This is a genomic window from Hirschia litorea, assembly GCF_042665075.1.
Taxonomy (GTDB): domain Bacteria; phylum Pseudomonadota; class Alphaproteobacteria; order Caulobacterales; family Hyphomonadaceae; genus Hirschia; species Hirschia litorea.
On record NZ_JBHTBR010000009.1, the window covers coordinates 172,428 to 230,098 of the forward strand.

35 protein-coding genes and 1 pseudogene (1 of these 36 only partly in view) are annotated in these 57,671 nt (G+C 46.0%); 25 read left to right on the forward strand and 11 right to left on the reverse strand.

Annotation, left to right across the window (positions count from 1 at the left end; translation table 11 throughout):
- The 4 genes and pseudogenes from ACFQS8_RS15555 to ACFQS8_RS15570 form a co-directional block, all read left to right on the forward strand.
- Positions 1-476 (forward strand): annotated as a pseudogene (locus ACFQS8_RS15555) (dihydroxy-acid dehydratase); the annotation flags it as partial.
- A gap of 485 nt (positions 477-961) precedes the next feature.
- Entirely contained in the window at positions 962-3,715 is a 2,754-nt protein-coding gene (locus ACFQS8_RS15560) for a TonB-dependent receptor (RefSeq protein WP_382169218.1), read from the forward strand.
- An 82-nt stretch (positions 3,716-3,797) separates the two neighbouring features.
- On the forward strand, positions 3,798-5,312 hold the full coding sequence (locus tag ACFQS8_RS15565; protein WP_382169095.1) for a tryptophan halogenase family protein: 1,515 nt from the start codon (positions 3,798-3,800) through the stop codon (positions 5,310-5,312).
- A gap of 16 nt (positions 5,313-5,328) precedes the next feature.
- On the forward strand, positions 5,329-6,093 hold the full coding sequence (locus ACFQS8_RS15570; RefSeq protein ID WP_382169097.1) for a SapC family protein: 765 nt from the start codon (positions 5,329-5,331) through the stop codon (positions 6,091-6,093).
- Between the two features lie 82 nt (positions 6,094-6,175).
- Here ACFQS8_RS15570 and ACFQS8_RS15575 read toward each other — a convergent pair whose 3' ends face one another.
- The 3 genes from ACFQS8_RS15575 to ACFQS8_RS15585 form a co-directional block, all read right to left on the reverse strand.
- A complete protein-coding gene (locus ACFQS8_RS15575; protein WP_382169099.1) occupies positions 6,176-6,925 on the reverse strand; it encodes an SDR family NAD(P)-dependent oxidoreductase in 750 nt (249 codons plus the stop codon).
- A 186-nt stretch (positions 6,926-7,111) separates the two neighbouring features.
- Positions 7,112-7,714 carry an SET domain-containing protein-lysine N-methyltransferase gene (locus ACFQS8_RS15580; protein WP_382169100.1) on the reverse strand — a complete coding sequence of 201 codons (603 nt, stop codon included), beginning with the start codon at positions 7,712-7,714 and terminating at the stop codon, positions 7,112-7,114.
- Between the two features lie 35 nt (positions 7,715-7,749).
- Entirely contained in the window at positions 7,750-9,000 is a 1,251-nt protein-coding gene (locus ACFQS8_RS15585; RefSeq protein ID WP_382169102.1) for a type III PLP-dependent enzyme, read from the reverse strand.
- Between the two features lie 317 nt (positions 9,001-9,317).
- On the opposite strand from ACFQS8_RS15585, the gene ACFQS8_RS15590 reads away from it, so the two are divergent.
- Positions 9,318-10,439, forward strand: coding sequence for an NAD(P)/FAD-dependent oxidoreductase (locus ACFQS8_RS15590; RefSeq protein ID WP_382169104.1), 1,122 nt, complete (start codon positions 9,318-9,320; stop codon positions 10,437-10,439).
- A 19-nt stretch (positions 10,440-10,458) separates the two neighbouring features.
- On the opposite strand, the gene ACFQS8_RS15595 is transcribed toward ACFQS8_RS15590, so the two are convergent.
- The 4 genes from ACFQS8_RS15595 to ACFQS8_RS15610 form a co-directional block, all read right to left on the reverse strand.
- Positions 10,459-11,142: a nitroreductase gene (locus ACFQS8_RS15595; protein WP_382169106.1), complete on the reverse strand. Its 684-nt coding sequence runs from the start codon at positions 11,140-11,142 to the stop codon at positions 10,459-10,461.
- A gap of 28 nt (positions 11,143-11,170) precedes the next feature.
- A complete protein-coding gene (locus tag ACFQS8_RS15600; protein ID WP_382169108.1) occupies positions 11,171-12,502 on the reverse strand; it encodes an MmgE/PrpD family protein in 1,332 nt (443 codons plus the stop codon).
- A 148-nt stretch (positions 12,503-12,650) separates the two neighbouring features.
- A complete protein-coding gene (locus ACFQS8_RS15605) occupies positions 12,651-13,466 on the reverse strand; it encodes an alpha/beta fold hydrolase (RefSeq protein ID WP_382169110.1) in 816 nt (271 codons plus the stop codon).
- A 135-nt stretch (positions 13,467-13,601) separates the two neighbouring features.
- Entirely contained in the window at positions 13,602-15,779 is a 2,178-nt protein-coding gene (locus ACFQS8_RS15610) for a TonB-dependent receptor (protein WP_382169112.1), read from the reverse strand.
- Positions 15,780-16,223: 444 nt separating this feature from the next.
- Between ACFQS8_RS15610 and ACFQS8_RS15615 the strand changes: the two genes are divergently transcribed.
- The 4 genes from ACFQS8_RS15615 (at position 16,224) to ACFQS8_RS15630 (ending at position 20,873) form a co-directional block, all read left to right on the forward strand.
- Positions 16,224-17,531, forward strand: a complete 1,308-nt coding sequence (locus ACFQS8_RS15615; protein ID WP_382169114.1) for an MFS transporter — start codon at positions 16,224-16,226, stop codon at positions 17,529-17,531.
- 109 nt (positions 17,532-17,640) lie between these two features.
- Positions 17,641-18,624 (forward strand): LysR family transcriptional regulator, encoded by a 984-nt coding sequence (locus ACFQS8_RS15620; RefSeq protein ID WP_382169116.1) that lies wholly within the window; start codon positions 17,641-17,643, stop codon positions 18,622-18,624.
- Between the two features lie 127 nt (positions 18,625-18,751).
- Entirely contained in the window at positions 18,752-19,207 is a 456-nt protein-coding gene (locus ACFQS8_RS15625; RefSeq protein ID WP_382169118.1) for a hypothetical protein, read from the forward strand.
- Positions 19,208-19,289: 82 nt separating this feature from the next.
- On the forward strand, positions 19,290-20,873 hold the full coding sequence (locus tag ACFQS8_RS15630; protein WP_382169120.1) for an FAD-binding oxidoreductase: 1,584 nt from the start codon (positions 19,290-19,292) through the stop codon (positions 20,871-20,873).
- Between the two features lie 94 nt (positions 20,874-20,967).
- Here ACFQS8_RS15630 and ACFQS8_RS15635 read toward each other — a convergent pair whose 3' ends face one another.
- Positions 20,968-23,910: a TonB-dependent receptor domain-containing protein gene (locus ACFQS8_RS15635; RefSeq protein WP_382169122.1), complete on the reverse strand. Its 2,943-nt coding sequence runs from the start codon at positions 23,908-23,910 to the stop codon at positions 20,968-20,970.
- A 459-nt stretch (positions 23,911-24,369) separates the two neighbouring features.
- Between ACFQS8_RS15635 and ACFQS8_RS15640 the strand changes: the two genes are divergently transcribed.
- The 8 genes from ACFQS8_RS15640 (at position 24,370) to ACFQS8_RS15675 (ending at position 39,937) form a co-directional block, all read left to right on the forward strand.
- Complete coding sequence (locus ACFQS8_RS15640; protein WP_382169124.1) at positions 24,370-26,370, forward strand: alpha/beta hydrolase family protein; 2,001 nt, start codon at positions 24,370-24,372, stop codon at positions 26,368-26,370.
- A 335-nt stretch (positions 26,371-26,705) separates the two neighbouring features.
- Entirely contained in the window at positions 26,706-28,679 is a 1,974-nt protein-coding gene (locus tag ACFQS8_RS15645) for a TonB-dependent receptor (protein ID WP_382169126.1), read from the forward strand.
- A 340-nt stretch (positions 28,680-29,019) separates the two neighbouring features.
- Complete coding sequence (locus ACFQS8_RS15650; RefSeq protein WP_382169128.1) at positions 29,020-30,066, forward strand: succinylglutamate desuccinylase/aspartoacylase family protein; 1,047 nt, start codon at positions 29,020-29,022, stop codon at positions 30,064-30,066.
- Between the two features lie 148 nt (positions 30,067-30,214).
- Entirely contained in the window at positions 30,215-30,817 is a 603-nt protein-coding gene (locus tag ACFQS8_RS15655; RefSeq protein ID WP_382169130.1) for an RNA polymerase sigma factor, read from the forward strand.
- Complete coding sequence (locus tag ACFQS8_RS15660; protein WP_382169132.1) at positions 30,810-31,889, forward strand: FecR family protein; 1,080 nt, start codon at positions 30,810-30,812, stop codon at positions 31,887-31,889. The genes ACFQS8_RS15655 and ACFQS8_RS15660 overlap by 8 nt, the downstream gene beginning before the upstream one ends.
- A 203-nt stretch (positions 31,890-32,092) precedes the next feature.
- Positions 32,093-35,314, forward strand: coding sequence for a TonB-dependent receptor (locus ACFQS8_RS15665; protein ID WP_382169134.1), 3,222 nt, complete (start codon positions 32,093-32,095; stop codon positions 35,312-35,314).
- Positions 35,315-35,609: 295 nt separating this feature from the next.
- Entirely contained in the window at positions 35,610-38,024 is a 2,415-nt protein-coding gene (locus tag ACFQS8_RS15670; RefSeq protein WP_382169136.1) for a TonB-dependent receptor, read from the forward strand.
- 158 nt (positions 38,025-38,182) lie between these two features.
- Positions 38,183-39,937: an alkaline phosphatase D family protein gene (locus ACFQS8_RS15675; RefSeq protein ID WP_382169138.1), complete on the forward strand. Its 1,755-nt coding sequence runs from the start codon at positions 38,183-38,185 to the stop codon at positions 39,935-39,937.
- 86 nt (positions 39,938-40,023) lie between these two features.
- Here ACFQS8_RS15675 and ACFQS8_RS15680 read toward each other — a convergent pair whose 3' ends face one another.
- Positions 40,024-41,136 (reverse strand): glycerophosphodiester phosphodiesterase family protein, encoded by a 1,113-nt coding sequence (locus ACFQS8_RS15680; protein WP_382169140.1) that lies wholly within the window; start codon positions 41,134-41,136, stop codon positions 40,024-40,026.
- 183 nt (positions 41,137-41,319) lie between these two features.
- Here ACFQS8_RS15680 and ACFQS8_RS15685 point away from each other — a divergent pair, with 183 nt between their 5' ends.
- Complete coding sequence (locus ACFQS8_RS15685) at positions 41,320-41,478, forward strand: hypothetical protein (protein ID WP_382169142.1); 159 nt, start codon at positions 41,320-41,322, stop codon at positions 41,476-41,478.
- 109 nt (positions 41,479-41,587) lie between these two features.
- Positions 41,588-42,370, forward strand: a complete 783-nt coding sequence (locus ACFQS8_RS15690) for an SDR family oxidoreductase (protein ID WP_382169143.1) — start codon at positions 41,588-41,590, stop codon at positions 42,368-42,370.
- Between the two features lie 111 nt (positions 42,371-42,481).
- Here the strand turns inward: ACFQS8_RS15690 and ACFQS8_RS15695 are convergent, their stop codons facing one another.
- Together ACFQS8_RS15695 and ACFQS8_RS15700 are read right to left on the reverse strand one after the other, a co-directional pair.
- Complete coding sequence (locus tag ACFQS8_RS15695) at positions 42,482-44,965, reverse strand: glycoside hydrolase family 2 TIM barrel-domain containing protein (RefSeq protein ID WP_382169145.1); 2,484 nt, start codon at positions 44,963-44,965, stop codon at positions 42,482-42,484.
- Between the two features lie 59 nt (positions 44,966-45,024).
- On the reverse strand, positions 45,025-47,433 hold the full coding sequence (locus ACFQS8_RS15700; protein WP_382169147.1) for a glycoside hydrolase family 2 TIM barrel-domain containing protein: 2,409 nt from the start codon (positions 47,431-47,433) through the stop codon (positions 45,025-45,027).
- A gap of 466 nt (positions 47,434-47,899) precedes the next feature.
- Here ACFQS8_RS15700 and ACFQS8_RS15705 point away from each other — a divergent pair, with 466 nt between their 5' ends.
- From ACFQS8_RS15705 to ACFQS8_RS15730, 6 genes are all read left to right on the forward strand, one after another.
- Positions 47,900-49,321, forward strand: a complete 1,422-nt coding sequence (locus tag ACFQS8_RS15705; RefSeq protein WP_382169220.1) for a sulfatase — start codon at positions 47,900-47,902, stop codon at positions 49,319-49,321.
- A 29-nt stretch (positions 49,322-49,350) separates the two neighbouring features.
- Complete coding sequence (locus tag ACFQS8_RS15710) at positions 49,351-50,895, forward strand: arylsulfatase (protein WP_382169149.1); 1,545 nt, start codon at positions 49,351-49,353, stop codon at positions 50,893-50,895.
- Between the two features lie 38 nt (positions 50,896-50,933).
- Positions 50,934-52,427 (forward strand): sulfatase family protein, encoded by a 1,494-nt coding sequence (locus ACFQS8_RS15715; protein ID WP_382169151.1) that lies wholly within the window; start codon positions 50,934-50,936, stop codon positions 52,425-52,427.
- On the forward strand, positions 52,427-54,253 hold the full coding sequence (locus ACFQS8_RS15720; protein WP_382169153.1) for an alpha-1,3-galactosidase-related protein: 1,827 nt from the start codon (positions 52,427-52,429) through the stop codon (positions 54,251-54,253). The genes ACFQS8_RS15715 and ACFQS8_RS15720 overlap by 1 nt, the downstream gene beginning before the upstream one ends.
- Positions 54,254-54,635: 382 nt before the next feature.
- Entirely contained in the window at positions 54,636-56,375 is a 1,740-nt protein-coding gene (locus tag ACFQS8_RS15725; protein ID WP_382169155.1) for an IlvD/Edd family dehydratase, read from the forward strand.
- A gap of 107 nt (positions 56,376-56,482) precedes the next feature.
- Positions 56,483-57,671, forward strand: the 5' portion of a protein-coding gene (locus ACFQS8_RS15730; protein WP_382169157.1) for a sodium/sugar symporter. The gene runs 374 nt beyond the window's last position; the window shows 1,189 of its 1,563 coding nt (coding positions 1-1,189); the start codon lies at positions 56,483-56,485; its stop codon lies off the right edge, out of view.

The window sequence follows — 57,671 nt, forward strand, 5'->3', positions numbered from 1 at the left end:
AGGTGGATGACCCTGATCTTGAGATTGATGAGCATTCCTTCATGGTGCTGCGTGGATGTGGCCCTAAAGGGTATCCGGGCATGCCTGAGGTTGGGAATATGCCATTGCCGCAAAAGCTGCTTGAAAAAGGGGTGCGTGACATGGTGCGTATTTCCGATGCGCGCATGAGTGGCACAGCCTTTGGAACGGTTATTTTGCATGTTTCGCCTGAGAGCCTTGCGGGTGGACCGATCAATCTGGTGCGCACAGGGGATATGATTACACTGGATGCAAAAGCGCGCCGTCTTGAGCTGAATGTGGATGCCGATACGTTGGAAAAGCGCGCCCAAGAGAATGCAAAACTACCAGCGCAACACGCCCCCGCACGCGGTTATTTAAAGCTCAATCACGGGCATGTGCTGCAAGCAGATAAGGGCTGTGACCTTGACTTCCTCGTTGGGAAATCAGGAGACGAAGTTAAACGAGAATCGCATTAATTTTGTGTCGCTTTGAAGTGTGAGAAGACCTCAAACAGAGTCTAAAATTCACGTATATTCGTAAAAATTAAGGGAATAAACTAAGGGGAGAATAGTCATTCTTCTACGGGTTTATTCCCTTTTTTATGCTAAAATGAGGCGGGCTGAAATATATTCCGTTGGGGTATGCGTTACATATTGGTCACAGTTATAATATAATTAGCAGAATCGATATGAATTTGTAGGAATTCTCAATTGCCTGCAAGATTGACCATTTTATCGAAAATCAGCCCAAAATGCACCGGAATATGCGTATTAGTAGATATTTCGCTAGTTTTAGGGCGATGAAGAATGATCCGAGCACCCCAAAAAACACAAATCCATTCCATAAAGGCCATGGCGGAGTTCTAGAACAGCATTAAAAATATGCTCAGAAAAATAATAATCGGGAGGATCGTATGAGAAACTTTAAAGATATTTTATTGGGTGCAACATGTGGAGCAGCAATGCTCACATTTGCGCCTTTAGCTATCGCTCAAGATGTTGTTGAAGAGACAACAGCAAGCGAAGCAAGTGCGGACGACACAAACTATCTGGACGTAATCGTTGTGACGGGTATCCGCAGCAGTTTGAAGCGCGCGATGGACGTTAAGCGTGACACAAGCGGTGTTTCCGATTCTATCGCTTCAGAAGATGTAGGTAAATTCCCTGACCTAAACGTTGCTGAGTCTTTGCAACGTATTCCTGGTATCGCCATCGACCGTAGTGGCGGTGAGGGGCAAGCAGTAACTGTGCGTGGTCTTGGACCCCAGTTCAACACTGTTTTGCTAAATGGCCGTCAAATCGCGACAGATAGTGGTGGTCGTGAATTTAACTTTGACGTGTTGGCAGCTGAGCAAATCAACGGTGCGACAATCTATAAAAGTGGACAAGCGACACTTCAAGAAGGTGGTATCGGGGGAACGATCAACGTTTCTACAGCGCGTCCGTTTGATAACCCAGGTTTCCAAATGGCTGGATCTGTAAAAGGCGTTTATGAGAGCCTTTCAGAAGAAGTATCACCCGCAGCATCTTTCTTGGTTAGCAACACTTTCGGTGCAAATGAAGAATTTGGTGTACTGGCTGCTGTAAGCCACCAACAACGTAAGTTGCAATCCAATGGTATTGGGACAGCTGGATGGCGTCCGGGTCAAACAATATCCAACAATGAAGATGGTGTCCTTTTTGAAGACGCTTACATCCCGCGGAACTGGGACCAAGTTGTTGATATTCAAGACCGTACACGTACAAATGCAAGCTTGGCTTTGCAATATGCTCCCACAAACGACCTCACACTTACATTGGATGGATTTGTATCTAAGTTTGAAGTGGATTCAGAAGTTACAGATCTTGCCTCTTGGTTTGAGCCAGACCGTGTAGGGAATGCAACAATCGACGAAAACGGCACTTTGCTAACATTCTCTCAGGATGTTGGATTGTCGGGAGGAAGTGGAGACCCTGCAAGTGACTTTGTGTCTCACACACGTAACTCTCGTGATTCTGAAACTCTAGGTCTGGGTTTCAATGTTGATTGGAATATCTCAGATAATTTCAACGGTAATTTCGACTTCTCACACTCTACCGCTAAAAATGACCGTGCAGGGCGTGACCGCTTCAACGTTGTGGGTATCATCAACAGCTATTCCTTTGATGGAACGGGTGGAACACCAACAGTTCAGCACGCTGGTTTTGAGAATGGTGGTGTGCCAGACGCTAGCCGTAGCCGTTTGCACTACAATGAAAAAGGTAATCAGCCGACTGATGAAGATCAGATCACTGAGTTCAAAGCTGACTTCGTGTATGAGCCAGATTCAGATGCTGTAGAAGCTGTTCGCTTTGGTCTATATAACCAGTCACGTGAAAAGTCTCAGTTCCAAATCTTCGGAAGCCAATGTGCGTTCTGTGGATATGGTACACCCGCGCCAAACGATGTAATCGGATTTGCGCCTGTAACAGTGAACAATTTCTTTGATGGCTTGATTGACACATTCTACGCCTATGATGGTGATGCATATGTTCAATATCTTGCAGACCAAGGTGTTCCAATTGAAACATCGCTTCAAAACAACCGTTACAAAGTAAAAGAAGACATTACGAGTGCGTATGTTGATTTCACTTTTGGATTTGATGCCGCGAACATTCCAGTAGAGATTAATGCTGGTATGCGTTATGCGGACACGAGCGTGGATGTATCGGCCGTTCAAAGCTTCATTGTGGATGTTGTTCCAACAACAGATTTAACATTGTTCTCAAACGTCTTTGGTCCAGCTACAGACATTACTGAGAGCGGTGAGTACGACAATTTCCTAGGTAATTTCAACGTTGCCTTTGATGCTCATGAAGACATGAAAATTCGTTTTGCGGCATATGAATCTATGACGCGTGCGACAATGTCTGAATTGTCTCCTGCAACCAACTTTGGTGAGCCGCGTCGTCAAAACTTGACTGCGAGTGGTGGTAACCCAGCACTAAACCCATTCACTTCAACGAACTTTGAAGTGTCATATGAGTGGTATTACTCTGATGACAGCATGTTCTCCATTGCTGCATTCCGCAAAGATATCGATGATATTATTGTGAGCCTAACTGGTAATGAAACATATACTCTGTCAAACCGTACTGCGGCTGATGGTTTCCGTTGTGCAGCTGATAATTGTGCAGAGGGCACAGACCTAGACCCAACACGTCCAGGGTTTGATATTGTTGCCAACACGGATGAGCTAAATGGTGAAACAGAAATTTATTCTGTAAGCCGTCCACGCAATGGTGAAACAGCATCTGTTGAAGGTGTGGAGATTGCTATCACTCACTTGCTCGATAATGGGTTTGGTGTGTCTGCAAACGCAACATTGGTAAGCAGTGACGTCACTATTGATCCAAACTCGGCAACAAACTTCTCACTTGAGGGGATTGGTGACTCCTACAACATTGTTGGTTTCTACGAGACAGACAGAATGCAAGCGCGTGTGGCTTACAACTTCCGTGATGAATTCCTGCGTCGTATCGACAATGGATTTAACGGTGAGCCAATTAACACAGATGCTTATGGTCAGTGGGATGTGAGCGCCAGTTACAACATAACTGACAATTACACAGTCTTCTTTGAAGGTATTAACATCACTGAAGAAGAGCTTGTACAAACAGGACGTTTCCCGAACCAAATATACAGCATTGAGAACAATGGTTCTCGTTATGCAGTGGGTGTTCGCGCTAAATGGTAGTTCACATTTAGCTAATTCAGGCTAAGCTCATTGAGGGCCGGTAGGTTCATCCTATCGGCCCTTTTTGTTGGAGAATATCCATATGCAAAAATCAATACTTATTGTTGGAGGTGGAACTGCGGGTTGGCTCAGTGCTGCCATTATCGCGTCACACCATAAGAATAGACCCAAAGACCAGTTTACAATTCATCTGGTGGAAGCTGCAGATGTCCCCACAGTGGGGGTTGGGGAGGGGACATGGCCGACTTTACGCAACACAATACGCTCTATTGGAATTGACGAAAAAACGCTGTTTAAACGTTGTTTTGCGGGATTCAAACAAGGGGCGAAATTTGTAAATTGGGCGAGTGATAATCACCAGTATTATCACCCATTTACGGTGCCGCTCGGGTATGGAAACATTGATCTGGCTCCCTATCTCGAAGATGTTCAAAGTTTTGCAGATGACGCCAATTACCAAGCCGCGATATGTGACGCCGGTTTAGCGCCGCGCGCACCTACAGAAGCTGAGTTTCAAGGTGTATGTAACTATGCTTACCACTTGGATGCAGGTGCGTTAGGGGATCTGCTTAAAGAGCACTGCCGAGATGTTTTAGGCGTACAACATCATACCGGCACTGTGAAAGAGGTTGTGCTTGACGATCAGGGCCATATTGCAAACTTAAATTTGGAACGCGAAGGTGAAGCGTTTTCTTTAAGTGCGGACATGTATGTTGATTGCACAGGGTTTAGGTCTTTATTGTTAGGCCAAGCACTCAAGGTTCCGTTCAAATCAATAGATGATGTTTTATTCAATGATACAGCGCTGGCATTGCGCGTACCTTATAAAGATGAACACGCGCCCATCGCGTGTCACACTATCGCAACTGGTCAGAATGCGGGATGGATATGGGATATCGGTCTCACGCATAGACGCGGAATTGGGCATGTCTTCTCGAGTGCGTTTCTTTCCGAAGATGAAGCCTTCGACAATCTAGCCAATTATGTTGGCGCTCCAATAGATGATCTGCAGATTAATCGGATCAAGTTTCAAGCAGGATATCGACAAAAAGCGTGGAAACACAATTGTGTAGGCATTGGTCTGTCAGGTGGGTTTGTTGAGCCATTAGAAGCAACAGCAATTATGCTGGTTGAAGTAGCGGCGCGGTATGTGGCTGAAAATATCTATGCTGATGAAAAATTGCTGCCAATTGTTGAAAAACGTTTCAATCAGCAGATGGATTATCGGTGGCAGCGCATAACTGACTTTTTAAAACTGCACTATAGCCTCACAAAACGGGATGAACCGTATTGGCGCGCACATACAGATGAAGCGACAATTCCGATAAGTCTACAAGAAGATTTGTGTGTCTGGAAAAATAGGGGGCCGCAAAAGTCTGATTTTGATGGTGTTGCAGAACTATTTCCTGCAGCAAGCTATCAATATGTTCTGTATGGAATGGGGTTCAAACCTGATTTTGATACTCAAGCCTATTTGTATGATCAGCAGCAGACCGCAAAGCGTATCATCGAGAAAAACCAAACATTGACGCGGCAATTATTGCAAGATTTGCCACCTCACAGAAACTACATAAATCACTGGCTTAGCACCGGTTAAAACCAATGGATCTATTATGACAAAACTTACGCCGCTTGATGCTGCACGCCATAAAGACCTTAAAGTCACACAGCAACGCGCTCAAATGTTTGCGGCTGGACGCCATATGATTGCGTTGAATGTTGCGGAGTTAAGTCGGGCAATTGTTGACTTTCCGGTTTTGATTAGCCGCGTTACAGGGCAGGGAGGTTTTTCCCTTTCTGCTTTAACCAGTTTTGAGCCGGGTAAAAACTTATATTTAGATGATGATGGCTGGCAATCGAGCTTCACGCCGTCACAGATGCATACTTTCCCTTTTGCATTGATGGCAAATGATAGTGACCCGCAAAATCCGCATTTTGCAATTGATGAATCCTTTCCTGCATTCTCCAAAGCGGAAGGACAGCCTTTGATGGATGCGAGTGGTCAGCCAGCTTTATGGCTAAGTCCAATCAAGGCGCAATTGATTGAAAATATGAAGAACGCCCAGCTTACGGATGCTTTCTTTCAAGCGCTGGTCCAGCACGAATTGATTAGCTCGCTCGTCATTTCGGTGCAGTATTCTGATGGGCAGACCAATAAGATTGGTGGGCTAAGTTCAATCAATGAGGACAGGTTTAAATCACTGAGCACAGAGGCTCTCGCAGATTTAAATGGGCGTGGATTTCTCGGACCTATTTATGCCTTGTTGTTTTCAATTTTCCAATTGAATGGACTTATTAGAAAGAACAATGCATCGAAACGTTTTTCTCCCATAAGCAAAATTAGCTTAGAGCTGGCAAAAGATATTCAGACCTTTTAAAAATAAAGCCCACGACTGGGGAGTCGTGGGCGAGTTTTAGTTACCAATTTACGGCATATGATCAGGGAGGGATCAATTGGAACTAAGCAGGGTCATGCAGGCGGGAAAGCACACCGCCATCAGCATATAAGGTGGAACCAGTTATGAAGCTGGCCTTATCAGAGCATAAGAAGAGCGCGGCTTGCGCAATCTCAGATACATCGGCTATGCGCCCAATCGGATGGGCTTGGGCAAGTGCTTGATAGGCTTCAGGTTTGCCTTCGAAACCAGCTTTTAGCATAGGTGTTTCTGTCGCTGCTGGCGCAAGTGTATTGACGCGTACACGTCCGCCCAAATCCACTGCTAAAGCGCGTGTCAGCCCATGCATTGCTGTTTTGGTTGTCGCATACGCGGGAAATTCAGCTTTAGTGGATTGAGCATGGACCGTACCTATATTCAGGACGGAGCCATTTTGAGCGGTAAGCGCTGGCAAAAATTGCTGAGTGAGCATAAAAGGAGCAAGCACATTTACGTTGAAGCTAAGTGTCAGGTCTTCAGGTTTTAAGTCTTCTGTACGACCAAGAATTTGAATTGCAGCATTATTGACAAGCGCTTTTAAAGGGTGTGCGTCTGTATGCTTTTCAACGTCTTGTTTAAACTGTGCGGCTTTGTCTGGTGATGTCGCGATCTCGTTGAGGTCTGCTATAATGAAAGCATCAAAAAGCTGCGCATCCATATCTGAAGCAGCATTCCGGCCTGTTGCAATAACAAACCAGCCTTCATCTTTGAAAGCTTTGCATAAAGCGGCACCAATTCCACCTTGAGCACCAGTAATAATCACAGAATCTGACACAAAATTTCCTGTATCTTCAAGAATTAAGAGATAGCCAAGGATAGATCAAATTTTTTGGAAAAGCCATGTGCTCGATGGCATATTGTATGACAATATAATGAAATAGAGTGTATGGATACCATTCCTGATTTTGGAATTAGGCGTGTGAATGTGCACGCCCTCAACCAAAACCAGAATGTAGTCAAATTATTCAGACGCAGCCCGCACGGCCTGATCCAAAAGAGGGCCATAAACAGGCATGTCATCAGCATCTTCTGCAAAAACGAAATCTTCGTGTGTTTCAATTGCGATTACGTTTGAGCGCGTCATGTTGTGAATGTACGCAAGTCCTTCTGGGCTAACAAATTCGGCGCGTCCGGTTACCCAATGACGACAATTTGCTGCGCCACATTTACAGGCGAATTGGTTGAATAATACATCTTCAGTGGATGCATAATCCATGAATAATGGCTCACCAATAGCGATATCACGTACACAGAATACCTTTTGATCGTGCATATCCAAAACCACATTTGGATCGCAGCTGTGTAGAAGCATTCCTATGAAATAGGGGTCGTGCAAATTGTCGTTTGGGGCACGTTGCAAGGAATGCTGCAGTAATTGATCTGTTTCTTCTGCAATAAAATTTCCAATTACCTCGCCGCGTTTAAAAGCGCGCACAGCAAAGATACCAACGCCAAATTCTTGGGTTGTTTTCTTCACAATATCTTGTGGAGAGGGGAGTTGGTTCTTGTTTAAGTGAGGCGGGCGGTGTGCTGCGATAAAGGTCTCAGGATATATTGTATGCATCGAGTTTATTCCTTCAAATAGGATGCATTGAGCAATTATATGCATTCGGAAGTGAGATTTGGAAAACCATTTAGCGTGGTTGAGTAGGTGGTGGTATAAACACCGGTGTGTGCGAGGATCACGCGGTCCCCGGGGGCAAGAGCATTTGGCAAATGATAGCGAAATTCTTCAGCGTAAATCACATCATTTGAATCGCATGTTTGTCCCGCCATAATCACTGGACCTGTAGGGCCTTCATGATGGGTATACACGGGGTAATCAATTTGCGTTTCAACCAATCCGCCATAGCGACCAATATCCAGATACACCCAACGAATGTCAGGGTTGGTATGGCTAGGCGCGACTAAGACGACTTCAGCGAGGATGAAACCAGCATCAGCGGGCAAGTAGCGGCCCGGTTCTGTGTAGATGAGAGGTTTTTTCTTATCTTTGAAATAAGTGTCTACATAGTGCGCAATAGCATCGCAAAATGTGTCGATTGGCGGCACAACTTTACGATAATTTGTAGGAAAACCACCCCCAACATCTAATACAGACATTGAGCTTATGCCGCGATCTGCAAGCGCATCAAATATGCTGGCAGCCGCATGAATAGGGGCATCCCAAGATTTAGGGTTTAGCTGCTGAGAGCCTGTGTGAAACGAAATACCGTGTGGGATAAGACCGTTGTCATTTGCTTTAATTAGCCATTCGATTGCTTTATCCGGTGGGCACCCAAATTTGATGGACAATGGAGAAATTGCGCCAGACCCATCTGTCGTGATCCGGCATACCACTTTTGCACCTGGGGCGTGCGTGATGATTTTGTCCAGTTCGAGTGCTGCATCAAAAACAAATTGTTCAATACCGCGTTCAAAAGCGGCTTTGATTTCAGACGCTTTTTTCAAAGGGTTGCCGTAAAGAATGTCTTTTGCTTGCGCACCAGCGGCAAGACACATGTCTATTTCTTGAATACTTGCGCATTCAAAAAAGCATCCAAGGTGTTGTAAACGCTTAAGTAAATCCGGATGAGGGTTTGCTTTTATAGCGTAATGGTGGTGAGCTTGGGGCAATGCATTTTTTAAAGCTTTGTAATTGCGTTCGACAATATCAAGCTCTACCACAAGGTGAGGGGTTGGGCCTGTGTAGTTTGCGATGAATTGCTGCAAAGCGCGGCTTGTAGATGTTTTGATAACGCCATGTCCAAAACCGGCGTTTGATGCTTTAATTGCAGATGCTGTTTTAGAGACAACAGATGGTTTATCCGCTGTGATGTCTGGTTTGCTAACGGTCTGGGGAACGGACATAAGCGACCTCCTCAGAGAGGGCATCAGATGATGCGAAGATGAAAATTGTAAGCACTAGCTAAATCCACAAAAAACGAGAAACTCGTAACTTTACGAACCGCTGATCTCCTTGCTTACTCATCGTCTCTGGGTCGATCTTTGGTAAAATTCGATATAACGGAAAAAAATCTCATGTAAAGTGTTTGATTTTGTAATCCTGTATTTATGTGAAAACGAATACAAATCTACAGAAAGAAAGGTACAGGTTTTCGAACCTATCTTATTGTGTTTATTATATATTTAGTGTACAGTATTTATTGATGCCGGAAACAAGAAAAATGTCCAGTCTGCCTGTATTTGAAGCTGAATGTGTGATCGCAGGTGCAGGTGTTGTTGGGCTTGCTATCGCGCGTGAGTTAGCGTTGGCAGGACGGGAGGTTCTGCTAATTGAGCGCAACAGCATGATTGGAATGGAAACATCTGCGCGAAATTCTGAAGTGATCCATGCGGGAATTTATTACGCCCAACACTCACTTAAAGCCCAGTGTTGTGTTGAAGGAAAAGCCAAGCTTTATGCCTATCTTAAAGAAAGAGGCATTGCGCATAAAAATTGCGGAAAACTGATAGTCGCAAATACGGATATACAAACCAAAACACTTATTGAAATCGCCCAAAATGCTTCGTTAAATTGTGTGGACAATTTGCAATTTATGGATGAATCTCAAACATTATCACTTGAACCGAATGTACGTGCAAAAGCAGCATTATATTCTCCAACTACGGGAATTATTGACGCGCACGCTTATATGCTATCCTTGAGGTCCGAGGCTGAAGAGGGGGGTGCTAGCCTTGTGCTCAATACCTGCATTGAAGGCGCTAGTGCTCTGCCTGATGGCCGCACACGGCTTGCGTGTGGCGGGGTGGAGCCGTGCTTTATAGATGCGCCAATATTTATAAATGCAGCCGGTTTAGGTGCGGTTGAGTTGGCCCAAAAAGTAGAAAATTTACACGCTGCACATATTCCCAAACAATATCTAGTGAAGGGCAATTATTTTGCTTTGCAGGGAAAGTCACCGTTTTCGCGTTTAATTTATCCTGTCCCAGAAAAGGGCGGATTGGGTGTACATCTTACTTTAGATATGGGCGGCCAAGCGCGCTTTGGTCCTGATGTGGAATGGGTTGATCACATTGATTATAATGTGGACCCAAAACGCAGTGATGTTTTTTACGATGCCATTCGTCAATACTGGCCCGATTTACCTAACCATGCTCTGCAACCCGCTTATGCAGGCGTTCGACCCAAGGTGAGTGCCCCCAATGATCCAAATGCAGATTTTATGATTTTAGGCCCAGAGACGCACGCAATAGAAGGGCAGGTGCATCTATTCGGGATTGAAAGTCCCGGCCTGACATCCAGCCTCGCAATCGCAGAGATAGTGCGTGCAAGGCTGGACATCTAGCGCGGGGGCGCGGGGGATTTTAAAACCCTTTAAATTGCACAAAGCTGTCAACGACTTCGCGCTTTGATCTGAATTTGCTTAAAGGTGCAACCATATCAGGCCAGCCGAGCGACATGCCGCAATATAGGATTTCATTGTCGGGGAGTTCAAAATGTTTGGCCAAGCTTTTGCGTGAAAATGCCCATGCTTCTTGTATACATGTGCCAAGCCCCATTTCAGTGGCAGCAAGACAAACCGATTGCATGAACATGCCTAAATGGGCCCATTGTCCGCGTCCCATTTGGCGATCAATTATAAAGAAGACTCCCACAGGCGCGCCGAAGAATTCATAATTTCGTCCGACATGTGCATAGCGTGAGATTTTATCTTCGCGGGGAATGCCCAGCACTTCATACATATCTTGGCCAACTTGCTTGCGGCGATTATTATAAATTGGTGTGAGATTTGGCGGGTAGACATTAAACTCATCATCTTGGCGCAAGTCTGGGTTGGCATAAGCTGCGATGGCTTCGTCCATGCCGATTTTAACGACTTCTTCGCGTGCTTGGCCTGTCACGACGATCACTTTCCATGGCTGCATATTGCCGCCCGAAGGAGACCAGCGCGCCCGTTCAAAAAGTGTACGTAGAGTCTCTTCATCAACAGGTTTGCTGAGATAATTGCGAATAGAGATACGTTTTTTAAGAGCGTCTTCGACATTCATTACAGCTCTCCTTTATTTCGTCCTGAGTTTATGACTGAGGCAGATTTGCAATATAGTCTGCGAGGGAGTCAGCGTTTGGAAGTGCAAGCGTTGCGCTGCATAGACGGTTGGCGTCTTTCGCGCTCATGCCTGCATACAACATAAGCGTTTGGGCTTTTTCCATAATGGCTTGTTGCGTCATTGGATATTCTGGATCGCCATAAGCATCGGCCGCGACATAGCGTTCGCCATTCACAGTAACCGCTGCGCCATAATGGGCGGGGTAGGCTGCGTTGAATTCATCTGTTTGAACCACTTCAATGCGTTCACGTAGAGCTTTGATGCTCGCAGAATTGGTGACCGCGACTGTGAAATCTTCCAATTGAGGAATGCCATTGAGCAAGGTAATGGCGACGGAGTGTTGGAGTGAAAATTTCGTCTGGATTGGGCTTGTTGGTACGGGTTTGTCACAGAATGTAAGGGCGTCTTTATAGGTCTCAACAAGGATTGGTCCTGAATTGAGATCAGCCCCATTATGTACTTTTAAAGCAGCATCAATTGCCGGATGTGCATGGCGACATGCGGGATAGGGTTTGATGCTTGTTTCATGTAGCGCCCAAGATGCATCTGGTTGCGTCAGCACATCTTCTACATTTGCCCCAGGGCACATGGCTGCGAAAAAGCCTTGCGGGCCTTCAAGAATTTGGCGTGGACCTTCAAAGCCCTGTGCAGACAAAATCGCGCCCATCACACCGGCATGGGCCGCATGGGAGGCGTGTAATTGTTTGGCCATTGAGTTAGGTTCATGGCGTGTTTGCCATAGGCCGGCAGCTTGCGTGCCAGCAAGACCAAGCGCAGAGACAAGGTCTGAACCTTCAAGTAAATAACACGCAGCCGCAGCCGCACCAAATGGCCCACATGTGGCGGTGTTGTGCCAGAATGCATAATGACCTGCACCCACTGCGCGGCCAATGCGGATTGTCGCTTCATACCCAATGACGATTGCATTGAACATTTGGGTGGGGGAGGCATTCGTATGCTGCGCCATTGCCAAAGCTGCGGGCATGATTGTGGGGGCGGCATGTAAGATTGCGCGCTTGTCCACATCATCCATTTCAAGCACATTTCCTAAAGCACCATTGTGTAATGCAGCCATCAGCGCAGACGCGGGCGTGGAGCCAATACGTGTGCATTTCCCGTCACTATCTGAAAAGGCTGCAAGGCTAAATGCATCTGTCATTTTCTGACCAGCAGCTTCTTTTTGACCTGCGATAGAGCAGCCAGTCCAGTCTAGAAATAGGCTGGCCGCGCGTTCTCTGTCGGCATCGGAAATAGGGCGGCCAAGAATTGTTGCGAGGCGCTCTGTAATTGTCATTTGCATGCTCGGCCTGACCCCTTAGTGTCTTTAGAATATGTTGAACGATGCGTTTTATGGAGTTGCAAAGTTAAATGATATATCATTTGCAGATTAAGGCGTGTGTATCTCAAAGTCTAGTGAAAACATGCCGTTTTAATTGAAACGATAAGGGCTATTTGCGTCCAGCGTCTAGTTTGCCCAGAACAAGATCGACAGCTTGTTGTGTATAGGCATCCATAAACCCATACCCCCATTGTGGCAGATCAATGATTTCACCTCTCTGCATGAGCGGCGTTGCGCGATGCGTGATGTCACCAAGGTCATCATTTGGATTCAGAATGGTGATGGAGTGGGGGAGATCTGCAAGGATTTTGTGGAAACGCTTACAATGATTGAACGCAGCTGTGTGGCCCCATTCATACGCTTCGCCGCCCATTAAGTTCATGCGGAAAGAGTGGGCCAGCATGTATAAATCTTGATCTGGTCCACGCACGCCAATGATGCGTTCCCACATTGTTTTGAAACGCGTACCTGCTTCATCCAGTGGGATGGGGGTGAAGTATTTACGAAACTCTGCCTCTTCAGCCTCATTTAGCAAAGCTGCAGAAATCATGGCGATACTACCCACATTTTCAGGGCGCATGATTGCCATTTCAGCGGCGACCTGTGCGCCTGTATGGTTGCCAAACACATCAATATGACTATGGCCAAGCTTATCTGCGACACGCCAATAATTGCGGGCATAAAGTTCGATAGATGTTGCTTCTTCACTGGGGGCGGGATCTGACATGCCATAACCGGGATAATCCATCGCGACTACGCTTCTATCTTGGCTGGCACGTGTCATGAAGGCGAGAAATTCACTCCCATTCTTTGGGCTTTGGTGGGCACAATAAAGGGGTGGTTTTGTGGCATTTTCTGCATGTGAGACATACACATGCAATTGGCCAATTTCGCCATCTATATACATACGCTGAGGTGAGGGCAAGGGGCGTTTCCTTTTGTGAATGGGCAGGAACTTTGCAAGCAAAGGATAAGTCTTTGGGAGGAAAAGGAAAGCGTACAGATTGAACGAGCCAACCTGTACGCCTCTTCGTGACCAACACGTGGGAGAGGTAAAGTCCTACGGGTTGCCGAAGGCAAATTCCAGTTTCAATGAAACGGTTCTTGGAAGGCCGTAATAGCGTCCAAATGATGAAACGCCTTGTTCCCAATACTCTTCATCTCCAAGGTTTTTCCCTTCAAGAGCTATCGTCCAACGACCATCTTGATCTTTCAAAGCTATTCGAGCGTCGATAAGAGTGTAAGGGTTGGATTTGATGTTTTGGGAGTTGGCGACGTTTCTGTGAATGTCCTCTGTGTGCATTAAGTTTAATGTACCCACAAAGTCATATCCATGATTGCCTGGAATAGTTTGCTCGATCCCGATTTTATAGTGAGTTTCAGGGGCGTGCTTCAGGTGATATTCTGTCGTTACGCCTGGAGGTGGTCTTAGCCATTCGTCTTCCAGAATACCCAAAATACCATAGATGTATGTGTTTTCGAATGGGCGGGCATTGGCCTCCAAGTCGAAGCCTTTGAAACTCGCATCTCCAGAAACGACGATAAAGCGATCTGTAACTGGATCTAGAACACTTTGTTGAAGCTTGGCGTATTCCGTATCAAAATAAGCTCCATTCAAAGTCACACGATTATCAAACCAAGTGGTTTTCAAACCTGCTTCGTAAGAGGTAACAGTTTCAGGTTCCAATGCTAATTGGGCACCTTGAATGTTAATAGGATATGTTTCTGCAAAACCACCTGCTTTAAAACCTTCGCCATAGTTTACATAGGCAAAGATGTTGTCGGTGACTTCCCATTCAAGTCCAACTTTAGGCGTAAATTTCTCACTTGAATAAGTGCCGGTGGTTGAGAAATTTGGCTCTTGGGTTACTGGGTTGACATTGACGCGGTCAAGATCTTTTTCGTCACGTGTAAAGCGTCCGCCTACAGATATTGAGAATACATCCGCCAATTTGAGGCTCATATCACCATAAACAGCTGCACTTATTGCTGTTTGTTCATCATTCATCAGTCTACCTAGGAAGAGGGCATCTTGTGAGATGAATTCTCTGTAGAAATATGCCCCAGTGGTCCAAGAAAATGGTCCGTCTGAAGTGGAGGCAAATTGCAGTTCTTGACTGAATTGGTTTTGGCTATTTTTAATTTCAATTGGCAACCCTCCGCCTGGTGTAGCGAAAAAGTCAATTGCTAATTGGTCTTGAAAGGTTCGGAAAGCTGTAATGGATTTGATGTCTACAGAATCAAATCCTGAGAATGTATTTGTAGTTTGCAGGCCGTATTGGACGTGATTGTTAACATCTGGAACGTTGCTGAGAGTTTGAAAAGCGTTTCCGTATGTCAAAGGGCATTGGACGCCATTAAAGCCTCCATTTAAGCCTGAACAATCAGTTGCAGTTAGGGTCTGAGGGCCGGAACGGTCTCTAAATGTGTCTATTGTAGAGTAAGATTCCCAATCAGGCGTTGGTTTCCACATAAATCCGATACGCGCTGATTGTTGATTGACTGCATTTAGGTGTTGACCAGTTTCTGTGCCATCGGGATTGACGGCTGTGATAAAACCATCTCGATCTCTAGATAAATAACTGACCATCACAGCCAATTTGTCTTCAACGAGAGGTACGTTGGCTGTTCCACCAATATCGACTGCTTCAAAGCTTCCAAAACTGCCCCGCAACTTGGCCCAGCTTGCATCTGTTTCGGGTTTGCGTGTGACGTATTTTAGGGCACCACCAGATGAATTTCGTCCATAAAGGGTCCCTTGTGGACCACGAAGCACTTCAACACGTTCGAGTTCGACAAGGTCGAGAAGTCCACCAATTTGTCGACCGATAAATACATCGTCTACATATACACCAATGGGGCTTTCAAGATTGTAAGATGAGTTATCTTGGCCGACACCGCGCATATAGACTTGAAGACCGGTTGTTGTCCCAGTGTTGTTCACCACAGTTAAGTTTGGAGAGGAAAGGTTCAAATCCTTGACGTCTGCAACTTGTTGTCTATCAAACGCGCTTGCGTCAAAAGCTGACATTGAAATTGGGACGGTTTGCAAGGTCTCTTCGCGACGCCGTGCTGTCACCGTTATTGTATCGAGTTTAGAGAGAGCATCAGCTTGCGTTGGAGGCTCTGTCTTTGTCGATTCCGCTTCTTGCGCAATCGCACTTCCTTCAAAGCATAAGCTAATGAGTATAATCGAACTTGCTGTAGATTTAAGCCAGTTAAAGGTGCTCGTTTTCATTGTTTTGTATCCCCTGAGTGTTCTTATTGTATTGTTGCAGGCAGCTTCAATAATCCGTTTAGAATCCCCAAAAAGAAGCGCTACAGCATATATGAAGCGACTAAGCCGACCTGCTGTAAAACAACAGATGTGAGAACCTTAACAATCATTTGGTTGTGGCTTGGCGCAGAGGATCATAAGTGCCGTGAACAGTTGGTAGTTTAAAATATTTAATAAAAACAATATGTTGATAGTGTTTCGTTTTCTTTTGTTGTTGATGCACTAAATGTTTGAAGCATGGTGTGTAGTGGAAGTTGGGCGTTCAGGGGCGTGGATCTAGCTTTACAAGGTTGAGTATGTCGCCATATTTGTCCGGACATTAAGTGCGGCAATAGATTGCACAGGAAAAGCAAATTAAATTGAAGTTTGTGGTTGAACGCCAGGACCTAATTTGAAAGGACTTTTATGAGCACTCTTGAAACTGCTACAGTCAAAGAAGCGAATGAAGAACACGAAAATTCAGGACAGGAATGGCGAAAACACTATCGCCTAGTTGTAGCCGCATTATTGGGTATTGGATTGGGGCTGAGCCCTCTGCCATATTATACTTTGATAGTGTTATCTGAGCCTTTGATGGCAGAATTTGGCTGGACGCGAGGCAATGTTTTTGGCGCGTTGTTTTTCATTACGCTGGGTATTTTTGTAACGTCTCCTATTGTTGGGTATTTCACAGATAACTTTGGGGCGCGCCGCACAGCGCTGGTATCTATTGCTCTCTTTGCGTTCTTTTTCTTTCTATTTTCGTTCATGCAGGGAAACTTAACTGTATTTTACGGGATCTTTTTTTTGATGTCGGTTTTTGGAGCAGGAACATTACCTGTGACATTTACGCGGGCGATTAATAATAATTTTGAATCTTCTCGCGGGCTGGCCTTGGGTGTTGCGTTAATGGGGACGGGGGTTACAGGTTTTTTTATTACAGACATGACTCAGCTCTGGATTGATGAATATGGATGGAGACGTACATTCCAGATTCTTGCAATGTTACCCATTTTTATCAGTCTGCCCGTTGCCTATTTTTGGTTTCGAGACCCTAAAGAAGAAAAAGCCCTTAGCTTAAATAGCCGTATGGACATGAGTGTTGTTAAGGGGATGACTTTTGTAGATGCGCTAAAGGATTGGCGACTGCACGTGATTGGCGTGTCGTTTCTTTTTATTGGCGCGGCAATTGCGGGTACAATTCCTAATGTGAAATTCCTGCTACAGGATCAGGGCTATACTGCGCAAATGTCTGCGAGCCGTTTTATCGGTGTGGGGCTTATCGGGTTGTCGGTTTTGTTGGGAAGAGGGCTGGGCGGGTTTCTTGTCGATAAGTTCTGGGCACCGGGTGTGGCGTTTTTCATGCTGATATTGCCTGCAGTATCATGTCTCATATTTTTGCAAGGCACCAATCCAATTTGGTTGAACGTGTTGGCGATTGCGTTTTTGGGGATAGCTGCGGGCGTTGAGTATGACTTGATGGCATTTCTGGTGAGCCGATATTTTGGCATGAAAGCGTATGGGCGAGTGTATGGGGTATTGTATGCCATGTTTGCAATTGGGGCTGGATTGGCACCTGGTTTGTTTGGCAGTGTACGTGATAAAACGGGGTCATATGACACCATTCTCGTATTAGCTGCGGGACTTGTATTTGTTGGTGCATTAATGTTGTTGACGATTGGAAAGTATCGCCGTTTTGATACGTTTGGTCATTTTGTAAAAACGTCAGAATGAGATCAATTTCATAATGAATAGTTGGGCTAATTTTTATAGGATAGTTTAGAAAAAACTAGGCACCTATTGAGTTAAGTATAGACACCTGTAAGGGGGGAAGCACCACGAAATGGCAGACAAAAACCTTGATCCGCTTCCTATTTTATCAAAAACATATCTTCAGCCCAATCGGCTTGAGCATTTTATGGCGGTGTATGAAACCCAGAATGTGCATAGAGCTGCGCAAAAGCTAAATGTATCTCAGCAAGCGGTCAGTAAGACCATTAATAAGCTTGAGGACACTCTACAAGTGGACTTATTTGTGAGGTTGCCGACAGGTGTGCAGCCTACGCAATATGCAGATCATCTTGCGAGACGGGCACGACTTATTTTGAGTGAAAGTCGGCTTGCTACCTTAGAGATTGATGCATTGCGAGGATCGAAACAGGGTACGGTGCGCGTGGGATGTGGGCCGAGTATGGCTGGACGCCTTTTTCCACTAGCGATTGAGCGCATGCGGGGCCGCAATAAAAACTATGGGTTCACAACATATGTAGGTCATACGCAAAAACTTATGCCGCTTGTTTTATCTGGCGAGATTGAGTTCGCGATTGTGGCACCTCCGGCATCTGTATCCATTCATCCAGAGTTAGAAGTTGAAACGCTGTATGAAGAATATGATATTGTGATTGGACGGTCCGACCATCCTTTGTTGTTGAAACCCGATCGCACACTGCAAGATTATCAAGCCTATCCATGGGTCGCCTCACATGGATTATCTACGATATGGACGAGTGTGGTGGATATATTCTCGGGGCAGGGGGTTGATCCCCCAAACTATCTTTTTCGTACAGACTCTATGGCCATGGTGATTGGTCATGTGATGGCTAGCAATGCATTGTGTATGTTGTGCCGAGAGGCGATACAACCTTATTGGCGCACTGGGGATTTGGCGATTATACCGCATTCTCAATTGGTTATATCACGAAATATTCAGGTCATTACACGCAAACGAGGTCAATTATCACCTGTTGCAAAAATGTTGAAATCTATCGCGATAGAGACGATCATGAGCGAAGGTTTAAAAGCTGAACAACAACCAAAAGGTTGTTAGATGGACAATCTAAGCTGTTTGATCCTTTGCTCACTAAGTCTTTAGGTGTTTGTCTGGCGCACGCCACTATTGCTGTCATTGCTCTTTCATAAGGACGATGGGGCATTTAGGGAATATGGAGACACCTATGAGCATTTTCGACGACTTCCACAAAGCCATGCCGACAATGGCAAAACATGCTGGCATTTGGGAGGGGATATACACCCATATAGATGTGGATGCGAACGTCATCGACAGACATAAAACACGTGTTGTGTGTGAATTTCCTACAGAAGGTGAGCATGTCTACATCCAACATAACCACTTTATGTGGGAGGATGGGCGTGAATACAAAGCGCGTCTTCCGGGTGTTTATCGTGATGGGCGTTTATGGTGGGATTTAGACACTTTTCATGGCTCATCGTGGGAAACGGATGAAGGGCTCATAATGCTCGACCTTGATCGCAAAGATGATCCCGGTGCAAATTTTTACGAAATTATTGCGCTGGGTAAAACCGGCCAGCACCGCGCTCGTACATGGCATTGGTTTAAAGATGGCAAGCTGTTTAAACGCACACTGTGTGATGAAACCAAAATTGGCTAGTTTTCTAGAGGCTTGTATTTATTGATAATAATCAGCACTAACCGATGCTGAAGACACAACATTATGCTCGGAAGATAAACCCATGAATTCGCAAATTTCTCATGAACAATTGGAAAATATGAAGCTAATACTTGGTCGAGAAAATATTACTGACAAGAGTGCTGATTGTGCATTATTTAGTCAGGATATTTGGGCCGTCGGGGAGTTAGCGAACTTTGTTGCTAGTCCAGAAAATACGGCTCAACTTTCTCAAATCGTACAATTGGCGGCCAAAGAAAATATTGCACTCAATCCGCGTGGTGGCGGGATGTCCTATACAAAAGGATATATACCTTCCAAGGTGAATACGGGAATTTTGGACCTCTCCAAAATGAATAGAATTTTGGAGATAAATGCTGAGGATATGTATGTCACGGTGCAGGCGGGTTGTACTTGGAAAACGCTGAATGAAGCGCTGAAACCACTGGGCTTACGGACACCTTTCTGGGGCCCACTTTCAGGTCTTACTTCCACCGTGGGGGGCGGAGTTTCCCAGAATAATGCGTTCTTCGGAGCCTCAACTTATGGGTCTTCCATAGATAGCGTAACATGTCTGACAGTGGTGTTGGCGGATGGCACCATAGTGAAGACAGGTTCCTCAGGAACAAAGGGCGCGAAGCCGTTTTTCCGTCAATATGGTCCAGATCTGACAGGATTGTTTTTGGCTGATGCAGGCGCTCTTGCTTATAAAGCAGAGGTTAGTTTGAAATTGATTGCCGCTCCGCAGGCTGAGGATTGGGCTAGCTTTGCCTATGAGGATGCAGCAAGCGTCTCAAAAGTTATAGCGGATATGGGCCGCCTTGGTTTAGCGTGCGAGGTATTTGCGTTTGACCCCAATCTGCAATCAGTGCGGATGAAACGCGAAGGCATGATGTCCGATGTTAAAAAATTGGCCAATGTAATCACCTCCGAAAAGGGGGGGCTGCTGAAAGGCGTAAAAGAAGGGATGAAAGTTGCTGTGGCTGGTCGCAGCTATATGGAGGATGTTGCGTATTCAGTACATTATACGGTTGAGGGGCATTCTATGGCGGAAGTCTCTGCTAAGATGGAGACATTGAAAAAAATCGCTCTGGAATATGGTGGTAAAAAAATAGAGAACTCTATTCCGAAAATCATGCGTGCTAACCCTTTTGGGCCACTTAACAGTATTATAGGACCACGTGGTGAGCGCTGGGTTCCTATCCATGGTATTGTACCAATGGGGGATGGTGTGAAATGTGTCGCTGAAATTGAAGCGCTTTATGATCGCTTGCGCCCTGAGTTGGACAAGTACGAAATAATAGCTGGATTTTTCCTTAGTACATTGTCAAATAACGGATATTTGATCGAACCTATCTTTTTCTGGCCGGAAGAATTACGTCCACTGCATTTAGATATTTTAGAAGAGAACGTTGTCTCACGCATCAAGCCGTTTGATGCTAATCCCGAGGCAACTGAGTTTGTTTCACATGTGCGCCAATCCATTCTTGGAATATTTGAAAAATATGGTGCTGCACATTTGCAGATTGGTCGTGTCTATCCGTTCCGAAAACATCGGGAAGAAGATACATGGAAAGTACTTGAGGGGATTAAAGCGCTCCTTGATCCAGATGGTCGCGTAAATGCTGGGGCTCTGGGATTTGATTAAGCTAACTATTTGATAGATTTATATTTTTGAAAACAAAAAGGCCGCCCAAATGAATGGACGGCCTTTCCTTGTATATCCTAAACGAGGGTCTTGTTTAGAATTTCCGGTTCACAGTCACGAAGGCTGTACGTCCGCGAAGGTCGTATCCACCCACCAATGGAATGTTACCACGACGTGTCGCTACACCTGTTGAGATGTAAGGTGGCTCTTCATCAGTGATGTTTTGGAAACCACCGATAATGCTCCAGTCATCGTTTTGGTAACGCACTGTAAGGTCGTGTGTGAGAGATGCGTCAGCATCCACAACATAACGTGCATCGCGGCCGAAGTAAGTTGAGAACTCATCAGCGTAGATCGCGTTGCTTGTCTCGTGGATGTAGTCAAACAACCATGAGTAAGTCCAGTCGCCACGTTGCAAGCTCACACGACCATTTGCCACCCATTCTGGGTCACCAATAGTGCCTGAGAAGTCATCTGTATCGAAGCCTGATTCAGCGTTTGAATCAAACAATAGGCTGATGTCATCAATGGTTTGTGTCGCTTGAACTTCTACAATCATACCACCAAAGTCAAAGTCGTGGTTGTAGCGGATTGTGTAGTCGAAACCAGATGTTTTTTGCTGGTTTACGTTCAAGAAACTGTCAGTCACTGTTTCAACACCAAGGTGCTCAAGTGCATCGCTTGGGTTGTTTGTACGTGTAAACAAGTCACAGAATGCATTCGGGAAGTTTTCACTACCGTAACATCCACCAAGAATTGACGCTGAACCCAAGCGGCTAACTTGATCATTCACTTCGATAGAGAAGTAATCAATCGCGATAGAAAGATCTGCAAATGTAGGTGTGAAGATTACACCGATTGTTTCAGATTCAGATGTTTCTGCCTCTAGGTTTCCAGCACCACCACCAGATGTCACAAGCGCACTTGAACCGCTACCTGCGAAGTCTTCTGGGATACCATCAGCCGCACAGTTTGCACGGATGTTTGCGTTTGTTGAATCACCCCAATCAATACATGGGTCGATCGAACGTTGTGCCGCAAATGATGTTTGGTTTCCAAGGTATAGTTCATAAAGTGCAGGTGCACGGTATGATGTACCTTTAGAACCACGTACACGCAATGATGGGATAATCTGCCAGTTTAGACCAGCTTTCCATACGTCGCCTGTGCCGTAAGAGGCATAGTTGAATGAACGTGCAGACGCGTTGACTGTAAGTTCTTCAAATGCAGGAACGCCTTTTAGAATAGGCACTTCAAGCTCTGCAAAATACTCAACCACATCATCGTCACCTTGGGTCACGAGTGCGGAACTAGAACCCCAAAGGTCACCATTGATGGAGGCTTCTGAAGGTTGGTCATCAATTGAGAATTCGCGTGCTTCAATACCAACAGCTAGGCCAACATCACCTGCTGGTAGTTCAAAGATAGGACCCGCTGCAACCGCAGTGAACATGGATTGTTCATAAGTGGTTTTACCTTCTTGGTATTCAGACACTTCGTCATACCAAGATTGGTCATAACCAAAGAGGGCACCTGGAGCGAAGATGTCATATGTTGGTGCAACAGCTGTACCTGCACCGCGCGCACCACTGTGGTTCCAGTCACCTGATTTAGAAATCAAGATGCTGTCTCCGCCATAAGTCCCTTCAGACTTAGATGTCACCGCGTCCAATGACCAGTTCCAATCGCTTAGGAAGCCGCCAAATGTACCGTCAAGACCTGTCGCAAAGTGGTAGTAATCCACGTTGATTTCAGAGTTTGAAGGCGCAATCAGTACAGGTTGTACCAATGACGCGAACGGGTTTGTGTATGTTGTGTCAGGTGTGCCGTCTGCATTTGTGTAGCCAAGGCCAAATGGAACCAATGACGCATCACTAATACGCGGGAAGAACTGACGCCAGCCTTCAGATTTTGTCTTACGTGAGCTGTAAAGAAGCTCAGTATCCCAAGTGATTCCACCTAGAATGTTGAAGTCAAAGTTTGAAGAACCATACAATGTGAACACGTCTTGTGCGTTGATCGCATCAGCAGTGTTTGCGTATTCGCTGTTGATCACATCTTCATAGAATGCCACGCCGTCAGGGTCATCATAGCGACCGTTTGCGCGTGGGCGATATCCTTCAAGTCCACCAACTGTCACACCATCTGGAGACGGAATGTAGCGCTCGCCAGTGAAGGCATCAATGATTGTGTTGTGGTATAGGTTACCGCTTGAACAAGATAGGTTTGTGCCAGCGTGGATTGAGCGGTCTTCACGGTCAATACGTGCGCCTGTGTCTGGGTCAAACACGTAATCTTGAGGACATGATAGGTAGTCACGGTCGGCAAGTGAAAGGTCTTTACGTTTTGTGTACTGACCTGCAAGTACGATGTTACCAGTGTCAAAGTTAAGACCATAAGCCCCGTCAATCACGAAAGACTCACCGCCACCTTCAACAGGTTGGTTGTATTGTACCGTCAATTCAGGGCGGTCGATTGATGTACGTGTGATTACGTTCACAACACCAGCAACAGCATCAGAACCATAAATGGATGACGCACCATCTTTTAGGATGTCGACACGCGTGATGACTGAGCTAGGTAGTACGTTCAAGTCGAATGAACCCACTTGTCCACGTGTACCGGCTGGGCCTGGGCGGCGACCGTTCATCAAGACGAGTGAGCGGTTTGCACCAAGACCACGAAGAGACACAGAGTTGATACCTGTACCACCTTCAACAACGAAACCACCAAATTGGTTGTTTAGCTGAACAGAACCGGCTGCAACGGATGAGCCTTGAATGATTTCAGCGGTGTCAACAAGACCTTCAAGTGTCGCGACTTCCGCAGTGATCACTTGGATAGGGGAGGTTGATGAAAATTCATCGCGGCGCAGCAATGAACCCGTCACAACCACACGCTCCATCCGCTTGCTGTCTTCAGCTGCGGGCGCTTCGATGGCTTCTGGCGCTGTCGTTGTTTCAGCTTCCTGCGCGTATGCAGGGGCAAGTAATAGTGTACTTGCCGCTACTCCAGAGAGTAGAAGTGAAGTAGTCACTCTATTTGTTATTTTCATATGAATTAAGACCCGTGTATAATCAACGTTTTATGTTGATATTTATTTGAGGTTTACTTCCTCTGTCGCTGTGCCAAAGAATGCCCCAATGACACAAAACCGACACAAAGCTTGCACTTCGGGAATTATTTGCCAAGCCGTAAAATAAAAAACTAGGCGAAAACCTGCTAATAATTACCGAAATTGCCATAGAATGTGACAAAAAGGCGACAAAATGTGTGCAAATCAGGCGCATCATACCTATTTTTAGCAAAAGATTAGTAAACCTTACCTTGCGGTATATTTGATATTTCTAAAAATGTATGGAATGAATCATAGCAGGGCGGATAAATCGCCTAAAAGTTGTAAAAATCATCAGTACTTGATTTTACTTAGAAAATACTTGTGCGTAGGTTGTGCTTATTCTCTAGGTTGTGTCGGGAAACGTATCTGAGGTGAAGTATGAAATTATTGAAGCCTATGGCTTTCGCAGTCGCAGCAATTGCCGCGTCATGGGGCGCAAATGCGCAAATTCCTGTCGAGGATTTAGGGCGATATCCAGCCATGTCTTCATTGGATATGTCGCCTGATGGAAAATTCTTGGTTGGTCTTATGACGCCGCCAGGAAATGACGGAACTGATCGCGGTGTTGCGGTCTGGGACCTAACAAAACCAGGCTCTGCACCGACTTTTACACCGTCCAATGACAAGATGAAATTCATAGGTGCATCCGCATTTAAAGCGGGTAAAATCTTAGTACGTGCCAACCAAGCTTGGACGGGTGCGATGTATGGATGTATCGAAGGAAAATCCACCGGCGCGACCAAAACATTCATCGCCAAAACTTATTTGACAGACATCAAAATGAAAAAATTTGATGAGCCATTCGAGCCTGTAAAAGCAGGGAATGGTGTGCTGGAAACATGCGCAAAAGTGTCAGATGTTGGTGGGATTGTTGCAGATCTACCGCTTGACGACACCAAAGTTGTTGTTAGCCGCGTCAGTAAGGAATGGGAATTTACTGAATATCTTGTCTATGATTTGAAAGAAGATTCTTACCGTCTCATCTTCCGCGAAAACGACATTGATAGGCTTGGTCTGATAGACCCTCGCACAGGTGATTTGCTGACTAAAATTCGCCTTGATGAGCGTGGTGGTGAGTATTACCAAACGCCGCTCATCGTGAATGAAGCAGGTGACTTTGAAGAACACCCATTGCTCACAACAACAGCATCTAAGCGTCATACAATTAGTATTTCAGGTCGTGATGAAGCGACAGGAAAATACTATGTCGTCACTGACAAATTCAGCGATAAAGCTGCGCTATATATGTATGATCCAAAAGCTAAAAAGTTTGACGATCAGCCGCTTTTTGCGCACCCTGATTTCTCAGTAAGTGGCATTTCCTTGGGTAGGAAAGCTAATAATTTCAATAAATTATTAGCAGTGTATTTTGAAGCAGCAGATGAAGAAGTCTATTATGTCGATGAAGACCTTTATGCTATTCATGAAGGGCTAAAAGCAGCATTCCCGGGTAAAACTATCTCAATCCGCGAATACACGCCTGACTTCAAAAAAGTCCTTTTCACAACAGGAAGCACAGTCGACACAGCAACTTATTACTTGTTGCGTGACCGCAAGACACCCGAACTTATCGGTGCATTGCGTCCTTGGATTTTGCCAAAAGATATCGGCCCAACTGAACTTGTCTATTACACAGCACGTGATGGTATGAAAATTCCGGGCCTCCTTGCAAAACCTCCGGGCTGGAAAAAGGGGGATAAGCCTGTGCCAACTGTCATCATGCCACACGGTGGACCTTGGGCGCGTGACTATGCACAAGCAGCGAGTGGCGGCGATACTTGGGTACACTTCTTCACCTCACGTGGTTATGCTGTATTGAAACCTCAATATCGCGGCTCAGAAGGGTGGGGTCACAAGCTCTGGCTTGCCGGTGATAATGAGTGGGGCCAAAAAATGCAGGATGATAAAGACGATGGTGCTGCATGGTTGGTTCAAGAAGGTGTTGCTGATCCTAATAAGCTCGTCATGATGGGGTATTCCTATGGTGGATTTGCTGCCTTTGCAGCAAGTGTACGTGAAAACAGCCCATACCAATGTGCAATCGCAGGGGCAGGGGTTGCTAATCTGGAGCGTGTTGGAACGCTATGGAGCAACAACCGTTTCCAACGTGCTTTCCAAGGTCACACTGTGACTGGTATGGACCCGATCGAGAACACGGATAAAATCAATATTCCTATTTTGATCTTCCATGGTGATCGCGATGTGCGTGTGCCGCTTTTCCACTCAACTGATTTTTACAACAAAGTGAAAAACAAAGTGGATGCTGAATTGGTAGTCGTAAAAGACATGCCGCACAGCAATCCGTGGTGGCCGGAAAACTTCAACACAAGCTTCAATGCGATTGATGATTTCCTAAAAACACGTTGTTTTAAAAACTAAGTTTTTAAAGTCATAAGTTTTGAAAAGCCCGTCATTCATTTGGCGGGCTTTTTTATGACGTTTAGGAGATTGAAAATTGAAAAAATGAATTTCTTTCAGCGTATTAAATGAATTGTTCTGAAACTAAAATTCGAACTATCATAAAATTATGTAACATTGTACCGGCTCAAAATATTACTGCGACATAGTGTGTTTAACGTATGCCGCTGAGTATATTTTTCAGTATTTTAGCTTAAATTTGAAAGTCGAAAATGTTCCGTTTACTCCTTGTATCTACCTGCTTTTTATTTTCTGTCAGTCCACTGGCGCTTTCCCAGAGCTCAGGTGAAGAAAATATGGAAACCAAAGAGGTTCTGGATACTATCAAAGTGTATGGGCGCGGCCTCAACTTGAACGGCACAGCAATTGCCGCGTCTGAAGGTGTTGTAGGGTATAAAGACTTTGAAGATCGTCCACTTTCTCGTGTAGGTGAATTGATAGAAGTTATCCCTGGTGTGATCGCTACCCAACATTCTGGTGAAGGCAAAGCAAATCAATATTTTTTACGTGGCTTCAACCTTGACCACGGAACTGATTTTTCAGCCAATATTGACGGTGTGCCTGTTAATTTACGGAGTCATGGTCATGGGCAGGGATATTTAGATATAAACTTTGTCATTCCAGAGTTGGTTGAACGCGTCGATTTTCGCAAAGGTCCATATCGCGCATCCACGGGAGATTTCTCAGTGGCGGGATCGGGACAATACAATACGTATGACGCATTGAGGCATGATTTTGTTGAAGTCTCGGCAGGTGAGTTTGGATATTTACGGACTGTAATAGCGGGTGATTATAATATTTCTCAAAATACCTCCTTACTTTTCGGCTTGGAAACAGAAGTATATGATGGGCCTTGGGTGCTGGAGCAAGACCTCCAAAAGCTGAATGCAATGGGTAAAGTCATCCACACTGCAGGTGCGTGGAATCTAGAAGCTTCTCTGAGTGCATATGATAGCGAATGGACTGCGACTGACCAAATTCCTCGACGCGCAATCGATAGCGGACAAATAGAGCGGTTTGGTTTTATTGATGATGATTTGGGTGGTAACACAACACGTTTTTCTACAAATGGTCAGGCGCGATACAATCATGACAGTGGTGCAGAAACGAAATTCAATCTCTTTGCCGTAGCTTATGATTTTACCTTGTATTCCAACTTCACTTATTTTCTTGATGATCCTGTAAATGGTGATGAATTCGAGCAACGCGATCAACGCCATTACTATGGCGCAGGTGTTGGGCATACTAGAAACTTAACTGATCGTTTCACACTGCGCTCAGGCGGAGAAATACGCTATGATGATATAACTGACATAGGTCTTTTCAAAACAGCCTCTCGTCAGCGTGTTTCGACTGTGCGTCAAGACAGCGTGACTGAATTGAGCCTTGGTGTGTGGGGGGAGGTTGAATATGCATTGACCGAAAATCTTCGGGTGAGTGCGGGGGTGCGTGCTGATTATTTTGATGCGGATATCAATGCCGTGAGTGCGCCTGTTAATGGCGGCTCGGCCAGTGATGATTTGCTTTCACCAAAATTAGGTTTCGCATGGCAAACACCAGTAGGTTTAGAATTTTATGCCAATTACGGCCAAGGTTTCCATTCAAACGATGTGCGCGGCGCAACAATCTCAATAGATCCTGTTTCAGGAGACACGGTGCAGCCCGTACCTATTCTTGTTAAGGCGCATGGCACTGAAATAGGGGCGCGATTTGAGCATGGCCCATTGCGTGCCACCTTAGCAGTTTTCAGTCTCGATCTTGATTCAGAACTCGTGTTTGTTGGTGATGCAGGAACGACCGAAGTCAATGATGGATCTATTCGTAAAGGCATTGAAGCAAGTTTGTTTGTACAAGCAACAGATTGGTTGGTAGCTGATTTCTCTGCTGCATATACAGATGCCGAATTTGATATTTCAGGAAATGATAGGGCTATTCCAGGTGCAGTTGAAAGTGTGATCGGAGCGGGCATCTTAGCTAATTTTGAGTCGTGGACGTTCAGTACGCGATTACGTCATTTTGGTGAGGCACCATTGATCGAAGATGCAAGCGTCATGTCAGAGCCAACAACATTGGTTAATTTGGTGGGAAGTTATGATTGGCGCAACATAATATTATCACTTGAGGTCCTGAATGCGTTTAATGCTGAGGATAATGACATTAGCTATTTCTTTGGCTCGCAACTCTCCAATGAAATAGCGCCTGTTGAAGATATTCATTTTCATCCTGTTGAACCAAGACAGGTGCGGGTCTCTTTGCGATATAATTTCTAAATATAAGTGATCAGGTGGCGGCTGCCTGTGCGAAGATCAACCTCTGATCTGGCGAACAGACACGCGTGTCTAATCGCCAAAATCACGTTTGAGCAGCCATTCAATAGCTATAGGGATGCAAGTTATGATCGGCCCATCTTCAAATGATAAGCAATGCCATAGCTAGCTGGAGACACAGCCTAAGCAGAGTATGACCAAATGCGGAGCAGACGCTCTGCAGACCCAGTGCAAGCTATATGCAGGCAGGGTGCAGATGTGAGAATTTACGCCGAATTTAGCGCAAGACTTTTTCTTCACTTGCGCGTATGGAAAGCTTCGCTTTTACTTAAAGAGACCTTCCATGTCAGACAGCAATTTTGAAATTGGCGGCACACAAATCCGCGCGGGTGAACGTAAAACAATAGATATCCCACTCAGCTATTTGTCCGATCATACCCAAATGCATATGCGTGTTCAGGTCATTCGCGGCTCAAAACCTGGCCCCACTTTATTCGTCAGTGGAGCCATCCACGGTGATGAAATTATCGGGGTGGAAATTATCCGTCGAATTGCTGAATTGGCCCAACTAAAACGCTTGCACGGCACGGTTATTTTAGTCCCCATCGTCAACACATATGGCTTTGTGGGATTGTCTCGATATCTACCTGATCGCCGTGACTTGAATCGCTCATTTCCCGGGAGTGAAAAGGGGGCTTTAGCCGCGCAACTTGCCCACACCTTTATGTCCCAAATCGTGCAGTGTTCTGATTATGGTTTAGACCTCCACAGCGGCGCTATTCACCGCGCAAACCTACCTCAAATCCGCGCAAATTTAGACGATCCGGTCGTGGAAGGCATGGCGAAAGCTTTCGGTGCCTCCATCATGTTGAACGCAAATCTGCGTGATGGTTCTCTGCGCGAAGCCGCGCAAACTGTCGGCTGCAACATGTTGCTGTATGAAGCAGGTGAGGCGCTTCGTTTTGATGAGTCTGCCATTCGTATTGGTGTGAAAGGCGTGATTGGCGTTTTGCGCCACCTCGAAATGTTGCCGAAAAAAGCCAGCAAAACCAACGACAAATCTACTGACCCCATTCGCGCACAATCAAGTCATTGGCTGCGCGCACCTATGGGTGGTTTGCTGCGCCCTCTTAAAGCGCTGGGCGATAGTGTCCAGAAGGGGGAGGTGATTGCCATTGTCTCAAACCCAATGGGAGAGATGAGCAAAGACCTGACAGCGCGTCATTCAGGCATGGTGATTGGGCGCTCCAATCTGCCTGTGGTCAATCGCGGAGATGCTATTTTTCATATTGCGCGCGTCGATAATGTTGAAGACGCAGAAGATACACTTTCAGCAGTTGAGATGAACGCTGAAAATGATCCGCTCTTTGATGGAATGGAGATTGTTTAAGCCCTCAATGGGGCGCGAGGCATAGGTCTTATTATTGTAGACTTTTGACAAACCAAAATGTGTAATAGAAAAACCAAAAAAGTGAAAATATTTTCAAAACTCTCATAAGTTGTTGTAATTTATGTATTAATGGTGTCTCGTTGGTGCCATGTCGAGGATATTTGAAGCTTTTGTGGAGAATGAAAACGCAATCCGACGGGTTGTCGCGCGCTATTGTGCGCGCCCTGAAGATGTAGATGAATTGGTCCAAGAGACCTTTTTAAAATGCTTCGCTGCGGAATTAAAAGCAGAGATTCAAGAGCCTAAACACTTCCTTCTTCGTGCCGCCAAAAACACGGCACTGAGTGAAATAAAGAAAAAACGCAATACAACGACAGATTATTTGGAAGATTCTGCCGACAAGGACGTCTTAGTAGATGAGGGGCAATTTTCGCCCGAAACACGTTATGATGGACGTCGTAAGCTCGCTGTTCTTGCAATGGCGATAGGAAGCTTGTCTGCAGATGATCAAAGAATGCTATTAATGCGAAAAATGGAACATTTGAAATTTAAGCAAATTGCCCTGAGAATGGATGTGTCGGTCAGCACGGTTCAAAAACGTGTTGCCGCTGCGCTTTTGCATTGTAATGCATTCTTTCGCTCACGTGGGTATGACCCAATTGAATTTGGCGGACATTCTCTGACGCCGAAGTCTTCCAATATTGCCGGTTGGCCCCAGAAATCTACGCGACGGGAGTTAGATAATGACTGACCCGCGCAATATTATTGATTTTCCAGATATCCAGAAAGTAGAAGCTGAAGCTGCTGAATGGATTATGAAATTTGAAGATGGCGATGAAACTGCAGCTGATCGTGCGGCCTTTCGCAAATGGCTTGCCCGGGGTGAGCAATATAAAGAGGCATATCAACGTCTTGCTTCCCTGTGGGGCGCGTTAGATTTATTGGAAGATTTAGAAGACTTATCGCAAGCAGAAGTGCAAAAAGATTTACGCGCTCAAAACACGACAACTAATATTATCTCTCGACGTAGTGGATTGTGGGCAATGGCCGCTTCCATTGTCGGGATAGCAGTCGTGATGGGTGTTGGCTGGCAATTTCATACAGATTCAAGATTTGATTTCGAGGCTACTTACGTCACGCAATTAGGCAAACGCCAAACAGTGGCATTGCCCGATGGTTCTGAAGTCATTTTGAACACACAAAGCCATGTGGATGTGAAATATAATGACAAAGAACGCTTGATTTATCTGCGTAAGGGCGAAGCTTTTTTCGAAGTTGCCAAGAATGCAGAAAAGCCATTTTCCGTTATCGCGAATGGCGGGGCTGTTAAAGCAGTCGGTACAGCATTTACGGTACGCCTCAGAGATTCAAAAATTGATGTCACGGTTGCAGAAGGGCGGGTAGCTTTATATGCCGCCTCTAAAGAAGAGCCCTTAGAAAACGCCTCATACCATTTAGACAAAAACGCAGAAACGCTCCTGCAAGTTACGGCAGGTCAGCAGGTTTTGTTCCGTGATAAGATAGAGCATCTGGGCCATGTCGATCCTTCCGTTATGAAGCGCAAGCTTTCTTGGCGAGAGGGGGTTTTAGCTTTCTCTGGAGACCCATTGTCTGAAATGGTTGAGGAAGTTTCGCGTTATACAGATATTAAAATAGAAATTCGTGATGATGCATTGCGAACTTTACCAGTAGCTGGTTACTTTGAAGCTGGAGAAGTTGATGCAATGCTCGAAGCTTTGAAATTGATGGCAAACATCGAAGCAGAGCATATAGATTCTAAACACATTTTATTAAAAAGAGAGAATCTGAAAACTGACGACTAAAAGCATTTTTGCTTGTTACATAAGCGCGCCCAGACGCGTATTGTAAATAATTTACAAAAAATAGGGAGGAAGTTTATGTCTTTTGAATCTTGGGAAGTCTTCTTTTGTAAGACCGGTGTGAAAAACGCATTCGCGTGCTGATCAGCGGGATAATAATTGAGGAAACGGTGAGTTTAGTTCGTAGGGTTTCGTGTGGGTGTTTATTGGCCACAACGATATGCTCCCTACCTTTTGCGCAAGCGCAGACTCTAGATGATCGATATGATTTTCATATCGAAACGGGGACGCTTGGCTCGGTGTTGGATGAGTTCGTAGACACTGCGAACATCCAACTTCTGTATCCTCATGAGTTATCGAATGTGACGGGGTTAAATCCTGTCATTGGTCAGTACACAATCGAAGAAGCTTTACAGGTTCTCCTTGAGGGGACGCATTTTTCTGGCGGTCTAACGAAGAGTGGGGTGATTGTCATCGCGCTCAACAATAGCGGAAGACCGCAGGAAAGGGAGGCTGTAATGTCGATTGGGGAATTACAGAAAACGAAGAAGAAAGCACTATTGGCAGGTGCTGCTGCTATGGCGCTGAGCATGAGCAATCAGCAAGCCGTTGCACAAGCAAATGATGACGTTGTGGCGGTAGGAACAACCGCGCAAGATGAGAACCTCACTCAAGATGTGATTGTTGTGACAGGTATCCGTAAATCACTACAGGATGCGGCTGCAATCAAACGAAATGCAGATGGTGTTGTCGATGCAATTTCAGCAGAAGATATAGGCAAATTTCCAGATACAAACCTTGCCGAATCTTTGCAGCGCATCACAGGTGTTTCAATCGACCGCTCCAATGGGGAAGGAAATCAGGTTTCTGTACGTGGTTTTGGGCCTCGCTTTAATCTTGTGACGTTAAATGGTCGACAAATGCCTAAAGCCTCCACACAAGCTGATGTGAATGTGAATCGCGGCTTCAATTTCCGTGAGCTGTCTTCAGAAGTTGTGTCGGGTGTTGAAGTTCTAAAGACAGGCCGCGCGAATGTGGCTTCAGGCGGTATAGGGTCAACCATAAACATCAAAACATCGCGTCCATTAGATATTGGCAAGCAGCAGATTTCACTAGGTGTGAAGGGTGTTGTGGATACCACGAATGAAGCGGGCGATGACGTTACACCAGAAATCGTTGGTCTTTACAGCAATGTCTTTATGGACGGCAGATTGGGTATCTTAGTGTCCGCTGCCCATGCGGAGCGTAATAGCCGTAGTGAGCAAGTTAAAATTGATGGTTGGATCCGCGATGATGGAACCACATACACAGGCGTTGATCGGTCTGGAATAGATCGCTCGACAAACCCAACGGGGACATTCTTTGTGCCGCGTAATTATGTGCTAAATGTTGGCGATCATGACCGTCAGCGTCAGAACTATCAGGGTGTCGTTCAGTTTAAACCAACGGACCGATTAACCGCGACATTGGACTATACGGGGTCGCGTTTCCAAGATGATTTCACAGAATTGGAAACAAGCTTTTGGTTTGACTCTGATAGCGGAACAATGGGCGTTGCGGATGCAAATGGCACTGTTACAAGCCCGCGTCACAATAATCACCGTATGAATTTTGGTGGATTGGCTAAAACGACAGAAATCGTTGGTGATTCATTTGGAGCCAACCTTGAGTGGGAAGCAACCGATGATCTCACGCTTGTATTTGACTACCATAACTCTGTCTCAAAATCGCAGCCAGATGGTAATTTAGGTGAAGTTCTAACAGTGTTGAGCGGAAATACATTTGATGTTGATATCGGTGTAGATATGACGGGCAATGATATCCCCAACACTGTGGTCGTCGATTCACGTGTGCCGGGCGGTACAGCTTTTGCTGCGAGTGCAATCCAAGCAGATGTGTCTGTGGGGCGGGGGCGTCAAATTGAAAATACCGTCGAGCAAGCTCAAATAGGCGGTGTTTGGGAAAACGCTTTAGACAATGGCTTTAAGCGCCTGAACTTTGGAGCGTCATACACAAATTACCAATATGATGATTTCAACCGTTTCTGGTTTGCTGTTGTGGATACGGTCGATATCTCCAATTTCCCAGTCAGTTTTGTGCCGCGCGGCGATGTTGCAGCCAATTTCTCTGGTCAAGAAACATTATTTCAAAATCGCGCCATCTATGATGTGAATGCCCTAAACCGGTTGGTCGATGACGGAATTGATTTTGAAAACGTTGAAACTGGCTTCCCACCGTTTTTCAGTAGCGTGACAGAAGAGACTTTGTCGGCATATCTTTCAGGTGATTTTGAAGCTGAATTCCATGGCTTGCCAATTGATGTGAATGCAGGTGTTCGGATTGAAAAAACCGAAACAACAGGTAGCTCCACATCAAATCTGCCGCGTGGTTTGCGTCATCTAACAAATGAATCACTGGAGCAAATTGCTGCTGATAGTGCTGATATTGAAACCAATACAGCTGACTATACTGAGTTCCTTCCCAATATAGATGCCAAGCTCAATTTTACAGACAATTTGATTGGACGATTATCTTATAGCCGGACGATCACACGCAGTAACCTTGAAGACTTAGCTCCCGGCACAGTCATTACCAACACTAGACCGAGTAGTGGGACGGGCATCTCTGATGGTATCTTCACCGCGCGCCAAGGTGATACAGGGCTATTGCCATATAGCTCGAATAATATCGACGCATCGTTGGAGTGGTATTATGGGGATGAGGGCAAATTTGGAGCCGGAGAGGGAAGTTATTTCTCTATCGGGTACTTTTCTAAAGATGTTCAAAACTTTATCGGTACGCAGGTCTTTGAACGCACTATAAACAGCTCATTGGGTGTTCCGATCACTGACCCGTCGGCAAACCCACGTCCGGGCTGTCCTGATAGTACAGGCAACACGCCAGCGTGTGAGTCTCAACCAGGCGATCCAGTGGCAACATTTGATGTTGTGGCAACAAGCAATCTTGGGTCAGCGAAAGTTGATGGGTTTGAGGTTAACCTTCAACACCTGATCGGCGATACTGGATTTGGTTTCATTGCCAATGCGACATTCGTAGATTCAGATGCTGAATATGACATCAATTCATTGGAACAAAGAGTAGCTCTGCCGGGGTTGAGCGACTCTGCCAACCTTGTGGCATTCTATGACAAGCATGGATTTCAAGCTCGTGCTGCTTATAACTGGCGCGATGAGTTCTTGTTGCAGACAAACCAATTCCACAGCCCAGACGAGCCAGTATTTACAGAAGCTTATGGACAGCTCGATGTAAGTGCGAGCTATGAAATCAATGGCAATTTCACCGTCTTCCTTGAAGGCTTAAATGTGACGGAAGAAGGCATTCAACAGCATGGACGATTTAACAATCAGTTCCTGCGTGCTGAAGCTTATGGTGCACGATACAATTTCGGTGTGCGAGCGTCATTCTAATAGCTTGAACGAAGCCACTTGAATTAAACTTATAAAAAGGGCGGGTAACTCCGCCCTTTTTTCTTGGGAGGGCCTTAAAAATAGAAAGCCATTGTCCGCCATGATTACTCTCACAGAAAGGCTAACTACTAAGCGTAGCAACTTAAAGTGAAGCGTTTTGTACGAAGGTGTATACTAGGTTGCTAGATGATTTTAATTTTCTAAAACGTCAAATAAGTGTCACCAAATTGGTCAAATAAGTGTCACGTATATCGCACTAACTCCCCGCAATAATATTCTATTTCGGGGCCATCCAATGAAAAAATCAGTTCTATTTTGTTCCTCAGCAATTTTAGCGGGGCTATCGTTCAATTCTGCATTTGCGCAAACCGAAAACACAAAAGAGCGCCGCCTTGAGGCTGTTGTTGTGTCCACGCAGAAGGTTGATGAAAACCTACTTGATGTTCCGATCAATGTGTCTGCGGTCAACCAAGAATTTATCGACCTCATAAATGCAGATGATTTAGAAGAATTAGCGGATTTCATTCCGGGCCTTCAAGTTCAAGCGCAATCTTTGAACGCACCAAGTTTCTCAATTCGCGGTGTGACCTCTGATGGAGGCTCTCCACGGGTCGCGATGTTCACCAATGGGGTATCAAATGCGCGTCCGGGTTGGGGTGCCAGCTTATCCTATTTTGATATGGAACGTATCGAAGTTGTGAAAGGCCCGCAGCCAACTTTGTTCGGGCAGGGTGCTTTGGTGGGGGGTATTAACTTCATCCAAAACAAAGCCAACACGCAAGAAAACGCTGGCTATGCTCAAATTGAAGCTGGCTCCTACAATACACAACGCCTTGAAGGTGCTTACAACTGGGCAGTTGCCGACAATTTCGCACTGCGCCTCGCGGGTGTGCATGATGCATATGATGGCTATATTGAAAACCATGACCCATCAACGCCTGATCTTATGGGGCAAAAAACAGACGCGTTACGCCTCGCAGCGCACTGGGCACCATTGGCTAATTTCACAGCCGATATCATCGTAAACTACGAAGATGATGAATCGACAGGGACTGAATTTAGATCTGTTGTTTACCCGACAGGATCACCAACATCTAAGTCAACAAATGCCTATGACGATGTAGAAATGAACCATGTTGCGGCTCAGGGGCGTTCAGAACTTGGATCAGACCGCGAGATTTTCTCAACGACAGCTATCTTGAACTATGATGTGAATGATTATTTCTCATTCACTTCTATTTCTGACTATCGCGACCAGTATCAGACAGAAGCGTTCGACTCTGATGGAACGTCATTGTCTTTATTGCAGTTTGGAACAGATCAAAAAGCAAAAGTCTTTTCTCAAGAATTGAGAATGAACTTTCACAATGGTGACAAACTCAGCGGGTTTGTGGGGGTAAATTATATTGATGAGCGTGATTCATCGCGTCTGACTTTGGCTGCTGATGAGGCACCATTACAAGCCTTGGCGGTTGCGCCGGTTATTATCAATGGTGTTATTGCACAAGTGAAAGCTGCAACGGGCAATGATATTAGCTTCGCACAAGCAAGTGAAATGTTTATTCAGACATTGAAAGATGCGGGCGTGCCGAATGCTGAGAACGTGCTGAACCCGTTTAACCCTGTGCCAGTTTCATTGGCAGCCTTGCAAGGGTTGGGGCGCGTAGTGCCATTAGATGATCTGGTGCAAGATCAGTATGCGACGAATGAATTTGAATCTTTAGATATATTTGGTGATATTTCTTATGATGTAACCTCAAGGCTGACATTAACAGCTGGTCTGCGTTACACAGACGAAGAGTTTTCTGCATCTCAATACGCCTATCTTGTGGATGGAAACCAGGCGCTGGGTGGCCGTATAAACGCGCTGACACTTGGCGGTGCTTTCATCTTTAGTGAGACACCTATTGAACGCAGCTATGACGCAGATGGTGATTTCACTTGGCGTCTCGCAGCAAATTATGCCCTTACGAATGACCTAAGAGGGTGGGCCTCTATTGCACGTGGACGTCGTCCAGGCGGCCTAAGCACAGATGGTAGCGAACCAACAGGTTATGCTGTGGTCGATCCTGAATTCCTGACAAACTATGAGTTGGGATTGAAAGGGGAGTTCCTAGATCAGAAACTTCGCCTGACATCTTCAGTTTATTATTCTGAATATGAAGATTTCCAAGTGTCTTTCCGTGAAGCTGGAAATCCGATTGCTTTAACGGAAAATACGGGTGCAGCCACACAGTATGGGTTTGAAATTGACGCGTATATGATCGCGCATGATTATGTCGATGTGTTTGCGACATATGGATATAATTTCTCTGAATTTGATGATTCAGATTCAAATGGAAACACCCAAGTTCGTGCTGGAAATACATTCCGCATCAGCCCAGAAAACACCTTCTCTTTAGGTGCTGAAGTGCACGTCCCAGTCGGCGCATTGGAATTGTTTGCCGTGCCAACTTATGTCTGGAAAGATGAAGTTTATTTCTCAGATGAAAACAGACCAGAAGAGCTGCAAGATGCTTATGGTTTGCTCGATTTCAAAATTGGTTTGCGTAGCGAAAGCAACAATTGGGAAGTGTCTGCATTCGTAGAAAATGCGACAGATGAAGAATATCTCATCGACTATGGAAACACAGGTCAGGCATTTGGAATACCAACAACAATTCGCGGCATTCCGCGTTGGTACGGTGTGAAATTCAAAGCCAAATTCTAGTCTTATTTAGCCTCTTCCCAATCGAAATATTGGGAAGAGGCGTTGGACTATGCATCATTAGTATATTGAAAAAATAGTATTATTTCGCGCGTTGTTAGCGCGCTAACCCTGAGGCGATGTTGTCTGAGGGCGTCATTGTTAAAAATTGGAGTGGGACTATGCGGGATATTTCCAGAAGACGTTTTTTCTATTTTGGGGCAGCATCAAGTGCGCTTGTAGCAGGGTGTGCAACGCCGTCAGCGAGCGATCTTGGACTTGTCGAAAGAGCCGTCTCCGCTTTTGATGGAGAGGTGAGTTTTGAGCATGGTGTTGCGGCTGGTGATGCAACTGCGAATGCCATGATTTTGTGGTCGCGTGTGACGCCAACAATAGAAAATGGTCCCATTCAGGGCGTGGTTTTCGTTTCAACAGACGCCAAAGATATTGAAAACTTATCTCAATTGGAAAAAGGCAGTTTAGCATCATTGCCAATGCCTAAAAGCGCTGTTTTCACAACCAATAGTGACCGTGATTATACCGTCAAAATTGATATGAAAAGCCTTACCCCAGCCACGCAATATTATTATGCATTTGTAGTGGAAACACGTTCAGGAATTATCGTTTCACCTATGGGCCGCGCTAAAACGCTAGCCGATAGTGGAACTGCACCTTTTAAGGCTGCTGTTGTGTCGTGTTCAAACTTTCCGTTTGGATTCTTCAATGTGTATGACGCAATTGCCAAGCGTGACGAATTGGACGCTGTCATCCACTTGGGTGATTATCTTTATGAATATGGAAGTGATGGCTATGGCGGAGATGTTGGTGCAAAAATAGGCCGCGTTGTTGAGCCGGCGCATGAGATTGTGAGCCTTGAAGATTACCGTAAACGTCATGCGCAATATAAAGCAGATGAAAGCTTACAAAAGGCACATGCACGCGCCGTTTGGTATTGTTCATGGGATGATCATGAGAGTGCAAACGACTCCTACCGAACAGGCGCACAGAACCACCAACCAGACAAAGAGGGACCATGGAGCACCCGCAAAGCATTAGCTGTGCAGGCCTATCTCGAATGGATGCCAGTGCGTGACCCCGTGGCAGGCAGGGCACGTGCATCCATCTATCGCGGGTTTGAAATTGGTGATTTAGCCTCTCTATTCATGCTGGAATCTCGTCTGCTTGGAAGGTCTAAACCACTGACATTTGAAGACGCTATGAAAGTGCCTGAAGACCAACGCATGGCGAAGGTTCAGGAGATTATTGCTGAAACAATGAATCCTGAACGCAGCATGCTAGGTGAGGTTCAAGAGCAATGGTTGGCGGCAGAATTTAAACGTTCAACGTCGGAAGGTAAAAAGTGGCAAGTCCTTGGAAATCAAGTGATTATGGCCAAAGTGAAGACACCAAATGTTGCTGCCGTGCTATCGGATGAGCAAAAAGAAGCTATCTATTCGAAAGCACCTTATGCCAAACAATATATCGAATTTTCCAAGTTTGGCCTCACATGGAATATGGATGCATGGGATGGATATGTTGCGGCGAGGGAGCGGCTTTATGCGTCTGCTAAAGCTGCGAATGCACGCCTTGTAACCCTCACAGGGGACACGCACACAGCTTGGGCGAATGATCTTCATGATAAAGAGGGTGAGCTGCGCGGTGTGGAGTTTGGGTGTACGTCTGTGACGTCGGCTGGATTGGGTGATATTTTACCGATTCCGCAAATTAATGCGCTTATGGAAGAGAAAAACGAAGAAGTGCGTTTCTTTGATGCATTTGGGCGTGGCTATACATTGCTCTCTTTGAGTGAAGAGGCCGTGGATGCAGAATTTATAAAAGTATCAGATGTTTACACGTCTATTTACAGTCTTGATACGGTGAAAACCATGCGTTCTACAGCGCAAAACAGTGGAATGAGTAAACTTAAATCGCTCTAAATATTTGAAACTGACTAGGATATAAAAAGGCTGCACGTGATATGCGTGCAGCCTTATTTTTTTGTGTTTTAGAGAAAAATAGCTGACTAATTCAGCTCATTTTTGACCTTCACAACAAGATCTGGATTGTCTGTGAAAAGCCCATCAATGCCGGCATCGAACAAGTCACGGGCTAATTTTTCGATATCTCCGCGTTGTATTGCATAGTCTGCTTGGTCTGTGTTTCCCGTCCGGTAGGCCTCTGGTAGCGCCATGTTTTCAGCCCGCAATGTCCATGCGTGTACTTTGAGACCAGCCTGATGCGCATCTTCAATCAGTGTGCTTGGGGTGTGCTCACCATCAACCATTTTTGGAAGCACAAGATCCAAACTTGGACCCACACCATCGGCAAACTTGCGCATACGCTTTAAACCTTCAAGACTATAAATTTCACTCCATTGTGAAATCCCATTTGCTTTCAAAACAGATTCAGGCGGCGATTGCGATGAGATCAAGAAGACGAGCGGAAGGGGTGTTTTGTCGCGCATTTGCATTAAAGATTGAGGCCAAAAACACTGAATGAAAATTGGGATGTCAGCTTGAGTTGTGTTGAGGTCAAAATCTTCCAACACTTTCAAAAATGCATCTTCCATCGCAAGGTCTATGCTCGAAAAATATGCAGGGTGTTTGAGTTCGATATATAAGCCGATTGGGCGGTTGTGGATTTTGCTTTGTTCACGGGTAAATGAGATAATGTCTTCAAGGGTTGGGACATCGAACTTATTATCAAAAGCTGTGTTTTGAGGCCGAAATTCTGGAAGGCGTTCTTTTGCGCGCAGTGTCTTTAATTCGGCTAATGTGAAGTCTTCACTAAACCAGCCTTCATGAGATGGTCCTTCGACAGACTTTGTTGTTTTTCTGTCTGCAAATTCGGGGTGGTCTGCCACATTCGTTGTGGAGCCGATTTCGTTTTCGTGACGCGCGATGAAATGTCCATCTTTTGTCATAACGAGGTCGGGTTCAATAAAATCAGCACCTTGCTCGATAGCAAGCTTATAAGCTTCAAGTGTGTGTTCGGGGCGGTATCCACTTGCGCCGCGATGGGCGATGACGATGGGTTTCGTGTCGGATAGTTGCGGGGAGGTGGCTTTTTGAGCGCTGCTTGGCTGACATGCGGTCAGTGACAAGAAGGCAAATACCAGTCCAATTTGGATTTTCACGGTGACGTCCTTTGATTTTAAATGAGCCAGCTAAAAAGGGGGCTTTGGCGCGTTTCACTAAGTTTGACTAAATCAAAACTGGACTTCGGTTTTATGACAAAACACACCTCTGATGCTCAATAGGAACAAGTCATGTGCGCATGCGTTAGTTAGGGACCATTCATTCTCATTAGGAGAGATAAGATGACCCCGAAGAAGCCAAAAGAAAAACGTATCGACGAAACACTTGATGATTCATTTCCAGCAAGTGATCCGCCATCATGGACGCCCGGTGAGGCCCAACCTGTACCGTCCGAAGATGATGAGGATGACAGCAAGGAGAATAAGGAATCTCAAAGCTAATTAGACCACTAGACCGCGTATGAGGTGTGTGTGTTGCATCTGCTATATTATATGATAATACTATTTAGCATATAATATAGAGTGGATTTAACGCAAAGGCGACTCGCGCATGGACTTACAATTAGCTGGCAAAACTATAATCGTCACTGGCTCCTCATCCGGCATTGGAGCCGCTATTGCAAAAGCGGCTTATGATGAGGGGGCCAATGTGATGTTACACGGGACGAAGGAAGCTGTGCTGCAAGAGAAAGCGGCAGAGCTTGGTCCACGTGCAAATTGGGTTGCTGCTGATTTGGCGGATGTTAAGTCTGCGTCTGTGATTGCGAATAAAACCAAGGATGTTTTTGGAACAATTGATGGGTTGGTCAATAATGCGGGTGTGTTTCCACGTAGTTCAGTAGATACGGATGTGCCCGAACATTTCGACTTTGTCTTTCATGTGAATGTGCGCTCGCCATTAATGCTGACACAAGAACTGGTAAAGGTGTGCCGAGAAGAATCTAAAGCGGGTTCAGTGGTCAATATTGGATCTATAAATGCACATTGTGGCGCGCCATTTTTATTGATGTATGCCATGAGCAAGGGCGCGATGATGACAATGTCGCGCAATCTTGGGGATGCGCTAGGAATAGAGAAAATCCGTGTAAATCAACTCAATGTGGGATGGACTTACACAGAAGGCGAACGCAAAATTCAAGCCGATGCAGGCGCGCCAGATGATTGGCAAGATCATTTAAGCCCGTTAGCTGCACCGAGTGGAAAACTCCTTCAGCCAGAAGATGTTGCGGCTCATGCTGTGTTTTGGCTTTCACCGCTTTCGGCTCCCGTGAATGGCACAATCCACACGGTTGAGCAGTTTCCGATGACGGGACGCAATCGTAATAGCGGATAAGGCTTATTCAAACACTCCGCAAGGGATGTTCACCTGCATGCCTTAATGAGAAAAAAGCCCGAAAGAATAATCTTCTTTCGGGCTTTTTATTATGCGTAGGGCATAGGCATTTTAGGGTGCGTGAGTGTCGATGTTTACCGTTTGTGTTGGAATGTCAGAGCTTTCTATCGTCACTTGAATGGGCTGCTTTAAACCGTTTGATTGCACAAGTGCGAGGAGCTTTCCGTTAAAGGCTTTGCGGTTGTCTGCTTTTGTTGATTCAATATCCAAAATTGCTCCGGATTCCAAAGCGATAAGCTCGCCGCCACCTTGCACAGAAACTTTAATGCGGTTGTCGGCAGAGGGATTGCGCGTACCTTGCGCGTCCACAATATCTATTTCAATGCGCGCAACCGAGACATTATCTGCGGGTAGAGAGTTGCGATCCATTGAGACAGAAAGCTTTGCGGGCGGGCCAGCTGTTTTGCGGGTCATGGTTTGTGTTTCGCCATTTTTTCCACGTGCAATGACTTTGATTTCGCCGGAGTGGTAGGGGACATTCCATTGAATTTGCAAATCATCTGTCATGATTTTTTCGCCTTGGGATTTTCCGTTGACGAAAAGTTCTGCCTTTTCAAGATTGGTGTAAGCGATGACTGGAAGTGTGACGCCTTCTTTGCCTGGGTGGGTCCAGTGCGGCTCTAAATACACCATCGGCTCTGTCGTCCATTGGCTTTTATAAAGATAATATGGGCCTTTAGGAAATCCCGCTAAATCTACGACTCCATAATTGGTGGTTCGCGCTGGCCATCCGCGAGATTCTCCCAAATAATCAAAACCCGTCCATCGAAATGTGCCCAGTAAATAGGGGAGTTTACGTGCAAGCTTTATTTCCTCACGGATGGGCATGCGCACGATATTATTATCAAATGAGGAGGCGTGAAGCGTTGAGACTTCTGGCCAAACTTCCTCTTCGGTAAGATCAGGAACCTCGTAGATTTTGTCTTTGAGTTCTGCCCACTTTTTCTTGTTTTTTAAGATGTCGCGGTCACGTATTTCGGTCTTGGATTTATAGTAATCGCGCGTGTGAAGTGTGTGGGTAATTTCGGTACCGACAATGGGTGTATCGGGGTGTTCGGCATGAAAGTCTTCAATGCCGTTCACATACTCTCCATGCCCGTTAAAGCCAGCAATATCAGCGTGTGAGAGATAATATCCACGGCCTTGGGTGATGGGGCGGGTATCGTCCAGTGATTTAACATAGTTGACGAGTTTTTCTTGTGTTTCCTCTGTGGCGCTTTTGACTTCATTCCCAATGCTCCACATGATGACACTTGGATGATTGCGATCACGCTTGATGAAGCTGTCTAAATCGCGCTGCCACCAATCTTCAAAGAACAAGCCATAATCAGCGGCAGCTTTCTTGGTTTCCCAGCCGTCAAAGGCTTCATCCATGACCATGATGCCAAGCTCATCTGTAAGGTCATAAAATTCAGGCGCAAAGGGATTATGCGCGGTGCGTACAGCGTTCACACCTGCTTTTTTCAAGAGGGAGAGGCGGTAGCGCCATACATCTTTGGGGACCGCTGCGCCAACGCCGCCAGCATCATGGTGCAGACACATGCCTTGGATTTCGAGAGGCTGTCCATTGATGAGGAATCCGCGATCTACAGTGAATTCTAAATTACGAATACCGGTGCGGGTTTCATATGTGTCAATGAGTTGATATTCTTTATGTATTTCCAAAACACTTGTGTAGAGAGAGGGAGATTCGGGGGACCACAATGCGGGGTTTTTGACATTCAATTCATGCGTAATACTGGTTTGCTTATTGGCGTCTAACGTGACTGTGGAGCTGGTTTGCGCGACGATTTTGCCATTGGGCGCTTTGATTTTAACGATGGCGAGTGCTTCGATCGGTGTGTCAGTATCATTGGCAATATCGTGCGTTGTGTGCAGGGTTGCTTGCGCCTTTGAGATATTGTCTGCGCGGACAAAAGAGCCATTCTCTATGACGTGTATCGGGTCAGTGACGGTGAGCCAAACATTGCGGTATATGCCCGAGCCAGTATACCAGCGTCCACTAGGTAGGTTTTCGTTATCGACACCTACGGCAATGATATTATTGCCCTTTTCGAGGTGGTCTGTGATGTCAAAACTAAAGCCGGTATAGCCATAGGGTTGGGACCACATTTTTTTGCCATTGAGGTAGACTTCGGGGTTCATATAGACGCCGTCAAAGGTGAGGCTGACGGACTTGCCTTCAAATTTTTCGTCCCAATTCAATGATTTGCGATACCAGCCGATACCGCCAGGGAGAAAGCCACCGCGTGCACCAGCCGGATTGTCTTGTTTGTATTCGCCTTCAATACTCCAGTCATGGGGTAGGTCTAGGGTACGCCATTTGCTGTCATTCCAATCTACGGCATAGGCACCATCATATTTCTCGCCTAGCTCGAATTTCCAGTCTTTTGTGAGCAAGGTGCGTGTGCGGGGAGAGGCTGTTTCCTTTTGCGCAAGTGCGGTGCTCTGGCTAGTTTGGGCGAGCAGGTTTGCGCATCCGCTAGAGGCGATAAATGCAGATGGAATGAGCGCGGCAATTGTGAGAATGCGCATGAGCATATCCTATGAATGAAATGAAGCGGAATATATCTAACAGTTAGATATAGCTGGCTTTATTGTTTCGTGATGATGTCTAGGCTTGCGGAATGTGCGTTTTCATGTGTCGCGGTAAGCGTGATTTTACCACCTTTTTGGCCGGTACGAATAAGCGCTGTCGCTATGCCTGCTTCGAAGGTAATGGCGTCTGGATTCATGAGGGTGGCGTCGCCATCTATTTTAAAGTCCAGCTTAGAATTATCACTCGCAAGCGTGGTGCCGTTTGCATCTATTGCGTGAATATAGACGAATAAAACATCGTTCTGCGTGGGCTCTTGTCCGCTTGTGTCCAGTGCCAGCTTTAGGCCTGCTAGGGCTGTGGGTGTGCTCACCTTGTCTTCTGCGACTGCTTTGCCACCTATATAACCTATGGCTGATAGGGTTCCGCTCTCATACTGGTCCAATTGGAAGGTGAAAGGCGGGTGAGGAAGGTGTGTTGAGATTGAATCCGTGTCGGGTGTCTGTTTCCCGATAGACTTTCCGTTCAAGAAAAGTTCTACCTCATCCACATTGGAGAAGACTTTCACATTTGATGTGGAATCGGGTGTCCATAATGATGCGATTTTGAGAATAGGCTCTGCGTTGGATTCTGCATCTGGCGAGCGTTGGCTTGCGTAGAAATAATATCCAAATTTTGGCAAGCGGAAGATGTCCATAACGCCAGAGGCTTCAATATCTGGATGATATCCACGATTGTAATCATACATCACCCAATAGCTATCTGAGAATGCCGGTGTGTTTTGAAGATTATCATTGTGAGATTCTTGCATATTGCGTGCTTGCTGCAAGAGTTTTGCTTCACCATCTCCTCGGCGTTGGCGGCTATTGTTTTCCGCACGCTCATCCTTGGACCAGTTGTGTTGGTTAAAGCCTTTATTGGATGAGTAATATTCCCAATCCCCATATTCAGAAACGGAGTAGGGCTTGGCTTGCACCTTATCATAGTGGCGCAGACGGTGTTGGCGGGCTTGAAGGTAAATATCGTAGACTTCATTCATCCATCCAGCAGAATAGGCATTGCCTTCAGGATATTCTTCTTTGACGATTTTGTGCATTTCTTCCATGAAAGGAATGGGCATTTTTGTTTCATTGATTGAAACTTCCCATGCCAGCACAGAAGGATGGTTTCTATCGCGGCGAATGAGGTCGCGGGCTGTGCGATAGAGTTGTTGTTTAAATTGGGGTGTTTCTTGATAATATTGCCAACCTAAAACAGCATCCAATACGACCAAACCTAATTCGTCACATGCATCTAAAAAGGCAGGTGATTGGGGGTAGTGGGAGAGGCGAATATAATCAAATCCAGCCTCTTTGATTTTCTTTGCATCTCGATACTGAGCCGCATCGGAAAGCGCATATCCAACAAATGGGTATTCCTGATGTCGGTTGACGCCGCGAAGGAAGGTTTTCTCGCCATTGATATATAGATCGTTGTCTTTAAAAGTAAAATCACGAATACCAAAACGCGTTTTTTCATAATCTACTTGGTTTCCATCCACCAAGATTTGGGTTTTCAATGTGTAGAGATGGGGGGTGCGTGGAGACCAGAGATGTGGTTTTTCAATCGGCATATCAAGCTGGAAGGTTTGCCCCTGTGAGGCATGAATTTGCATGGCAGACGATGTCGATTGAGCAATGCGTTTATCGCCCTGATAGATGGATTGAATAACGCTTACATTTTGGGGCTGAGCATTATCATTTTTGACGTGAACTTTTGCGCGAACAGTGGATTGATCCGCATCCACTTTTGGGAAGGTGATAAAAATGCCGCCACTTGCAGGGGTGTCTTCAATTTGGGGGTATGAAATGTGGACGGGGTTTTCATAGGCGATGAAGGCGTTTCTGTAGAGGCCGCCATACATGTTGAAGTCGAGAATTTTCAATGGCTTCGGGCCAGTGATCTCATTGTCGGTATTATCAAGACGAACGGCTATAACATTCTCGCCGTCAAAATTGATATAGTCAGTGGCATCAAAAACGATGGGGAGATATCCCCCTTGGTGCTCCGTGATTTTCTCGCCATTGATCCAGAATTGCGCGTAATTCATGGCCGCTTCAAACTTAAAGATAACTTTCTTATCCCTGTTAGCCGGCTCAATGGTAAAGTGTTTTCGATACCAGCTTATGCCTTGCCATTGATCATTAACGAGGAGCGGCTCGATGTTGGCCGTATGTGGGAGGCGGGCATCTGACCAATTGCTATCATCAAAGCTGATCGTGTGAAGCTGGGTATCATCGTGTGAGAGGGTGGGAAGCTTGGTGAACTTCCAACCATCATTCGCCAAAATGAGTTGGCCGATATCTGAAGGGGATGAAGATGAAGGCGAAGCGGGGACATTTTTTGAGCAAGCGCCAAGACCAAGAAGGAGCAGAGTCGCAACGCATGAAAGGGCAATGAAATGGGTGGGTTTCTTTACGGTCGTCATTGCGAATTCTCCCCGGAATTTTGGTTATTATTATATGTCGCCGCATTGGTTTGGGCGGTTAGTTATGTGAATAAGTAATATAAATAGTGTGATTTGCACAAGCTATTTGTGTGAAATTTTCATGGGAAAGGCCAAATTTGGTACGTAAAGACGAAGAAAAAGGATATTATTTTGCTTTTTTTTGAATGTGGGTTTGCGGCGTGCGAGCATTGGTAAGTTTAAAGGCGTGTTTTAAAAAATAATGTTAAAACAGTAATATATGTAAAATCATCGACGTTAAGACATGTATGAAATGGACAGAAATTTGTGTTTTTTGGCTTCAGAGTTGCCCAAAAGACCAAACTTGCCTGTTGGGCTGTCTTTACGGGTGTGTTTAATAGTATTACAAATTATAAAAATGAATAAGCCATCCCAAACCTTCGGGTGATAGGGGCGCGTCTAAAACGGGGAGAATATTGTGAAGCGAATGTCTGCATGGTCTTTGGCGGGGGCAGTTATGACCTGCTGTGTGTTGGCGAGTGGGGGATGCGCACCCACATCCACCGATTCAAGCATCACAGAAATGAAGCGCGCTGCGCAAGAAAAGCAGCCCAATATTGTTGTCTTGTTTGCTGATGATTTGGCATGGATGGATTTGGGCCATTATTCAGATTTCATTGAAACTCCAAATTTAGATAAATTACGTCTTGAGAGCACGAGTTTTGAGCGGGCATATGCGGCTGCGCCAGTATGTAGTCCAAGCCGTGTTGGTATGATTACGGGCCAACATCCGGCGCGCCATGAGTTTTTCCGTCATGTGGGGGCGGGTGATAAATCTCAGTTTGATAAGAATGGGCGCACCATTGATGCCTATCATATGCTTGATACTGATCCTGCGCATATGCCGTCACGAAATTGGTTACCTTTGGAAGCTGTGACGGTTGCGGAGCGGCTAAAAGATGTGGGCTATAACACCTCGTTTGTAGGCAAATGGCATATTGGACACGAGCCATATTATCCGATCAAACAGGGGTTTGATGAGCAGTTTGGGGTGACGAATGATGGTCATCCAGGGAAGGGGTATTACCCGCCATATTTCAGGCACAACCCAGCGAAGACTTACGGCGATGCGCCGAAGGATAAATTTCTTACTGACCGTATAACTGATGATGCTGTGCAGGTTTTGGAACGCTTGAGCGCGAAGGAAGAGCCTTTCTTCTTGAACCTTTGGTATTATGGCGTGCACAAGCCGATTGATGGCCGCAAGGACCTGATCGAGAAATACAAACAACGCGGCATTAGCCAAGAACAGGCTGAATATGCCTCTATGGTGGAAGCGTTGGATGAGTCTGTTGGGCGTATCAGCGCAAAATTGGATGCGTTGGGGCTGCGGGATGATACAATACTTGTTTTCACATCTGACCAAGGCGGATTTTTTGATCGTGCGCCGCTAAAGGGACGCAAAACGGATGGATTGGCACTGTTTGAGGGCGGGGCGCGTGTGCCTATGTTTGTGCGTTGGCCTCAGCATTATCCGGCGGGAAAAGAGATAAAAACACCGGTGACGACTTTGGATGTTGCGCCGACGATTCTAGCGCCTGCACATGCTAATTTAGATGATTTGGATGGCGTGAAACTCGCGGCTCATTTGGGCGAAGATTTAGACCGACCTCAGCCTGTTATTATGTATCGCCATTATGAAGATTTGTACGCCGCTGTTGTGGTGGGCGATATGAAGCTGTTGGCGAGTGTTTCGGGAAAACATCAACTTTACAATGTTGTAACGGATATTTCTGAAGCGCATGACCTTGCAAGGGAGCAGCCAGAAACAGTGGCAGACATGCTCGCTATTTTGGAGGCATGGAAAGACAAAAACCACATTAAGCGTTTTGCGCAAGCGCAAAATTGAGCTTTGAAATGTTAAGTCGAGATAGAAAAATGACATTGAAACCAAAGACATTTTCGCGCTTGAAATCAGCTAAAATAAGCGTGTGTTCGTTTGCTGTTGCTTTAGTGGTGGCGTGTAGTGGTTCCTCTGCGAATGAAGACATTGCTGAACAGACTGCGCCAGCGGCATCGGCTCAAACGCGTGCACCAAACATTATCTATATATTGGCGGATGATCTTGGATATGGCGACATTGGTGCTTTTGGTCAGACCAAGATTAAGACGCCAAACCTAGATAAATTGGCGGCAAATGGAATGATGTTTACAGACCATTATTCTGGGTCTGCTGTGTGTGCGCCGTCTCGCTCTACACTGATAACTGGACGCCATACGGGCCATACCCAAATTCGCGGTAATTCAGGCCAGTTGGAAACATCACCTTACCTTGAAGCAGGCACGCAAACACTTGGAACTGTGTTGCAAGAGGCGGGCTATACGACCGGTACTGTGGGCAAATGGGGTTTGGGGACTTTTGAAGATGAGGGCGCGCCTGACAAGCAGGGTATGAGCTATTTTTACGGCTTTATAGATCAGATCCTAGCGCATAATTATTTCCCTGAATATTTGTGGGAAGGGCGCGAAAAGCAGGTGCTCGATAATGGTGGCATCACGATGCACCCAAAGCATGTAGAGCTGGAAGGGCGTCCTATTGAGGAGTCTTATAAGGACTTTATTGGCAAGGATTATGCGGGCTATTTGATGCAGGATAAGGTGGAGAATTTCATCCGCCAGAATGCTGAAAATCCATTCTTTTTATATTACGCAACGACAATCCCACATGCTGCGATTCAAATCCCTGATGCTGAATTAGCGCCATATGACTTCCCTGAGTCGGGTGGGTCAGATCCTAAGAATTATTACTCTCCGCATCCGCGTCCACGGGCTGCACGCGCGGCGATGATTTCTCTGCTGGATGCCCAAGTCGGCGAGATAGTGGCGATGCTGGAAGAGCTTGGCATCGCTGACAACACATTGATCGTGTTCACCAGTGATAATGGTCCGGCTGGAGAGGGGCGCGGGGATGTGGAGTTCTTTGATTCCAATGGTCCATTTAGAGGGGGTAAGCGCGATCTTACCGAAGGGGGTATCCGTGCTCCGATGATCGCCTATTGGCCGGGCAAGATTAAAGCGGGCAGTACTAGCGATCACGTCTCTGCCATGTGGGATATGCTGCCAACAGCTGCTGATCTGGCGAATGTCGAGTTGAGCCAAGAGATAGACGGAATCTCGTTTCTGCCCACTTTGCTGGGAGAAGACGGGCAAAAAGAACATGCCTATCTGTACTGGGAATTTCATGAGCGTGCTGGTGGTGGCCCCGCGCAAGCTGTGCGCCTGGGCAAATGGAAAGGCTTGCGGCAAGCCAAGGGGCATGAAGGCACGCCCCGCGCTGAAATTCCGCTGCAATTGTACGACCTAGAGGCTGATCCAGCAGAAACGCACAATGTGGCTGCGCAACACCCCGATATCGTAGCGCAAATTGAACTGGCTATGCGCGACCGGACAGAAGCAAGTTTGGATCGTTGGAATTTTGAATAATTGAACGATTACAGTATTTTATAAGTTGGAGAGAAGGCATGCGCGTACTCATTGCAATGATGCTTTTATGCTTGCCGCTACAGGCGGCAATCGCGGAGGAGGCTGATACAGATAATCGGCCCAATATTTTGTGGATTATTCCAGAGGATGTATCGCCATGGATGGCGGCCTATGGGGATGAAACGGTGCAAACACCAGCGCTGGACCGGATGGCAGAGGAGGGCGTCACCTTCCTTAAAGCATTCGCCAATGTGCCTATCTGTTCGCCTGTTAGGTCGTCCTTGATGACGGGACGTTGGGCTGTTTCAACGGGTGTGCACAATCACAGACGCTCTCGTGATAGCAAGGGGCGCGATGCGATTTACCTTGAAGAAGGCACGAAAGCCCTGCCAAGCATTTTTATGGATAATGGGTATGAAACATTCAATATCGGGAAGGATGATTATAACTTCGTCTATAATCGCCGCGACCTTTATTCGGCTGGGCCAGATGAAGTAGAAGGTCATATTGGCGATAAGAATGGGCCTGATTTTCCGTGGGAAAAACTGGCGGAAGGCAAGCCGTTTTTTGGACAAATTCAACTCCGAGGCGGGAAGGCGCGCGGCAAAGTCGATGTGGAGCTAGATAGTTCTAAAATTGACATGCCACCCTATTATCCTGACACTAAACTGTTCCGCAAACGGTGGGAGGATCATTATCGCAGCATTGTTGATACTGATGCTGAAGTTGCTGAAATATTTGAAAAATTGGAAGCCAGTGGAGAGGCCGACAACACAGCGGTATTCTTTATCTCTGACCATGGCTTTCCAATGCTGCGCCACAAGCAGTTTTTATACGATGGCGGCGTGCATGTGCCTGTGTTCGTTTGGTATCCAAATGGACAAAAGCAAATACAAAAATATGGATCTCGCCGGAATGAATTGATCAGCACAATTGATTTATCCGCAGCAGCCTTAGAATTGGCTGGAATAGACATTCCTGATTACTTTGATGGGCGTAGCCTGTTTGGAGACGCAATTGAGCCTCGCCAATATGTGCCGCTAAGTCGTGACCGTGGTGATTTCACCTTTGATCAGATACGTGCGGTGCGCACGGATAAGTATAAATATATCCGAAATAAATATCCTGATGTGCCTTATATGCAGCCAAGCTATCGCGATGGTTGGCCTGTGACGAAGGAATATTTTCAGCTCAAAAAAGAGGGAAAACTTACACCCGAGCAAGCACTATTTATCGCTGATACACGCCCGGCTGAGGAGTTGTATGACTTAGATGCTGATCCGCATGAGGTGAAGAATTTGGCGGATGATCCTACTTATGCAAGCGTTTTGGCGCGCATGTCCTCGACACTGGATGGTTGGATATTGATAAGCGGCGATAAGGGGCAAGTGGAAGAAACTGAAACCGAAATAGCAGCTGTAGTCGCGCGTTGGGGCGATAAATGTGTGGATCGTCGATGTGTGGAATATCGCGCTAAATATGGTGATGAAGAACCTGCTGGTGCAACGGGCGTGATTCAGGAGGGCAAATAATGACTAAGATGGATGTATCAACTGGATTAAACCGTCGTCAATTTTCTGTACTTGGAGTGGCCGCTTCTGGGGTGATGTTGGCTGGCTGTGATGATGAAAAAGAAGAGCCGGTCAAGAAAGTTGATGGGTTTTCAGCTCAGTCGCGTGAAGATGCGACGCCTGCGCTTGTGGCTGCAATTAAACATGCAGTAGCAAATAACTTGTCTCAGATTGACTTGCCTGCCGGCGAATTACACTTCTGGCCTGACGCGGGTGAGGAGAAATTTCTCAACATTTCAAACAATGATTCACGTGACTTCAAAATCGCTGGATTATTGGATGGTATAAGCGATCTGACGATTAAAGGGCAGGGAACATCATTGGTGTTTCATGGGCTTGTGGTGCCGTTCTCCATTCAGAATGCGTCCAATATCAAGTTTGAAAATTTAAGTATTGATTGGGAAGTACCATTCCACTTGGAAGGAAAAGTGGAGGCTGTTGATCAAGTTGACGGTCGTTGGATTGAAATCACTATTCCAGAAGAGTTCTCTTATCGATTGGAAGATGGAAAGCTTGTGTTTGTGGGGGAGGACTTTGAACAAGAGGGCCTCAAACGTATTCTTGAATTTGATGCGACACGCAAAGAAACAGCCTATAAAGTTTGGGATAATGGCTTTATGGCGCGCGATCATTCCAATGTGCGCCCTCATATTATTGAAGAAATTGCACCGCGCAGATTGAAGATATCTGTGCAAGATGCGGGATTTAAATCTCTGCCTTCGGTCGGCAATGTCGTCATAATGCAGCCTTCAAATCGTTGGGCACCTGCATTCTTTGTTGAAGACTCCAAGAATGTTACGTTTAGAAATGTTACGATTTATCATGCTGGATGCATGGGGATTATCGCGCAAACCAGTGAGGATATCACGCTGGATGGGTTGAATGTGTTGCCGAGTGGAGATCGCTATGTATCGACATGTGTGGATGCGACTCATTTTGTAAATTGCTCAGGTACGATCAGCGTCGAAAATGGTGATTTTTCAAATCATATTGATGATGCTGTAAATGTTCACGGGATTTATTTGCGTGTGCTGGAAGCTGATGGAGCGAATGCGTTTAAAGCCGAGCTTGCAGAATTTCAACAACATGGCGTGCGCCCCGTGCGGGAGGGGGATTTCATCTCTCTTGCCGACGCAAAAGGCGTGGATGTGTATTACACCTCACGTGTGAAAAGCGCTGTGTATGAAAGCCGAACAATGGTGCGCATTGAGCTTGATCGTGACGTGCCCGCGCAATTGGCGGATGGGGATGTTGTGAACATTTTAAACCGCCAAGCTAATTTGGTCATTCGCGGCAATAAGATAGGCCAAAACCGTGCGCGGGGTATTTTGATATCCACTGCGGGGACTGTGCTGGTTGAAGATAATAAATTTCATGCGCCAGGGTCTGCGATTCGCATTTCAGGCGGCGTGGATCATTGGTATGAGGCTGGCCCAACATCGCAAATTATGATCCGCAAGAATGAGTTTAATCATTGTTTATATGGTGTGTGGGGCCAATCCATCATTGATATCATTTGCGTAGATAGCGAGGAAAGCCAATCTGAGACGCCTTTTCATGATACTGTGATTATCAAGGACAATTTGTTTCGCACTGAGCATGGTGATTTCATTACAGCTTATCGCGTGGGAACGCTCATGTTTGAAGGTAATCAGATTATTGTGGAGCCGTATCAAAAGGCAGATGCGCAAACGAAGACGCCATTTGATCTGAAAGCTGTTGGCAAATTTGTACTCAAAGACAATCAGGTTGAGGGTTATAATTGGCCGATATTTGACCAAACATAACATCAATTGCTGATATGGTTTGAAAATGAAAACCGCGCTTCCACGAGAGGCGCGGTTTTTTGTGTGAGAGATAAGGGGATATATCGGGGCTTGATTATTATATTATAATACAATAAAAGAAGGGTTCGAATGTGAACCTCCCGGCTTGTTCATGGTACAAGGTGAGATGTGTCAGTTCTTTATGTCCCAACCTTTTATGGTGCGCCCTTGCTAAGGGAAGCACCATTTTTTTTAGATTATTTTCCTATTCATAAGGGAAAAGAAGGTGGAATAAATATCCTTGCCGCCTCTATTATATTACAAATACATGATGTAAGCTAATTTATATGTAGGATTTTGACGTCTCTCTGGGGAGATTTATAAGAATAATGATTGCTGCGATATGACAAATGAAAAGAATAGCAAGAAGCCACTAAGAAGTGCGCACTCATATGGCAAATTGGATAGAGATGGCTTCATTCACCGGTCTTGGATGAAGGCGCAAGGTTATCCAGAGGATGTGTTTGATGGACGTCCTGTCATTGGTATTTGTAATACATGGTCGGAATTGACGCCGTGTAATTCGCATCTGCGCGAGATAGCTGAGTTTGTAAAACGTGGTGTGTGGGAAGCGGGTGGTTTGCCTGTTGAATTTCCCGCCATGTCTTTGGGTGAAACGCAAATGCGCCCCACAGCGATGTTGTTTCGTAATCTGCTTGCGATGGAAGTTGAAGAGAGTATTCGCGGCAATCCGATTGATGGTGTCGTGCTGCTTGGAGGATGTGACAAGACAACGCCGGGTCAGTTGATGGGGGCGGCGAGTGTGGATTTGCCTACGATTATAGTCTCCTCTGGTCCCATGCTGAACGGGAAATTTAAAGGCAAGAATATCGGTTCGGGTACGGATGTGTGGAAGCTCTCAGAGCAAGTACGCGCGGGTGAGATTAGCGAACAGGAATTTTTCGCCGCAGAGGCGGGCATGTCGCGCTCGCGCGGTGTGTGTAATACGATGGGATCAGCTTCAAGCTTCTCTTCTGTTGTTGAGGCGCTGGGGATTTCTTTGAAATATAATGGCACGCTTCCAGCCGTGGATGCGCGGCGTCAGGCGCTAGCGCATGTGACGGGACGCCGGATTGTGGATTTGGTGAAGGAGGATAAGCCTTTATCTTCTTTCCTCACACGGGATGCTTTTGAAAATGCGATCAGCGTACATGCTGCGATTGGGGGATCGACCAATTCTGTGATCCACCTTTTAGCCCTTGCGGGGCGTGTGGGTGTTGATCTGACATTGGATGATTTTGACAAGATTGCAGGCGATATGCCGCTTCTGGCCAATATTGCCCCATCGGGTGAGTATTTGATGGAAGATCTGCACTATGCGGGCGGGATGCCGGCCTTGATGAACCAGATGGGCGATCGTATCAAAAAGCATGCGCCGACCGTGTCAGGCTTGACGATTGGAGAGCAGATTGAGGGGGCGGAAGTTTATATTCCAGAGGTGATTGCCAGCATGGATAAGCCGGTAAAACACAATGCTGGAATATGGGTGCTGAAAGGTAATCTTGCGCCCAATGGTGCGATAATAAAACCTTCTGCCGCGTCGGATGATTTGCTTGTGAAAAAGGGCAAGGCGGTCGTGTTTGAAGACATTGAAGACTTCAAAGCGCGAGTTGATGATCCTGATCTTGAGATTGATGAGCATTCCTTCATGGTGCTGCGCGGATGTGGCCCTAAAGGGTATCCGGGCATGCCTGAGGTTGGGAATATGCCATTGCCGCAAAAGCTGCTTGAAAAAGGGGTGCGTGACATGGTGCGTATTTCCGATGCGCGCATGAGTGGTACAGCCTTTGGAACGGTTATTTTGCATGTTTCGCCTGAGAGCCTTGCGGGTGGACCGATCAATCTGGTGCGCACAGGGGATATGATTACACTGGATGCAAAAGCGCGCCGTCTTGAGCTGAATGTGGATGCCGATACATTGGAAAAACGCGCCCAAGAGAATGCAAAACTACCAGCGCTACAAGCCCCCGCACGCGGTTATTTAAAGCTCAATCACGGGCATGTGCTGCAAGCAGATAAGGGCTGTGACCTTGACTTCCTCGTTGGGAAATCAGGAGACGAAGTTAAGCGAGAATCGCATTAAAAACGAACACTTCATCTTGTGATTTGCCAGTGCGCATCATTTAATGGAGTGTTAGATATGACTATCAATAGTCCCGAGGGCAGGGGCAGAAGCGGGGAGTGTAGGTCATGGGCCTAACATCATTAGATTATGGGGTTGTTGGCGTTTATGCCATCGCATTATTCATTCTGGCGTGGCTGGTTTCGCGAGAGAAACCAGGACATGAGAAGGATACAGAAGATTACTTCCTCGCAGGAAAATCTTTGCCATGGTGGGCGATTGGTGCCTCGTTGATTGCAGCCAATATTTCGGCTGAACAAATCATTGGAATGTCGGGTTCAGGTTTTGCGCTGGGATTGGCGATAGCTTCGTATGAATGGATGGCAGCTATCACGCTTGTGATCGTCGGTAAGTTTATGCTGCCGATCTTCCTCAAACGCGGTATTTACACCATGCCGCAATTTTTGGAGCAGCGCTTTGGTCCATCCGTCAAATACACAATGAGCATATTCTGGCTGGTGCTTTATACAGTTGTGAATTTGACCACTATTCTTTGGTTGGGCGCGACGGCGATTAGTACATTGACCGGATTGAGCATGTTTAATGGCATGTTGGCCCTTGCTGCCTTCGCAGCGGCTTATTCCTTGTATGGGGGTTTAAAAGCGGTTGCGTTCACAGATATTATTCAAGTGGTATTGCTAGTGTTTGGAGGCATTTTGATCACTTGGATCGCGCTAGGCCAAGTGGGAGATGGAAGTGCTGCGGGTGGATTTAATCGCCTGATGACAGAGCTTCCTGACCGTTTTGACATGATCCTTTCGAAAGATAATCCAAACTATCAAGCCTTGCCGGGAATTGGTGTTTTGATTGGCGGAATGTGGATTATGAATCTCTCTTATTGGGGGTTCAACCAATATATCATTCAACGCGCTTTGGGAGCCAAGAGTGTGGAAGAGGCTCAACGGGGTATCCTGTTTGCTGCGGGCTTAAAGTTGGTCATGCCTTTCATTATTGTGATACCGGGTATTGCGGCCGTTATTCTTGCTCCTGATATTGCAAAACCGGATCAGGCATACCCTGAGATGATGAAGTTAGCTCCAATAGGGCTTAGAGGGCTGATTTTTGCGGCATTGATTGCGGCAATTGTATCCTCTTTGGGATCTATGATGAATTCAATTTCAACCATCTTCACAATGGACTTGCTCAAACCGCTTGTCTTGAAGAATGCCAGTGAGACTGTGTTGGTCAATATTGGTCGGGCAACCAGCTTTTCTGCGATGGTTATTGCGCTCTTTCTCGCCACACCGCTTTTGGGCG

What these genes read in the sequence shown, in the direction of transcription:
- ACFQS8_RS15630 (WP_382169120.1), top strand. Translation starts at nt 19,290, where the DNA reads ATGAATTCGCAAATTTCTCATGAACAATTGGAAAATATGAAGCTAATA.
- ACFQS8_RS15710 (WP_382169149.1), top strand. Translation starts at nt 49,351, where the DNA reads ATGACATTGAAACCAAAGACATTTTCGCGCTTGAAATCAGCTAAAATA.
- ACFQS8_RS15655 (WP_382169130.1), top strand. Translation starts at nt 30,215, where the DNA reads ATGTCGAGGATATTTGAAGCTTTTGTGGAGAATGAAAACGCAATCCGA.
- ACFQS8_RS15675 (WP_382169138.1), top strand. Translation starts at nt 38,183, where the DNA reads ATGCGGGATATTTCCAGAAGACGTTTTTTCTATTTTGGGGCAGCATCA.
- ACFQS8_RS15610 (WP_382169112.1), bottom strand. Translation starts at nt 15,779, where the DNA reads ATGAAAACGAGCACCTTTAACTGGCTTAAATCTACAGCAAGTTCGATT.
- ACFQS8_RS15565 (WP_382169095.1), top strand. Translation starts at nt 3,798, where the DNA reads ATGCAAAAATCAATACTTATTGTTGGAGGTGGAACTGCGGGTTGGCTC.
- ACFQS8_RS15600 (WP_382169108.1), bottom strand. Translation starts at nt 12,502, where the DNA reads ATGCAAATGACAATTACAGAGCGCCTCGCAACAATTCTTGGCCGCCCT.
- ACFQS8_RS15590 (WP_382169104.1), top strand. Translation starts at nt 9,318, where the DNA reads ATGTCCAGTCTGCCTGTATTTGAAGCTGAATGTGTGATCGCAGGTGCA.
- ACFQS8_RS15690 (WP_382169143.1), top strand. Translation starts at nt 41,588, where the DNA reads ATGGACTTACAATTAGCTGGCAAAACTATAATCGTCACTGGCTCCTCA.
- ACFQS8_RS15720 (WP_382169153.1), top strand. Translation starts at nt 52,427, where the DNA reads ATGACTAAGATGGATGTATCAACTGGATTAAACCGTCGTCAATTTTCT.
- ACFQS8_RS15570 (WP_382169097.1), top strand. Translation starts at nt 5,329, where the DNA reads ATGACAAAACTTACGCCGCTTGATGCTGCACGCCATAAAGACCTTAAA.
- ACFQS8_RS15695 (WP_382169145.1), bottom strand. Translation starts at nt 44,965, where the DNA reads ATGCGCATTCTCACAATTGCCGCGCTCATTCCATCTGCATTTATCGCC.
- ACFQS8_RS15650 (WP_382169128.1), top strand. Translation starts at nt 29,020, where the DNA reads ATGTCAGACAGCAATTTTGAAATTGGCGGCACACAAATCCGCGCGGGT.
- ACFQS8_RS15705 (WP_382169220.1), top strand. Translation starts at nt 47,900, where the DNA reads ATGTCTGCATGGTCTTTGGCGGGGGCAGTTATGACCTGCTGTGTGTTG.
- ACFQS8_RS15645 (WP_382169126.1), top strand. Translation starts at nt 26,706, where the DNA reads ATGGAAACCAAAGAGGTTCTGGATACTATCAAAGTGTATGGGCGCGGC.
- ACFQS8_RS15715 (WP_382169151.1), top strand. Translation starts at nt 50,934, where the DNA reads ATGCGCGTACTCATTGCAATGATGCTTTTATGCTTGCCGCTACAGGCG.
- ACFQS8_RS15670 (WP_382169136.1), top strand. Translation starts at nt 35,610, where the DNA reads ATGAAAAAATCAGTTCTATTTTGTTCCTCAGCAATTTTAGCGGGGCTA.
- ACFQS8_RS15640 (WP_382169124.1), top strand. Translation starts at nt 24,370, where the DNA reads ATGAAATTATTGAAGCCTATGGCTTTCGCAGTCGCAGCAATTGCCGCG.
- ACFQS8_RS15620 (WP_382169116.1), top strand. Translation starts at nt 17,641, where the DNA reads ATGGCAGACAAAAACCTTGATCCGCTTCCTATTTTATCAAAAACATAT.
- ACFQS8_RS15725 (WP_382169155.1), top strand. Translation starts at nt 54,636, where the DNA reads ATGACAAATGAAAAGAATAGCAAGAAGCCACTAAGAAGTGCGCACTCA.
- ACFQS8_RS15700 (WP_382169147.1), bottom strand. Translation starts at nt 47,433, where the DNA reads ATGACGACCGTAAAGAAACCCACCCATTTCATTGCCCTTTCATGCGTT.
- ACFQS8_RS15595 (WP_382169106.1), bottom strand. Translation starts at nt 11,142, where the DNA reads ATGAATGTCGAAGACGCTCTTAAAAAACGTATCTCTATTCGCAATTAT.
- ACFQS8_RS15615 (WP_382169114.1), top strand. Translation starts at nt 16,224, where the DNA reads ATGAGCACTCTTGAAACTGCTACAGTCAAAGAAGCGAATGAAGAACAC.
- ACFQS8_RS15580 (WP_382169100.1), bottom strand. Translation starts at nt 7,714, where the DNA reads ATGCATACAATATATCCTGAGACCTTTATCGCAGCACACCGCCCGCCT.
- ACFQS8_RS15685 (WP_382169142.1), top strand. Translation starts at nt 41,320, where the DNA reads ATGACCCCGAAGAAGCCAAAAGAAAAACGTATCGACGAAACACTTGAT.
- ACFQS8_RS15560 (WP_382169218.1), top strand. Translation starts at nt 962, where the DNA reads ATGCTCACATTTGCGCCTTTAGCTATCGCTCAAGATGTTGTTGAAGAG.
- ACFQS8_RS15660 (WP_382169132.1), top strand. Translation starts at nt 30,810, where the DNA reads ATGACTGACCCGCGCAATATTATTGATTTTCCAGATATCCAGAAAGTA.
- ACFQS8_RS15585 (WP_382169102.1), bottom strand. Translation starts at nt 9,000, where the DNA reads ATGTCCGTTCCCCAGACCGTTAGCAAACCAGACATCACAGCGGATAAA.
- ACFQS8_RS15625 (WP_382169118.1), top strand. Translation starts at nt 18,752, where the DNA reads ATGAGCATTTTCGACGACTTCCACAAAGCCATGCCGACAATGGCAAAA.